This window comes from Mycobacterium sp. E1747 (assembly GCF_001667775.1).
Lineage (GTDB): Bacteria > Actinomycetota > Actinomycetes > Mycobacteriales > Mycobacteriaceae > Mycobacterium.
The window spans coordinates 1-56,704 of the sequence record NZ_LZJI01000051.1 but is presented as its reverse complement, the minus strand read 5'-3'; the positions used below and the strand labels follow the sequence as shown (position 1 = coordinate 56,704).

Genomic DNA, 56,704 nt, shown 5'->3' with positions numbered 1-56,704 from the left:
GGCCCGGTTGACCACCGCGTGCGTTGCGAAGCCCGACACCCCGAGGTGGTGATACACCCGGTGGCCGGCCTGGTTGAGCCTGATGTCCCCGCCGAGCAACGTCCCGGCGGCATTGGCCGCGCTGCCCGGCTCGCACGGCGTCAGGCCCCCAGTCGCGCAGGCCGCGCAGTGGCCGCAGCGCGGCAGGAACACCAGCACCACCCGCTGACCGGGTGCGAGGTCCGAGACGCCGTCGCCGATCTGCTCGACGATTCCGGCCGCCTCGTGACCGAGCAGCATCGGCACCGGCCGGACCCGGTTGCCGTCCACGACCGACAGGTCGGAATGACACACGCCGGCCGCCTCGATGCGGACCATCACCTCACCGCTGCCGGGCGGATCCAAGTCGAGATCGACGACGCGGATCGGCCGGGACTCGGCGTACGGGCGGGCCAGACCGATCCCGTCCAGCACGGCCCCCCGAATCTGAACCATGCTGGAATACAACCATGGCTTCGGAATCCCCGGTCTCGCCGACTCCGGCGGTGCCGCCGGCGCCCGACGGACTCACCAGCGATGACTTTCCGGTGCTGTGGCCGGTGGGAACCCGATGGGCCGACAACGACATGTTCGGCCACCTGAACAACGCCGTGTACTACCAGTTGTTCGACACCGCCATCAACGCCTGGATCAACACCAGCACCGGGCTCGACCCGCTCAGCACGCCCGCACTCGGCATCGTCGCCGAGTCGGGCTGCCGGTACTTCTCGGAGCTGCATTTCCCTGAGGGCCTCACGGTGGGGGTGGCGGTGACCCGGCTGGGCCGAAGCAGCGTCACCTACCGGCTCGGCGTGTTCCAGGGGGCGCGGGATGGGCAGCCTCAGCCGATCACCGCGCTGGGCCACTGGGTTCACGTCTACGTCGATCGCGCCAGCCGCAAGCCGATCGAAATCCCCGACCCCATCCGGTCGCTGCTGTCGACGGCCCGCGTGGATCGATAGGCCCGAGATTGCCCGGGGCGCCGGGTCTTTCGCGAGAAATCGCTGCCCGGGCCGCACCGTCGGGACGCGTCGCCCACCCGGCTATGCTTCGCCAATGCCAGTTATGAGCAAGACCGTCGAAGTCAGCGCCGACGCCGCCTCGATCATGGCCATCGTCGCGGACTTTGAGGCTTACCCGCAGTGGAACGAGGAGATCAAGGGTCTCTGGGTGCTCGCCCGCTACGACGACGGGCGGCCTAGCCAGCTGCGGCTCGACACCGACTACCAAGGCATGCAGAGCGTGTTCATCCAGGCCGTGTACTACCCGGGGGAGAACCAGATCCAGACCGTCCTGCAACAGGGCGACCTCTTCACCAAGCAGGAGCAGCTGTTCAGCGTGGTGGAGATGGGCACGTCGTGCCTGCTGACCGTGGATTTGGACGTCGAGACCTCGATGCCGGTTCCCGCGCCGATGGTCAAGCAGCTTCTCAACAACGTCCTGGACCACCTGGCCGAGAGCCTCAAGCGGCGCGCCGAACAGCTGGCCGCGGGCCCATCCTGACGACTCGGCCCGCTGCGCCCGGCTTCGCCGCGCTGGCGACCTCCGCTAGATCTATGGCGGCGGCCCGCTGCGCCCGGCTTCGCCGCGCTGGCGACCTCCGCTAGTCGAAGATTCCCGCGCGGTCCCGTATCTCCGTCAGCCTTGCGGCGGCGTCGGTGAACTGCCACACCGTGTGCTCGATCGCCGCGGCCGCGTCGCGCCGGCGCAGCGCGGCGATCAGCTGCCGGTGGTTGTCGACGGCGGCCGCACCCCATTGTGGGTCGGCCGCATACACCGCCACCGGCATGTAGCGCGCGGCATTGAGCAGGAACCACGCCAGCTTGATCCGCCCGCTCGCCTGGTTGAAGACCCGATGGAACGCGAACTCGATGCCCGCGATCGTCTCGGCGTCGCTGGACCCGACGGCCGTCGCGAGCGCCTCGTTGATGCGTGCGAGCTCGTCGATTTCCGCGTCGGTGATGTGGTCGGTGGCCGCGGCGGCCAGCTCCTTGGCGATGGTGGCCTGCAGCCAGAAGATGTCCTCGACGTCCTGCCACGTGAGTGGAAGCACGACGTGGCCGCGGTGCGGTTCGAGCTGCACCATGCCCTCGCCGCGGAGTTTGAGCAGGGCTTCGCGCACCGGTGTGACGCTGACGCCGAGCTCGGCCGCGGTCTCATCGAGGCGGATGAACGTCCCCGGCCCCAGCGCCCCGGACATGATCGCCGCGCGAAGGTGCCCCGCGACCTCGTCGGACAACTGCGCCCGGCGCAGGGGCCGTCGGCGCCTCAGTCGCGTGGATGTCGGTGCGTTCACGGGGGCTGCCAGGGCTTTCGAGGTTGATGTGGAAACTTTTGTCGGGGCTTGTCAGCAGGGCTTTTAGGCCATAATGTGACCCAGACAACACTATGTTTTATCAAATATCAACCTGGCGCAAGCGGTGCGGGAGTGAAGGGGAAGGCTGGAGTTGACCGCGCAATTGGCGACCCACCTGACGCAGGGGACAGAGCAGCCGTACCTGTCCCGGCGGCAGAATTGGGTGACCCAACTCGAACGGCACGCCCTGATGCAACCGGGCGCCCCGGCGCTGCGGTTCCTGGGTAAGAGCGTGACGTGGGGGGAGCTGCGGCGGCGGGTGGCGGCCCTGGCCGATGCGTTGAGCCGTCGGGGAGTCGGCTTCGGTGACCGGGTCATGGTGCTGATGCTCAACCGCACCGAGTTTGTCGAGTCAGTGCTGGCGGTCAACATGCTCGGGGCCATCGCTGTGCCGCTGAACTTCCGGCTCACCCCCGCCGAGATCGCCTTCCTGGTCCAGGACTGCGAAGCCCGGGTGATGATCACCGAATCGGTGCTCGCCCCGGTGGCCGCGGGGGTCCGCGAGGTCGAGCCGATGGCGGCCACGATCGTGGTGGCCGGCGGCGCGGGCGAGGACAGCGTGCTCGGTTATGAAGACCTGATCAACGAGCGCGGGGTGTCGCACGACCCCGTCGACATTCCGAACGATTCGCCGGCGCTGATCATGTACACCTCGGGCACCACGGGCCGCCCGAAGGGCGCCGTGCTGACCCACACCAACCTGACCGGCCAGACCATGACGGGCCTGTACACCAACGGCGCCGACATCAACAGCGACGTCGGTTTCGTCGGCGTCCCGTTCTTCCACATCGCGGGCATCGGCAACATGCTCACCGGGCTCCTGCTGGGCACTCCGACGGTGATCTATCCGCTCGGCGCGTTCGAGCCGGGGCAACTGCTCGACGTGCTGGCCGAAGAGAAGGTCACCGGTCTCTTCCTGGTGCCAGCGCAGTGGCAGGCGGTTTGCGCCGAGCAACAGGCACGGCCCCGCGACCTGAGGCTGCGGGTGATGTCGTGGGGAGCCGCGCCGGCGCCCGACGCGCTGCTGCGCGAGATGTCGGCGACGTTCCCCGGCACCCAGATCCTCGCCGCCTTCGGCCAGACCGAGATGTCGCCGGTGACCTGCATGCTGTTGGGCGAGGACGCGATCCGTAAACGCGGCTCGGTCGGCAAGGTGATCCCGACGGTGGCCGCCCGCGTGGTCGACGAGAACATGAATGACGTGCCGGCCGGCGAGGTCGGCGAAATCGTTTACCGCGCACCAACTTTGATGAGCGGCTACTGGAACAACCCGGAGGCCACGGCGGAGGCGTTCGCCGGTGGGTGGTTTCACTCCGGCGACCTCGTCCGGATGGACGAGGAGGGTTACGTCTGGGTGGTGGATCGCAAGAAGGACATGATCATCTCCGGCGGAGAGAACATCTACTGCGCCGAGGTGGAGAACGTCCTGGCCAGCCATCCGAGCATCGTCGAGGTCGCGGTCATCGGGCGCACCCACGAGAAGTGGGGCGAGGTGCCGATCGCGGTCGCGGCCGTCGCGGGCGACCGGTTGCTGCTCGACGAGCTCGATGAGTTCCTGGCCGAGCGGCTGGCGCGCTACAAGCATCCCAAGGCGATCGAGATCGTGGATGCGTTGCCGCGCAACCCCGCCGGCAAGGTGCTCAAGACTGAGCTGCGGATCCGTTACGGAACCGCAAATTTCGATGAAAACCATTCCGGTGCAAAGGAATCTACGGACAGGGAGGAAAGCTGACGGAACCTGTAACGTTTGCCCGCTGTTGACGAAGGGTTAATTGTGCTGATGCAGTTCACACGTGCATGGCCATCGGGTACATTCCTGTGGTCTCCGTTACTACTTGCCAGTAGGGAGCCGATGGTCACTCACGTTGGGTCGGGGCGAAACGGGGGCGTCCCCGGCCGCGTGGGGGGCGCCTCCCGCTTGCGGAGGACGGCGAGGGGGATAGGCGTGCGACACGATCCGCCGCCGCGCCGCGAGGCCGGCGGTATCAGCTGGAGGGGGCAGCGGTGACTTCAACGTCGGCGAGTCGACGGGGCCCCTACTTGGTCGGTTACGTACGCGACCAACTGCAGACGCCGCTGACGCTCATCGGGGGATTCTTCCGGATGTGCGTCCTCACCGGCAGGGCACTGTTGCGCTGGCCGTTCCAATGGCGCGAATTCGTCCTGCAGTGCTGGTTCATCATGCGGGTGGCATTCCTGCCGACCATCATGGTGTCAATCCCGCTGACGGTTCTGCTGATCTTCACGCTCAACGTGCTGCTGGCCCAGTTCGGGGCCGCGGACCTGTCCGGAGCCGGCGCGGCGATCGGTGCGGTCACCCAGCTCGGCCCGCTCACCACGGTGCTGGTCGTCGCCGGCGCCGGGTCGACGGCGATCTGCGCCGACCTCGGCGCGCGCACCATCCGCGAGGAGATCGACGCCATGGAGGTGCTCGGCATCGATCCGATCCACCGGCTGGTGGTCCCCCGGGTGATCGCCGCAACCCTGGTCGCGACCCTGCTCAACGGCCTGGTGATCACCGTCGGCCTGGTCGGTGGCTACCTGTTCGGCGTCTATCTGCAAAACGTCTCCGGCGGCGCCTACCTCGCCACGCTGACCACGATCACGGGTCTGCCGGAGGTCGTCATCGCCACCGTGAAGGCCGCGACGTTCGGCCTGATCGCCGGGCTGGTCGGCTGCTACCGCGGCCTGACCGTGCGGGGCGGCTCGAAGGGGCTGGGCACCGCCGTGAACGAGACGGTCGTGCTCTGCGTCGTCGCGCTGTACGCGGTCAACGTGGTGCTGACGACCATCGGCGTGCGATTCGGAACGGGACACTGACATGTCGACCGCTGCCGTATTGCGCGCCCGCTTCCCGCGGGCAGCCGAAAACCTCAACCGCTACGGCGGTGCCGCGGGCCGTGGGCTCGACGACGTCGGCCAGATGGCGTGGTTCGGGGCGGTGGCCCTCGGCCACATTCCGCACGCGCTGCGCAACTACCGCAAGGAGACGCTGCGGCTGATCGCCCAGATCGGCATGGGCACCGGCGCCATGGCCGTCATCGGCGGCACCGTCGCGATCGTCGGCTTCGTGACCCTGTCCGGTAGCTCGCTGGTCGCCATTCAGGGCTTCGCCTCGCTGGGCAACATCGGCGTCGAGGCGTTCACCGGCTTCTTCGCCGCGCTGATCAACGTCCGCATCGCCGCCCCCGTCGTCACCGGCATTGCCATGGCCGCCACCGTCGGCGCCGGCGCAACCGCCGAGCTGGGCGCCATGCGCATCAGCGAAGAGGTCGACGCGCTGGAAGTCATGGGCATCAAGTCGATCTCGTTCCTGGCCACCACCCGGATCATGGCCGGTCTGGTCGTCATCATTCCGCTCTACTCGCTGGCGATGATCATGTCGTTCCTGTCGCCGCAGATCACCACCACGGTGCTCTACGGCCAATCGAACGGAACCTACGAGCACTACTTCCGGACGTTCCTGCGTCCCGACGACGTGTTCTGGTCATTCCTCGAGGCGATCATCATCACGGCGGTCGTGATGATCACCCACTGCTTCTACGGGTACAACGCCGGCGGCGGGCCCGTCGGCGTCGGCGAGGCCGTCGGTCGATCGATGCGGTTCTCGCTGGTGTCGGTCCAGGTCGTCGTGCTGGCAGCCGCGCTGGCCCTCTACGGCGTCAACCCCAACTTCGCGCTCACGGTGTAGCCATGACGTCACCAGTGAAGGTCAACAAACCCCGGAACCCGCCGTACAAGCTGGCGGGCATCGCAGCGCTGATCATCGCCCTGGTGGCGCTGGTCCTGGTCTACGGGCAGTTCCGGGGAAACTTCACCCCCAAGACCACGCTGACGATGCTGTCGTCACGGGCCGGGCTGGTGATGGATCCCGGCTCGAAGGTCACCTACAACGGGGTGGAGATCGGCAGGGTGGCCAGCATCTCCGAGACCGTGCGCGACGGCAAGCCGGCCGCGAAGTTCACCCTGGACGTCTATCCCCGGTACCTGTCGCTGATCCCGTCCAACGTGAACGCCGACGTCAAGGCGACCACGGTGTTCGGCGGCAAGTACGTGTCGCTGACGACGCCGAAGAACCCGTCGCCGCAGAAGCTCAATCCGCGCACCGTGATCGACGCGCGGTCGGTGACGACGGAGATCAACACGCTGTTCCAGACCGTCACCTCGATCGCGCAGAAGGTGGATCCGGTCAAGCTGAACCTGACGCTGAGCGCCGCCGCCCAGGCGCTGACCGGGCTGGGCGATCGATTCGGCCAGTCGGTGGTCAACGCCAACGCGATCCTCGATGACGTCAATCCGCGGCTGCCGCGGGCGCGCCGCGACATTCAGCAGCTGGCCGGGCTGGGCGACACCTACGCCAACGCCGCGCCGGACCTGTTGGACTTCCTCAACAACGCGGTGATCACCTCGCGCACGATCAATGCGCAGCAGAAGGACCTGGACCAGGCCCTGTTGTCCGCGGCCGGGTTCGGCAACACCGGCGCCGACATCTTCAACAAGGGCGGCCCGTTCCTCGCCCGTGGCGCGCAGGACCTGGTGCCGACGGCGCAGCTGCTGGACACCTACAGCCCGGCGATCTACTGCACGCTGCGCAACTACCACGACGTGGCGCCGCTGACCGGTGCGTCCGAGGGCGGATTCAACGGCTACTCATTGAACATGAACACCGAGGCGCTGTCCGGCCTCGGGCTGCTGGCCAACCCCGTGTCCGCGGTCGCCACCCTCGCCAGCCTGGTCGGCGGGCTCGCCGGCGTCGTCGGCGGCGCGCCGAACCCGTACACCTACCCCGAAAACCTGCCGCGGGTGAACGCGCGCGGCGGGCCGGGCGGCGCCCCGGGGTGCTGGCAGCCCATCACCCGTCACCTGTGGCCGGCACCGGAATTGGTGATGGACACCGGCAACAGCATCGCGCCGTACAACCATCTCGACACCGGCTCGCCGTACGCCATCGAGTACGTCTGGGGCCGCCAGGTGGGGGACAACACGATCAATCCCTAGGACGGCGGCGCGCAGAATGCAGAATTACTTCGTGCTGGCGGGCAGGGATTGCTGACGTGCCGGGGTTTGGGTTCCACACCCTGGCGCTGTTGACCGCCATCGGGCTGGCCGGCCCGCTGCTGGCCGCGCTGCCGCGCCTGCGCATCCCCGTGATCATCGGTGAGCTGATCGCGGGCCTGGTCATCGGCCGAACCGGCCTGGGCGTCGTCGATGTCACCAACCCGACGTTTCAGTTGCTCGCCAGCATCGGCTTCGCGCTGGTCATGTTCGTCGTCGGCACGCACGTCCCGGTGCGCGCCGGCGCGCTGGGCTCGTCGCTGCCGCGGGCGCTGGGGCGGGCGGCGCTGGCCGGCGCCGTCGCGGTGGCGCTCGGTGTCGGCCTGGCGGTGGCCTTCGGGACCGGGCACGCGGCGATGTACGCGGTCCTGATGGCCTCGTCCTCGGCGGCGCTGGCGCTGCCGGTGATCGACTCGCTGAAACTGCAAGGGCCGCAGGTGATCGCCGTGACCGCCCAGATAGCGGTCGCGGATACCGCGTGTATCGTGCTGCTGCCGTTGGTGATTGACCTTCGCCACGCGCCGACGGCCGCGCTGGGCGCGCTGGCGGTCGCGGGTTGCGCCGCGGTGTTCTACGTGCTGCTGCGCCGATCCGACGGCTGGCGCCGCCGCCTGCACGTCTACTCCGAGAAGCGCCGGTTCGCGCTGGAGTTGCGGACCAACCTCATCGTGCTGTTCGCCCTGGCGGCGCTCGCCGTCAGCGCGCACGTGTCGGTCATGCTGGCGGGCTTCGCGGTGGGCTTGGTGGTCGGCATGGTCGGCGAACCGCGACGGTTGGCGCGTCAGCTGTTCGGCATCACCGAGGGGTTCTTCAGCCCGCTGTTCTTCGTCTGGCTCGGCGCTTCGCTGCAGGTGCGCGAACTGGGCTCGCACCCGAAACTCATCCTGCTCGGCGCGGGGCTCGGCCTCGGCGCCGTTCTGGCGCACTGCGCCGGCAGGCTGCTCGGCCAACCGCTGACGCTGGCGGTGCTGTCCGCCGCGCAACTCGGCGTGCCGGTGGCCGCGGCGACCATCGGCACCCAGGAACACCTCCTGGTCGCCGGCGAAGCGTCGGCGCTGATGTTCGGCGCCCTGCTGACGATCGCCGCCACCTCGATCGCGGGCGCGTTCGCGTCACGCGGCCCGGTGACCAACGGCCCTACCCCCGCGGGACCTCCGCATCCTCGAAAACACGACTGAAGCACTTGCCGCCGGGTTGCGTTCGGCCCTGACGAAGCGCGCCGGGGAAGTGGTCGGATGTATTCCAAGCTCGATCGAGGAGGCCGTGATGAGGTTCGCAACACGACGGCACCACCTGCGGGCCGTGCCGAGGGCGACGATCTACCGCGTCACCGATCGCCTCCACGGCGACCGCACCGTCCGGGTGCCGGGCCACGAGATCGCACCCATCGTGACGGCGTGGCTGGCGGAGTTGGGCGCCCGCAGCCCCCTGGTCGACGAGCTGGCAAGGGCCGCGTGCGTCGGCGACTGGTCGGCGGCCTACGCCATCGGCGATCAGCTGTCCATCGACGTGGCCCTCGCACCGGCCGCCTAGCTGCGCCATTGGCCCAAAGTCCTTCCGCCTAGAGCCGTCATGCCCTCGTCTGACCCGCGGCGATCCGCAATCGTGGATAGGACGACGCAATACCGAAGGGGAACGACCCATGAACATCCGCTTTCCGGATGCCGGCACGGTCCGGACGATCCTGAGCCTGGCATCTCGGGCGCCCTCGGTGCACAACTCCCAACCCTGGCGGTGGCGGGTCGACGCGGCGAGCCTGCACCTGTACTCCGATGACAGCCGCAAACTGCCCAACATCGACCCGGAGGGCCGGGACCTGATGTTGAGTTGCGGTGCGGCGCTGCATCACTGCGTTGTCGCGCTCGCCGCGGTCGGGTGGCTTTCCAAGGTGACCCGGTTCCCGAATCCCGCCGACCCCAGCCACCTTGCCGCAATCGAACTTTCGCCGCATCGAGCCGACTCCGTCGACATCGCCCTGGCCGCGGCCATCCCGCGGCGGCGAACCGACCGGCGCATCTACAGCTCGTGGCCGGTGCCGGTGGGTGACGTCGCCCTGATGGCCGCGCGGGCCGCGCGCAGCGGGGTGACGCTGTGCCAGGTCGAAGATCTCGACAATCTGCGCAAGGTCGTCGCTCAATCCGTCCAGGATCACCTGAACCTGGATTATCTGGCCGAGCTGACGGCGTGGAGTGGCCGCTACGCGTCGGTGGCCGGCGTTCCCGCCCGCAACACGCCCGCGCCGGATCCGGCCGCGAAGATTCCGGGTCGCTTCTTCGCCGGCCCGGTGCTGCCGATGGCGCCTGACTCCTCGCCGGCCGACGACAACGCCGTGGTGCTGGCGCTGGGCACCCGCAACGACGACCGTCTGGCCCAGCTGCGCGCCGGTGAGGCGACCAGTGTCGTGCTGCTCACCGCGACATCACTGGGGCTGGTCAGCTGCCCGGTCACCGAACCGTTGGAGACGCCCGGAACGCGTGCGGCGGTCCAATCCGACATCTTCGGCGACAGCAACTACCCCCAGATGCTGCTACGGGTGGGGTGGGCGCCGATCAACGCGGACCCGTTGCCGGCGACACCGCGGCGCGAGTTGGGGGACTTCGTCGAGTGGGTGGCCGATCACGAGCACCGGGTCGCCCTCTGAATCGGTCAAACCGCTGCGGCGCAAAGGACACCATGGACACCTTCACCTTCAACCCGCGCCGCTGGTGGGTGGCGCGCGTCTTCGGCCGTAACCCGTTGCTGCGCCGCTCGGACCGCATCGAAGCGTTGGTCGTCCTGGTCGCGGTGGCGGTGTCCCTGATCGCCGTGCCCCTCGCCGGGGTGGCCGGCGCGGTCACCTACGGTGCGCGGGACCGGGTGTACACCCAGGAGGCCCACGACCGGCACCGCGTGCCGGCAAGAGTCACCGACGCCCTGGTCGAGGATCTGGGTGTGACTGTGGTGCAGGCGAAGTGGGCGGGCCCGAACGGGGAGCGCGTCGGACCGCTGGCGGTCAACGAGCAGACCAAGGTGGACGGAACCGTCGAGATCTGGGTGGACCCGGACGGCAACCCGGTGTCGCCGCCCACACCCGCCTGGCTGGCCGCGGCCGAGGCGGTCGGCGTCGCGGCGGTGACGGCGCTGGCGGTGGCCGTTGCGATGGCCGCACTTGTCGCCGTCGTCCGGGCGCGGCTGGATCGCGCTCGTGACGCCAGGTGGGAACGCGACATCGAGTTCCTCGCCGAGGCCTCGTAGCCGGCGTCCCCGTCGCCAGAGCCCTATACAGCACAGCCGAACTGGAAGATGATGAGCCGATGAGCGGATACGGCGGGGATTCCGGTGCCGCGTCATTCGGCGCCGCCGGTTTGAGCCGCCTCGTCGAGGTCCTGATCGAGCGGGGGTACCGCGTGATCGGTCCGACGTTGCGGGACAATGCGATCGTCCTCGATCAGTTGCAGTCCGCCGCCGACCTACCGCGGGGGTGGGGCGTGGACGTGGCCCCCGGGCACTATCGGGTGCGCCGCCGCGACGACGACGCCGCGTTCGGGCACTCGTCTGGGCCGCAGTCCTGGAAGCAGTTTCTGCATCCGGCACGGCGCCGGCTGTGGGCCGGCACCCGGGACGGTTTTTCCGATGGCGAAGCGGAAGAGGAGATTCCGCGCTACGCGTTCCTCGGCGTGCGCGGGTGTGACCTGGCGGCGATCGCGACGCTCGATCGGGTCCTGGGCCGCGGCGAGTTTGCCGACGGCTCCTTCGTGCGCCGGCATCGGCAGATTTTCGTGATCGCGGTCAACTGCACCGAGCCCGGGGGGCTGTGCTTTTGCGCCTCGATGGGTACCGGCCCCGCGGCCGGCCCGGGCTACGACCTGGCGCTGACCGAGCGACCCGACGGTGACGACGTGACCTATGTGGTCGACGTGGGCACCCAGGACGGCGCGGACGTGCTCGCGGCCGTCCCGCACCGGAGGCCCGACGACGCCGAGATCGGTTGCGCGCGTGCCGCTGTGGAGGCCGCGTCGCATCGCATGGGCCGCCAGATGCCCGAGGTGAATCTGCGCGATTTGCTGGTGCGTTCGCGCGAATCGCCGCAGTGGGACGAGGTCGCCAGCCGCTGCCTGACGTGCGGCAACTGCACCATGGTGTGCCCGACCTGCTTTTGCACCAGCACCGAAGACGTCAGCGACCTGACCGGTGAGCACGCCGAGCGCTGGCTGCACTGGGCGTCGTGCTTCGAGCCCGATTTCACCTACATCCACGGCGGCGGCAGCGTCCGCCAATCCGGGGCGTCGCGGTACCGGCACTGGCTGACGCACAAACTCGGCACCTGGCACGACCAGTTCGACATGTCCGGGTGCGTCGGCTGCGGGCGGTGCATCGCGTGGTGCCCCACCGGCATCGACATCACCGAGGAGATGAACAAGATGGCCCGCGATGACTGACGCGGCGCCCGTCGCCGCGGCCTCGTCGGTGATGGCGCCGAACCCGTACCGGGTGCGCAGCCGCGTCGTGGAAAGCCCGGATTCGGCCACCTTGTGCCTGGAACCGCTCGGTGAGGTGTTGCGCGCACCGCAACCCGGAGAGTTCATGATGCTCTACGCGTTCGGCGTCGGCGAGGCCGCGATTTCCATCAGCGGCGACCCCACGGTCACCGACGGCTCGATCACGCACACGGTCCGCGCGGTCGGCGCGGTCAGTCGCGCCCTGCACGACGCGCAGCCGGGAACCGTCATCGGTGTCCGGGGCCCGTTCGGCACCACGTGGGGGCTGACCGAAGCCGTCGGCCGCGATTTGGTCATGGTCGCCGGCGGCGTCGGCCTGTGCCCGTTGCGCCCCGCGATACTCGGGGCGCTGGCCACTCGGTCACGCTACGGCAAGGTGACGCTCGTCGTGGGCGCCCGCTCGCAGGCCGACTTCGTCTTCGCCGCTCAGCTCGAAAAGTGGGCACAGGATCCACAAATCGAGCTGCACTTGATCGTCGACGCCAAGACGCCGGGCTGGGACGGCGAGGTCGGCCTGGTCACCGAGCCGCTGGGACGCCTCGCCCTGGACCCCGACCGGACGACCGCTTTCCTGTGCGGACCCGAGCCGATGCTGCGTTTCGGCGCCGAGGCGCTCCTCGCGAAAGGCATTGCGGCCGAAAATATCCGAGTGTCCCTGGAGCGAAACATGCAGTGTGGGGCGGGATTGTGCGGGCACTGTCAGCTGGGACCGCTGCTGCTGTGCCGCGACGGCCCGGTGGTCAGTTACGACGTCGCCGGCCCCCTCCTGCGGGTGAAGGAACTGTGATGAGCCGACCCACCCTGGCCGTGTGGAAGTTCGCCTCCTGCGACGGATGTCAACTGACCCTGCTGGACTGCGAGGACGAACTGCTCACCCTCGCCGACCAGGTGCAGATCGCCAACTTCGCCGAGGCCTCCAGCGCGACGGTCGACGGGCCCTACGACGTGTCGCTGGTCGAGGGCTCGATCACCACCCGGCACGACGAACAACGCATCTCCGAGATCCGGCAGCAATCCAAGGTGCTGGTCACCATCGGGGCGTGCGCCACAGCCGGGGGAGTGCAGGCGCTGCGCAACTTCGCCGACATCACCGAATTCACCTCCGTCGTCTACGCCAGGCCGGAATACATCGACACGCTGGCGACGTCCACACCTGCCTCCGCGCACGTCACGGTCGACTACCAGTTGCCGGGCTGCCCGATCGACCGGGGCCAGCTGCTCGACACCCTGGCGGCCCTGCTGATCGGGCGCAAGCCGCGGCTGCCGGCCAAGACGGTGTGCACCGAATGCAAGCTGCGCGGAACGACGTGCATCGTTGTCGCCGAAGGGATTCCGTGCCTGGGGCCGGTCACCCACGCCGGGTGCGGGGCGTTGTGCCCCAGCCACCATCGCGGCTGCTACGGCTGCTTCGGCCCGTCCGCGGCGCCGCGAACCGCGACGCTGATCCCGCTGCTGCGCCGCGACGGCATGTCCGAGGGCGGCGTCGACCGGGTGTTCTCGACGTTCAACGTCGCCACGTTCGCCGCCGAACGGAGCCGGCCGTGAGCGACCGCACGCTTCGCGTCGGCGCGTTGACCCGCGTGGAAGGCGAAGGCGCGCTGCACGTCACCCTGCGCGACGGTGCACTGCACAGCGTGCAGCTCAACATCTACGAGCCGCCACGCTTCTTCGAGGCGTTCCTGCGCGGACGCGCCCACACCGAGCCGCCCGACCTGACGGCCCGGGTCTGCGGCATCTGCCCGGTCGCCTATCAGGTCAGCGCCTGCAACGCGATCGAGGATGCCTGCGGGGTGCGGGTGGACGAGGAGCTCGTCGCGTTGCGGCGGCTGCTGTACTGCGGTGAATGGATCAACAGTCACGCGCTGCACATCTACCTGCTGCACGCGCCCGACTTCCTCGGCTACCCCGACATCGTCGGCATGGCCCGCGACCATCGGGAGATCGTCGAACGGGGGCTCGCCCTGAAGAAGGCGGGCAACCGGCTGATGGAATTCGTCGGTGGCCGGGCGATTCATCCGGTCAATGTGCGCCTCGGCGGATTCTATTCCGTTCCAACGCGATTGGACTTCAACCCGCTCGAAGAGCAGTTACGCCGCGCGTTGGACGACGCGGTGGCGACGGTCGAGTGGGTGTCCGGATTCGAGTTCCCCGACCTCGAGCTGGACCACGAGTTCCTGGCCCTCACCGCGCCGGGCGCCTACCCGATCGAGAATGGCGTCATCGCGCGCAGCGCCGGTCCGGCCTTCGCCGTGGCCGACTTCACCGACCACATCGCCGAATCGCAGCTGCCGCACTCCACCGCCCTGCACGCGACGCTCGACGGCGGCCGCTACCTGACCGGGCCGCTGGCCCGGTACTCGCTGAACGCGGCGGCGCTGTCGCCGATCGCCGCACAAGCGGCCACCCGGGCGGGCCTGTCGGGCGAATGCCGAAACCCGTTCCGCAGCATCGTCGTCCGTGCCGTCGAAGTGGTCTACGCGATCGAGGAATCACTGCGCATCATCGCCGAATACCGGCGCCCGTCGCGGCCGTTTGTTGACGTCCCGGCCCGGGCCGGCGTCGGCCACGGCGTCAGCGAGGCGCCCCGCGGCCTGCTCTACCACCGCTACCGGATCGAGGAGGACGGGTTGGTGTCGGCGGCGACGATGATCCCTCCGACGTCGCAGAACCAGGGGGCCATCGAAGCCGACCTGGCCCGCCTGGTCTCGGGCAACCTCGCGCTCGCCGACGCCGCGTTGACCGAGCTGTGCGAGCAGCTGATCCGCAGCTACGACCCGTGCATCTCGTGTTCGGCACACTTCCTGACGCTGACGGTGGAGCGAGGATGACCGCGGCCGACGGGGCCGCCGCCGGCCAAGGCGGGGACCGTGTCGCGATCATCGGGCTGGGCAATGAGTACCGGCGCGACGACGGTGTCGGCGTCGCCACCGCCGAAGCGTTGCGCGGCCTCGCGTGGCCGAATGTCATTGTGCGAACAGGTATCGCCGAGCCGATGGGACTCATCGAGGCGTGGACTGGGGTGGGGCTGGCGGTCATCATCGACGCGGCAATCGCCGACCCGGCGGACCCCGGTCGCATCCACCGCTATGACGTGGACGGCGTGCCCCCCCAGGCCGAAGGATTGAGCTCGCACCACATCGACATCGGCCGCACCCATGCCCTGGCTCGGGCGCTCGAACGGGTACCCGGCGCGATCGTCGTCTTCGCCGTCGAGGCGGCGGACACCGGCGCGGGCGCCGGGCTGACCCCGCGCGTCGCGCCGGCCGTGCCGGTGGTGGTCCGTATGGTGGCCGCCGAGATCAACCGCTTTCGGTCAACGATGCGATCGCGGCCGGGTGCGAGCCACCGCGTCGTCGAACCCGGACACCAAACTGGTTGATGGCCGCGGGTTCGTCGCGCCATTCGATCAAGATATCAACCCGGTTCCCTGCGTCGCCGCGGGAACGTCGATGTGCTTGCCGCAGTTGGGGCAGAACCGCTCGGTCGGATGATGTTCGGCTCCGCAGTGCGCGCAGAAGTGCGGCTCCTGGGCGTCCTCGTTGCGGGGCATCAGGCGCAGCGGCCGCACGTCGGGCGTCGGGGGTCGGCGCCGCCTACGGCCGAGCGCGGCCACTCCGGCGGCCAGGCCGATCACCGACGCGACGCTGATGACGATGTACCACAACAGATTCGCGCCGCTCAGCGACGAGGAGTCCCCGTATTGCTGGCGCAGGTTGACCGCGGTCGTCTTGAGGTCCTCCAGACCCGGGTAGCCCGGTGACATGGCCAGCGTCTGGTCGAATTCGTTGATCGCGTCGGTGTAGTGACCGGCGTAGAAAGCGGCCAGCCCTTGACGATAGAACCGGTCGGCGGGCCCGAGCATCGGCTTGACGCCCTTACCGGCCAAGATGGCGGCGACGCCGTCGGCGGGGCCGATGAAGTTGAACGGCTGTGTTTCGCCGGCGGGCGCGAAGCTGTTCACGCCGATCACCTTGCCGTTCAACCCGATCGTCGGGCCACCGCTCATGCCCTCGGTCATCGCGGCGTCGATCTCGTACGTGGGATTCGTTCCCGAGATGGATTTCTTGTTGACCTTGCCGCTCTTGTAAGTCGGGTCGAGCGAAGCGCCGGTCACGTTTTGGGTGCTCTCGGGAAAGCCGACCGCGAGGACCGGCGTGCCGATGGTGACCTCGGCGTCGGTGGCGAGCTCGGACGACGGAAGGTTGTGCTTGGCCACCTTGAGCAGGGCGGCGTCGCCCTTGCCGAGGGGCCGGAACTCGACGACGTTGGCGACGACCTTGTCCGTGAGTTTGCTACCGGTACCGGACATCAGCGCGATGCCGACATGGGGCCCCTGCCCGACGGCGTCGCCTTCCACCCGGGCGTTCTTCTGCAACCACTCCAAAGTGGCCGCGGGATCGCTCGACTCGGGCGCAGCCGGAAACTCGCTGCGATACTCCTCGACGGCCCGCTTGAGTATCAGTTCCGTGGCGCTCGCCGGGTCCACGCAGTGACCCGCCGTCGCCACCCAGCCGTCGGGATTGACGACGAAGGCCGTGCAATTCCACGTCGCCAGGAACGGCATGCTGGATCCGCGCCCGAATTGCGACAGGATCTCACCGCTGGGCAACCGAACCAAACCGTAGCCCTCACCGGCGAGATACATGATGGACGGCCGGATCAGGGCCGCCGCCCGTTCCTCCGGCTTGGCCTGCGGGGTGTCGGCGGCCGCGACGCCCGGCGCACCGGCAAGCAGCAGCAACGCCGCCGCCGACAGCGCCGTCAATCTGCGGGCCGGCGCATACGCGACTTGCCGGCTCACGGACGGGCCATCGACGAGGGGTGGCGGCGCATCGACTCGAGCAGCTCGGCGTCGTATCGCCGCGCCGAAATCCACGCCGGATGCGACTCGAGGCTGATCACCTCCGCCCCGACAACACTTGCCACGGTATTGCGCTTCGTTCTCGGAACTGTCACAGTCACAACACTTATTTGACCGGTTCGCCGGACACCCAGATAGGGACCGAAGTCCCGACCGCGAGGGACCTCCGTTTTCGAAAGTGACCAAGGCCCCCACCGACCGGGCCGCGGCGTTCGCAGCACGGATGAGCAGACGGCCCGGGGCTCGCAGGCGGCGTCCTGAAGATGGTCGATCCGGTGACCTTTGACCCTGTCTACCAACCGCTTCCGTGACGTAGCACATAGCTATGCGCCACCAGAGCCCACCGATACAGGAGATCGACGTCCAGGTCACCGCCCGTGACGAACTTCCCGCGGCGACCGACTACGCGCGCCGCAAGATCGGTGAGCTCACGCGGTACGCGAGTCGGCCGGTGCTGCACGCCCGGGTACGGCTCACCCGGCATCGCGATCCCGCCGTGCAGCGGCCCGTCGTCGCGCAGGCCAACCTGGATGTCGATGGCCGGCCGGTTCGCGCGCAGGTCCAGGCCGACACCGCGCGCGAAGCGGTCGATCTGCTCGCGGCGCGGCTTCGCCGCCGCCTGCAACGCGCCGCCGACCACCCGGAGGCGCGTCGCGGTGAGCTACCCGCGGGGGCCGACGAGAGGCGGCACGAGTCCGAGCCGTCACACCGGCCGGCTTACCTTCCCCGCCAGGCGAACCAGCGCCGCGTCCTCCGCCGCAAGTCGTTCACGTTGGCACCCTGCACCCTCGACGAGGCCGCCCGCGAAATGGAACTGCTCGACTACGACTTTCACCTGTTCACGGAGAAGGGCACCGGCATCGCCGGCGTGCTGTATCGCGGTGGGCCGACGGGCTACCGCCTCGCGCTGGCCGCGCCGGCGGTGGCCGGCCAGGTGAGTCCACACACGCTGCCCGTCACGATCAGCCAACAACCGCTGCCCTGTCTCACCGAAGAGGGAGCCGAAGACCGGCTGGCCATGCTCGGCCTGCCGTTCCTGTTCTTCATCCACGCGGCCTACGGATGCGCCGGCGTGTTGTACCACCGCTACGACGGGCATTACGGCCTGATCACCCCGGCCGGCTAGGCGGCGCCGCGCGCGGGCGGCAGGGCATATTGGCGGCCGCACCAAGGACCTAGGACCCTCGCAGGCATCTGGGCGCTCCGCGCACACTGGCGCCATGGCCAACTCGAGAAAGCGCTTCGCCCAGACCGCGGCGCTGCTCACCATGCTGTACTGCGCGCGCAGCTACTACCGCAATTGGGGCGCAACCAAGGCCGAGTCGCGGCTGCAAGTGCCGGGAGACACCTTGGTGAGCGATCCGGCCGTGCAGACGACCGAGGCGGTCGACATCGACGCGACCGCGCCTGCGGTGTGGTCCGGGCTGATGCGCATGGGCCAGGACAGGGCTGCGGGCAGCGTGCAAGGATCGGAAACCGTTGCCGGACAAGACGATAACCAAAGTCTGCGGGTGGGGGACGTGATCCGCCTGACGCCCGAACGCTGGCTGGGACTGCCGGACGGGGTGACGTTACGCGTCGCGGAGATCGCGCCCGAAAAGTACATCGTGCTCACTGCCATGCGATCCGAACCGCGCTGGAACGCGGTCGTGTCGTTTCACCTGCAACCACACTGGCAAGACCGGGTCCGGCTTCTCGCGCGCGCCCGAATCGGCTTGCGCTACCCCGGCGAGGTGTTCGCCCTCGAACTGGCCCGACCGATGATCTCACTGGGAACCCGTGCCCTGTTGCTCACCGCCAAGCGCCGCGCGGAGCGGCTCGCACCGGCAGTGCCGATCCGCGCGTCCGTCCAAACGCGCTGACACACTTTGGTGGAAAGGGGCCCGACGATGAAACCAATACTGGTGGGAATCGACGGTTCGTCAGCGGCGATCGCGGCCGCGCTGTGGGGCATTGACGAGGCAATCGTTCGCGGCGTTCCATTGCGTCTGGTCTCGGTCATCAAACCGACGCACGAGTCGCCGGACGACTACGAGCGCGACGTCGCACACGCCGAGAAGTCGCTCGTACAAGCGCGGTTGGCGGTCGAGGCCACCAACAAGGCCGCACCGCTGGAAACCGAGGTATTGCGAGGCCCCGCGGGCTCCGTGCTGCTGGAGGCGTCCTCGGATGCCGCGATGATCTGTGTCGGTTGCGTCGGCATCGGGCGTTACGCGCGCTCGATCGTGGGTTCGACGGCGACCGAACTCGCCGAGAAGGCACACTGCCCGGTCGCGGTCTTGCGGACCGGCTCGGACCGGCCGCCACCGGACATCAATTGGATCGTGGTCCGGATGACGGACGCACCGGACAACGATACCGTCGTGAATTTCGCTGCGGCGGAGGCGAAGCTGCGCCGGGCGCCCATGCTCGTCCTGGGTGGTCGGCCCGAGGAACTCACCGAGCATGCGGACGGCGCGTTCGAACGCCGGGTGGCGCAATGGCGACGGCACTACCCCGAGGTGCGGGTCTACCCGATCACCACGAGGCAGGCCATCGCCGACTACCTGAGCGCCAACGGCGAGCGAGTTCAGCTGGCCGTCATCGGCGGCGACGAGGCCCGGCAGCTGGCGCAGTTGGTCGGCCCCCAAGGGCATCCTCTCTTCCGTCACCCCGAATGCTCCGTGCTCGTGGTGCGCTAGAGCGCGCGGTGAAAATCAGTCCCGGGAGCCGCGGCGCCAATCGGGCGCGCGGCGTGGAACGGATCTTGGTGGGCGCCGATGTGCCGGCGCGCCGCGTCAGCGTGCTGATGCTGCTGTGCGTCCTGCTGTGGTTGGTGGTGCTGGTGGCCCGCGAATATCTGGGCTACGAACGCGTCGCCCCGGGCAGGTTCGGCTGGTCGGTGGCGCTGCTCGGGGCGGCCGCCCTGATCGCGCGCGGCGTCTTTTTGGGCCGTCCGGTGACCACGGCACACGCGATGTACGCCGCCGCCGCGGTGGCGGCTGGGCTTGGGGCGCATGTCGTGTCCTGGACGGTGCTGGGCAACGTCCTGATCGCCGGCAGCGGGCTCGCGTTGATGCTGCCCACCACGGCGCGGGCGCAGCCGGAGCTACTGGACCGGGTGTGGGGTCTAGTCGACGCCACGCGCGGAGATCCGTTGGCGCCGTTCGCGATGCACTCGAGCAAGAGCTATCACTTCAACGCCGAGGGCACCGCGGCGATCGCTTACCGCACGCGGCTGGGTTTCGCCGTGGTCAGCGGCGATCCTATCGGCGATGAGACCAGATTCGACGAGCTGGCACAAGATTTCGTCCGCATGTGCCGAGGCCGGGGTTGGCAGATCATCGTGTTGGCCGCCGGCGAACGCCACCTCCGGTTGTGGCACAGGGAAACGGTCGGTCAGCCGATGCTGTCGGTGCCGATCGGCCGGGATGTCGTCGTCGACATTCGTCACTTCACCCTGCACGGGCGCCGGTTCCGCAACCTTCGCCAGGCGGTGCAGCGCACCCGCAACTGCGGTGTCACGACCGAATTCGTCGACGAACAACATCTGCGGGGCGCGATGCTGGCCGAGCTGACCGGGGTGTTGTACGCCGCGCACCGGGCGGCGCGCACCGACCGCGGGTTCTGCATGAACCTCGACGGCGCGCTGCAGGGCCGTTTTCCGGGCGTCACGCTGGCCATCGCGCGGGACAGGGACGGCCGGGCGGTCGCGTTTCACCGCTACCTCACCGCCGGTGGGGGCTCCGAGGTCAGCCTCGACGTGCCGTTCCGCCGACCGGACGCCCCCAACGGCGTCGACGAGCGGCTCAGCGTCGACATGATCGCCCATGCGCAAAAGGCTGGGGGAGAGCGCCTTTCCCTTGCCTTCGCGGCGTTTCCGGAAATCTTCGAAGCCGCGCGGCCGGGCCCACTGCAGCGGGGCGCGCTTTGGCTCATCCACCTGCTGGACCCGCTGATCCGGCTGGAGTCTTTGTACCGGTACCTGCGCAAGTTCCACGCGCTGTCGCAGCGGCGCTACGTGGTGTTGTGCGCCCATCACATTCCGGCGGCGCTGCTGGTGCTGCTGTCCCTGGAGTTCGTGCCTCGCCCGCGCCGGATGCGGTCCGGCTAGCCGCGGATCACTCCGGGACCCCGAAGCGGAACCGACGGCCCGTGACGATCTCGGGAATGATTCGTACGAAATGCGACTTGTCGGAGGCCGTCCAGGGCAGCACCTGGGCGCGTTCGGCCTCCTCGATGTCTTCGTTGCTGTGCAGAGAGCGCGCGGTGCCCTTGATGATCACGCTCCACCCCTCGGCGACGTTGTGGTCGTCCACCTCGAACAACACCCGGTTGTTGATCGCCGTGCTGACCAGCTTGGTCCCCTCGGCGGTGCGAAACAGCACCGTGTGGCGCTGGACCGCGTAATTGACCGGAAAGATCTCGGGTTGACCGCCGACGCTGGTGACCAGGCGGCCCAGCGTCATGCCCGCGATCAGATCCCAGCATTCGCTCACTGGCAGGATGGAAACCCCGTCATCGATCAGTGACATCAGTCGTCCCCTTCATCGGCAGCGCTACATCTGAAGATGGTATTGCGCGGGGCCGGCCTCCGTAGTCGGCCGAAAGTCCCGCGGGCCAAGGACCAATGATCGTTTACCGGACCTGCAGCACATCGTCCAACCGGCGCCGCGGGGTTGCCGGCGGGAGTTGTTCCAGCGGCGGCGCGATCCCCACGCGGATCAGCACCTGCGGCTCGCCGTGCCGGCCGACCAGCTCACGCACGATGTCCCGGCTCTCCTCCAGCTCGATGAGATGGGTGAGCGGGCAGGTTGCCATCCCGGCCACTGTGCATTCCAGCAACACCGTCGACAGCACCTCGCCGCACCGCAACACGTCCAATCTGGTGTCCCCTGGGGTCGACAACACCAGGATTTTCGACCAATCGACCTTGACGTCGCCGCGTCGGTCCGCGTGGCTCCTGACCGGAAAGCTGCGGGCGACGTCGACCCGCCAGCTCTCCTTGTCGGAGGCCAGCGCGCCGGGCGGCATCCCCTCGGCCAACACGAACGACGAAGTCCACCAGTCGAGTTCGGCGTGATAGTACGAGTCGTCGCGGCGCAGCTCCTCGGTGAGCCGGGTCGCCTCCACCAGCAGGGGGCGTACCTCATCGGCGAGCACGTCCAGGCTGACCACGTCGGGGTCGAAGGTTTCCCGCAGGGCGGGCTCGAACAGCTCCCAATAGGTCGGCCTGCCCAACGGCAGCCGGTCGGTGCGACGCTGCAGGATCGCCTCCGTGCGGCGGTGCTGGGCCTCGGTGACGTCCTCGAGCGGGCTGAACGTGACCGCGGCCAGCTGGTCGGGGTCGTCCGGGTCGGGTAGGCGCTGGACTTTCGGTTCCCAGCCCGCCGCGGTCATGGCGACACAGAGGTGGTCGAGCACCGCGCCACAACTCAGGATCACGTCCCGGCCCGAGTGGTCGGTCGCCGGCATCGCCCGGCGACGGTCGACGAACAGCCGCAGGACACCGTCCCCGGTCATCCAGCGCCAGGGCTGACTGTTGTGCACCGAGGGGGCGCGGCAGGCGAGCAGCACCGCTTTCTTGAGCGCCTCGATGTCCGGTGTCTTGCCCATGATGCCAACCCCCTGTTCGTTACCGGCCAAAGATGCTGCCCCCGTTCGCAATTGGCTGCTCATACCGTGGACGCATTCTTCTCCACGTAGGTCACCACGTCGGCCAGCGTGCGCAGCGTCGCGTAGTCCGACTCCGGGATGTCGACATGCAGTCGCTTGTGAATCCCGCGCAGAAAGCTCAGCCAGTCCATCGAATCCAGGTCCACCTGGTCGCGCAGGAGCACGTCGTCGGCGATGTCTTCGGGGTCGACTTCCGGGGCGATGCTCGTCAGCACCGAGAGCACCACGGTGCGGGTCTCTTCATTGGTCATAGTGCCTCACTTCTCTAGCAGGTCGGGCTGCTGGAGCAGCTCGTTGATGGCGGCGAGGAAGAGCGCGCCCCGGTGCCCGTCGCTGGCGCGGTGGTCGGCGGCGAGCGTCGCCTGCACGGTGGTGACGACCCGGATGCCGCCGTCGATGACGCATACCCGCTCGGCGGGCTGGCCGAATCCGACGATCGCGACCTGCGGCGGGTAGATGACGCCGAAGACCGCGTCGACGCCCTGGTCGCCGAGGTTGGTGACGGTGATGGTCGGGTCCGACATCTCCGAACTCCGCAGCGAGAACGACCGCGCACGCCCGACCAGGTCGGTGAGGTCGTTCATCAGCTCGTCCAGCTTCTTCTCCGGCACGTCGTGAATCGCGGGAGCCACCAGCCCGCCGCCGCGCAGCGAGATCCCGACCCCGACGTGCACGCCGTTGGCGGGCTCGAAGCCGGCTTCCCGCCAGAACCCGTTGAACTCGCTGAACCGCTGCGCCGCGACGCCGACGGCCTTCAACAGCAGGACGGCCGGCAGCACCCGTTCGTCGATGGATCGCTGCGCGTTTCGCGTCGTCAACCACGACAACGACTTCTCCAACATGATCTCTTCGGCCAGGTAGTAGTGCGGGATCTCCCGCTTGGACCGGCTCATCGCCGCGGCGATCGACTTGCGCATCTGCGTCGCACGGTCGGCCGCCGTCGGCTTGCTTCCCGGCTGCGCGACGGACTTGGGCGCGGCCGGCTTGGCCGCTAATCTGCTGGCGGCGTGTTCGACGTCGTTGATGGTGACCGCGCCCTGCGGGCCGGTGCCCGTCACCGCGTCGATGTCGACGGCCAGCGACGTCGCCAACCGCCGCGCGGCGGGGGAGACCCAGCGTCGCCGCCCCGGCGCGGCGGGGGGAGTGCGGGACGCCGACGGCGCCGTCGGCGACGCGGACGCCGGCGCGGCGGCCGGCTTCGGCGCCGGCCGGGCCTTCGGCCGCTTCTCGGCCGGCTCGCCCGGACCCGTCAGGGTGGCCAAAGTCGTTCCCACCTGGACGGTTTCGCCGACGGGCACGACCAGCTCGTCGATGATGCCCTCCTGCCAGCATTCGACTTCGACCGCGGCCTTGGTGGTCTCGACGATGGCCACGACCTGGCCGCGCGTCACCTTGTCCCCGGGCTTGACCAGCCACTCGTTCAGGGTGCCTTCATCCATGTCCGAGCCGAGCGAGGGCATCTTGAACTCGATCACGGCTGCTCCCCGAACAGGCCCTGCACGGCGGTGACGATCTTGGCGGCCTGCGGCAGGGCGGCCTCTTCCAGATGCTTGGCGTAGGGGATGGGCACTTCGGCGCTGCACACCCGGGCCACCGGCGCGTCGAGGTCGTAGAAGGCGCCCTCCATCACGCGCGCGCTGACTTCGGCGGCGAGGCTGCCGGTGCGCCAGGCCTCGTCGATCACCACCGCGCGATGCGTCTTGCGGACGGAGTCGAGGATCGTGGTCTCGTCGAGCGGGCGAAGGACCCGCAGATCGATGACTTCGCAATCGATTCCGGCCAGGGACAACTCGTTGGCGGCATCGAGCGCCTTCGGCAGGCAGCCGCCGTAGGTGACCAGGGTGACGTCGGCGCCGGTGCGGCGGATCGCGGCCCGCGAGATGTCGGTCGGGGAGAGGACGTCGACGTCGGTCGAGGTGTTGTAGAGCTGGACGTGTTCGAAGATCACCACCGGGTCGGGGTCCTCCAGCGCGGGCCCCAGCATGCCGTACGCATCCTCGACGGTGGCCGGAGCCAGCACCTTGATGCCCGGAATGTGCGCATACCAGGGCTCGAGGCTGTGCGAATGCTGCGCGGCGAGCTGGCGACCGGCGCCCGTGGCCATGCGCACGACGATCGGCACGGAGAACTGCCCACCCGACATATGACGAAGGGCCGCAGCGGTATTGACGATCTGGTCGAGCGCGAGCAGGCTGAAGTTCACCGTCATCACTTCGACGATCGGCCGTAACCCGTTCAGCGCCGCGCCGATTCCGATGCCGACGAAGCCCAACTCCGACAACGGCGTGTCCCGCACGCGCTGCGGGCCGAATTCCTCGAGCAGGCCCTTGGAGGCGGCATACGTTCCCCCATAGCGCCCCACGTCTTCCCCCATCACCACGACGCGCGGGTCCTCGCGCAGGGCGTCGCGCAGGCCGTCGTGCACGGCGGTTCGATAGCTGGTTTTCATCGCGTTGCCTCTTCGGTCAGCACGTCACGCCCGAGATCCGCCACGTCCTCCCACGTTCCAGCCTCGGCGTAGGCCACCGCGGCCTCGATCTCGGCGACGGCCGCGTCCTCGATCTCCCGCACGTCGGCGTCGGAGAGCGTGCCGTCGCCCACGCACTTGTCGGTGAACGCCCGGATCGGGTCGCGCTCGCGCCATCGCTCGACCTCGGCCTTGTCCCGGTACAGCTCGGGGTCGAACATCGAGTGGGCGCGGAACCGGTAGGTGCGGAATTCGATGAAGAACGGGCCACCGGTGTCGCGCACGTGGTCGACGCCCTGCTGCGCGGCGGCATGGCACGCCTCGACGTCCATCCCGTCGACCGCCAGCGTGGGAACGCGGTATGCGGCCGCCTTGGCGGTCAGGTCGGTCTGCGACTGGGCGCGGTCCAGCGCGGTGCCCATCGCGTAAAGGTTGTTCTCGCAACAGAACAGCACCGGCAGGTTCCACAGCACCGCCATGTTCAGCGACTCATGAAACGCGCCCTCGGCCACCGCGCCGTCACCGAAATAGCAGGCCGTCACCCGCTTCTGCTGCAGCATGGCGTCGGCCAGCGCGATGCCGACCGCGAGCGGCAGGCCGCCCGCGACGATGGCGTTGCCCCCGTAGAACCGCTTGGCCGCGTCGAACAGGTGCATGGAACCGCCGCGGCCCCGCGAGCAGCCCTCCTGCTTGCCGAACATCTCGGCCATGATCGAGGTCATCGGGATGCCGCGCAGCAGCGCGTGCGCGTGCTCGCGGTACGTGGCGACCACCGCGTCGTCATCGGCCAGTGCGCGCAGCGACCCGGCGGCCACCGCCTCCTCACCGACGTAGAGGTGCAGGAATCCGCGAATCTTGGCCGCGCTGTACAGCTCCGCGCACTTCTCCTCCATGCGCCGCACCCGGATCATGTCGGACAACAACTCATGGGCCAGCTTCACGGTGCTCATCGGGCGCCGCTCTGCATCGTCGCCGGCGCGGGTCATGACGGCACCCCCTCGGCGTGCTGGACGGGGCGCTGCTCGATGGTGGAGGTATCCCCTTCGGGCAGGCCCAGTTCGCGGGCCTTCAGCAGGCGCCGCATGATCTTGCCGCTGCTCGTGTGCGGCAACGAATCGACGAACTCGATCTCTTTGGGCGCCACTGTGGCCCCGAGCCGTTTGCGCGCATGGCCCATCAGTTGCAGCCGCAGGTCTTCGTCGGCCAGCACGCCGTCCTTCAGCGTGACGAAGGCTTTGACCATTTCGCCGACCGTCGGGTCGGGTACGCCGATGACGGCCGCCTCGGCGACGGCGGGGTGATCGGTCAGCGCGCTTTCCACTTCGAACGGACCGATCAGGTGCCCGGCGGACTTGATCACGTCGTCCTTGCGGCCGACGAACCAGAAGTAGCCGTCGGCGTCCTTCTTCGCGAGGTCCCCGGACAGATAGAGGCCGTCGGCGAAGGCGTTGCGGTAGCGCTCTTCGGCGTTCAGGTAGCCCCGGAACATCGACGGCCACCCCGGCCTGAGCGCGAGCTCGCCCTCGACGTCGGGCTGGTCGACGACCTCGACGGGCCCGTCGTCGTCGCGACGCACGATGAACGCGTCGACCCCGGGCAGGGGACGGCCCATCGAGCCGGGCTTGATGTCGAACGCCGGGGTGTTGGCGATCATGATGCCGCCCGTCTCGGTCTGCCACCAGTTGTCGTGAATCGGCAGGCCCAGCACCCGCTTTCCCCACCAGACCGCCTCGGGGTTGAGCGGCTCGCCCACGCTGGCGATGAACCGCAGCCGCGGAAAGCGGTAGCGCGCAGGCAATTCCGGTCCGGCCTTGATCAGCATCCGGATGGCGGTCGGCGCGGTGTACCACACCGAGACGCCCTGGTCTTGCAGGATGCGATACCACCGTTCGGCGTCGAATTCGGCCTCGTCGACGATGGAGGTGACCCCGTGCAGCAGCGGGCTGATGATGCCGTAGGACGTGCCCGTCACCCAGCCCGGATCCGCTGTGCACCAATAGGTGTCGTCGGGGTGCAGGTCGAGCGCGTACAGACCGGTGACGTAGTGCATCACGACGGCGCCGTGCACGTGGATGGCGCCCTTGGGCGTGCCCGTGGTGCCGCTGGTGAAGTGCAGCAGTGCCGGGTCATCGGCGGTGGTCGGCGCGATCGGCGGGTTCTCGTCGGCCGCGCCCAGCCACTGCCAGAAGTCGAGCGTCCCCGGCGGCGCGCCACCGGCCTGGCCGTCGTCGACGACGAAGACATGCCGCAGCGACGGCAGCCGATCGCGGATCTTGGCGACCTTGCGCTGATAGATCGCGCGGGTGGTCACCAGGACGTCGGCCTGCCCGATGTTGACCCGGGTGGCGATCGGCTCCGGCCCGAAGGCCGAGAACAGCGGTGAGACGACGCTGCCGTTGCGCAGCGCGCCCATCATCGCGATGTAGAGCTCGGGGGTGCGGCCCATCAGCGTGAAGACGCGGTTGCCCTTGTTGATGCCCAACGAGCGCAGCGCGCTGGAGAACCGCCGGGAGAGCCGGCCCAGCTCTGCGTAACTGAGGTCGTGGGTGGCGATCACGCCGTCCCAGGGCCGATCGGGGACGAACCGCAGGGCCGTGCGCGTCGCGGCCGGACCCGCGGTGTGGCGGTCGACGGCGGCGTAGGCGATGTTGCACAGGCCGGGCCCCATCCCTTCGCACGGATCCGGCACCTCAGACCAGTGGAACTGGGCGCGCTCGTGCTCGTAGTCCGTGAGGTTGGGCCGAACGGAGAAGTCGGTGGCCGTTTTGCGGATGACGTCCATAGCAGGGTCCTCGGGTTGCGCGGTCGCCTTCATCGTTTGCCGCGGGGCATCGCCGCAATAGAGACGAAGGTCATCAGTCGAACCCGGCGGGTCCAATGACCCGACCCTGGGGACCAAGGACCCTGGCGCGCGCCGGCCCGGATGCCCGAGGGTCCAGGTAGGAGAGGAGAACGACACCCGATGACCCCGACAATGGTCGACACCAAGGTGCTCACCAGGGCGCTGGAGCTCGCCTGCCGCGCCCCCTCGCTGCACAACAGCCAGCCGTGGCGATGGGTCGCGGGCGGCCCGACCGTCGATTTGTTTACCGACCCGGACCGCACGGTGCCCTCGGCCGATGGCTCCGGCCGCGAATCGATCATCAGCTGCGGCGCGGTGCTCGACCACTTCCGGGTTGCGATGGTGGCCGACGGGTGGGGGACGAACGTCGACGAGTTTCCGAACCCCAACAACCTCGACCACCTGGCTTCGGTCGACTTCGTCCCGACCGATTACGTCTCCGCGGCCCGGCGAGATCGCGCCGCCGCGATCTTGCGGCGCAGGAGCGACCGGCGGCCGTTCGGCGCACCACGGGACTGGGCGTCGTTCGAGCCGGTGCTGCGGAGCGCGTTCGACCCCGCCTTGGTCTCCCTCGACGTACTCGCCGACGACGCACACCCGCGGCTGGTGGAGGCGGCGCGTCTCACCGAGGCGTTGCGCCGCTACGACGACGTCTATCACCACGAATTGCGTTGGTGGACATCGCCGGGCCGGCACGACGACGGCATTCCCACGGACGCGCTGGTGAGCGACGCGCAGCGCCGCGCCGTCGACGTGAACCGCCGGTTTCCCGCCGACGCGAACGCCCGGCCGGCTTCTTCGGGTCTGCAGGATCAAGCGGAGGTGCTTGTCCTGTCCACGCCGGGGGACACCCGCGCGGACGCGTTCGTGTGCGGCCAGGTACTTTCGGTGATCCTGCTGGAATGCACCATCGCCGGCTTGGCGACGTGCACCGTGACCCATGTGACGGAGCTGCCGGCGAGCCGCGACATGGTCCGTCAGCTGATCGCCGACCCCGAAGCGGTGCCCCAGGTCTTGATCCGGGTGGGCACCGCCTTAGCGGGCAGGGGCGGCCCGGAACCGACGCCGCGGCGGCCGCTGCGCGACGTGTTGGAGATACGCCGCTAGGGCGGCTCGCATTGTGGCCCAAGGATTTCGAAGGGAGTCGACGATGATTGCCGAAGCCGGGGACTGGCTCGTGATCAAGAGCGGCACGCTCGGGCGCCCCGATCTGCGCGGGCTGATCACCTCCGTGCGTTCCCCCGACGGTGCACCGCCCTACCGGGTGCGGTGGCTGGCCACCGGGGAGGAGGCGACCGTCTTTCCCGGCCCGGACGCCATCGTCGTCACCGCCGCAGAGCAGCGGGCCGCCGACGAGCGGGCGCGAACACGATACGCCGCGGTGCAAGCCGCCATCCGGGATCACACCCGAGTCGGGTAAGCGGCCAAATGGCTTCTACCACAGACGGATGCCCGTCGATAACCGACGCGGACATCGACGAGCTCGCGTTCGAGTTCCTGCACTCGCCCTACGCCGGCCACACCTACGTCGACTGGCGCCTGGACCAGCGCCTCGACGGCTTCCTGCGCCACCGCGGGCTCTTCCGGCTCACCCAAGACGGCGATGCCTACGGCCTCATCCTAAACCGTGTCCTGGCCTACATGGCCGAGCTGCGCCGTGAGCAGTGATCCGACGAACGCCCCGCAAGCCCGGGACTTCGGTCCCTACCGCCGATTACGGTGGACTGGTCGGATGAAAGTCGTCAGTGGTGAACGGGATCGAGGAGATTGCCATGACGACCACAGCTGATGCGACCCGGCGGTCGCCGCGCCGCGTGTTCCGCGACCGCAGTGAGGCCGGCCGGGTGCTGGCCAACCTCCTCGGGGCCTACCGCGACCGGCCAGACGTGATCGTGCTGGGCCTGGCGCGGGGCGGCATACCCGTCGCGTGGGAGGTGGCGGCGGCGCTGCACGCGCCGCTGGACGCCTTTATCGTGCGCAAGCTCGGCGCGCCCGGGCACGAGGAGTTCGCGGTGGGCGCACTGGCGAGCGGGGGCCGCGTCGTGGTCAACGACGACGTCGTGCGGGGCCTACGCATCACCCCGCAGGAGTTGCGTGCGGTCGCCGAACGTGAGGGCCGGGAACTGATCCGGCGCGAGGCCGCCTACCGCGACGGGCGCCCACCGGTGGACGTGGCCGGCAAGACGGTCATCCTCGTCGATGACGGATTGGCCACCGGCGCAAGCATGTCCGCGGCGGTGCAGGCGCTACGCGAAGCCGAGCCCGCACACATCGTCATCGCCGTGCCGGCGGCCCCCGAATCGACCTGCAGGGAATTCGCCGGCCAGGTCGACGACGTCGTGTGCGCGAGCATGCCCACCCCGTTCCTCGCCGTCGGCGAGTCGTTCTGGGATTTCCGCCAGGTCACCGACGACGAGGTCCGCCGGCTGCTCGCCACGCCGACGACCGAGGCGTCGCCGAGCGTCGGGGCGCGCTCGCCGGCCGAGGTGATCAGCCAGGTGGCCATCGACGCGCCGGCGGGTGTCCCGCCGCGTGCGACGCTGGAAGCGCTCATCGGTGATGCGCGCATCGTGCTGATCGGCGAAAGTTCGCACGGCACACACGAGTTCTACGAAGCCCGGGCCGAAATCACCAAGTGGCTGATCGAGGAGAAGGGCTTCTGCGCCGTCGCGGCGGAGGCGGACTGGCCCGACGCGTACCGGGTGAACCGCTACGTTCACGGCATCGGCGACGACACCAACGCCGACGAGGCGTTGAGCGGCTTCGAGCGCTTTCCCGCCTGGATGTGGCGCAACACCGTCGTCCGCGACTTCGTCGAGTGGCTGCGCACCCGAAACCGGCTGCACGAGAACAACGGTCAGCGCCGGGCCGGGTTCTACGGCCTGGATCTCTACAGCCTGCACCGGTCGATGCGGGAGGTGATCGACTATCTCGACAGGATCGACCCCAAGGCGGCGGCGCGGGCGCGGGAACGCTACGCCTGCTTCGACCACGCCTCGGCGGACGACGGTCAGGCGTACGGCTTCTCGGCGGCTTTCGGCGCCGGCCCGTCGTGCGAGAAGGAAGCGATCGATCAACTCGTCGACATTCAGCGCAATGCGCTGGCCTACGCGCGCAGGGACGGCCTGCTCGCCGAGGACGAATTGTTCTACGCCCACCAGAACGCCCAGACGGTGCACGACGCGGAGGTGTACTACCGGGCGATGTTCAGCGGGCGGGTCACCTCGTGGAACCTGCGCGACAAACACATGGCGCAGACGCTCGAGGCGCTGCTGAAGCATCTGGACCGCCACCACGACGTGTCGTCCGCGCGAATTGTGGTGTGGGCCCATAACTCCCACGTTGGCGACGCGCGCGCCACCGAGGTGTGGGCCGACGGGCAGCTCACGCTCGGCCAACTGGTCCGGCAGCGATACGGCGAAGAATCACGCCTGCTCGGCTTGAGCACCTACGCGGGCACCGTCACCGCCGCCAGCGACTGGGGTGGCATCGCCGAACGCAAGGTCGTCCGCCCGGCGCTCAACGGGAGCGTCGAAGAACTCTTGCACGAAACGGGCAGGGCGGCTTTCCTGGTGTCGCCGCACATCAATCCGGGGGCCGCCGAGCCGCTCGGCGCGGTGCGGCTGGGGCGTGCCATCGGGGTGATCTACCGGCCCGAGACCGAACGGCAGAGCCACTATTTCCATGTCCGGCCCGCCGACCAGTTCGACGCGATGATCCACATCGACCGGACGCGGGCGTTGGAGCCCCTGGAGGTCACCAGCCGGTGGATCGCCGGCGAGACTCCGGAAACCTACCCGAGCGGCCTCTAGCGCGAGGGAGATGGATGATGCCGGCCGATCGGGAGTTGAGCCGAAGAATCGCCACGTTGACCATGAATCCCGCGCTCGACATCACCACGAGCGTCGGCGTCGTGCGGCCGACCGACAAGTTGCGGTGCTCGGCAACGCGTTACGACCCGGGCGGTGGCGGCATCAACGTCGCGCGGATCGCGAAGGTCCTTGGCAGCCCGGTGTTGGCGGTGTTTCCCGCGGGCGGGTCGCATGGTGGTCTCGTCACCACCCTGCTGGGCGAGGCGGAGGTGCCGTTCCTGCAGATCCCGATCGCCGGCCAGACCCGCGAGAGTTTCACCGTCAACGAGAACAGCACCGGCCAGCAATACCGGTTCGTCCTGCCGGGACCGGAGCTGAACGCCTTCGAGCAGGCACAGTGCCTCGACGAACTGCGGGCGGCGGCCCAATCCGCCGAAATCGTCGTGGCCAGCGGCAGCCTGCCGCCGGGCGTGCCGGCCGACTACTACCAGCGGGTCGCCGACATGTGCGGGGAGCTGGGCGTGAAGCTGATTCTCGATACCTCCGGCGGCGGCCTGCAGCACATCTCCTCAGGCGTGTATCTGCTCAAAGCGAGCGTGCGCGAACTGAGGGAATGCGTCGGCCGCCGACTCGCCACCGAAGCCGAGCAATTGGCCGCCGCCCATCAGCTGATCGACAGCGGCCACGCGCAGGTCGTCGTGGTGTCTTTGGGGTCCTACGGCGCGCTGCTCGCGACACGCCAGGCGAGCCAACGCTTTCCGGCGGTCCCGATGCGAAGCGGCAGCGGAGTCGGGGCCGGCGACGCGATGGTCGCCGCGATCACGGTGGGGATCACCCGTGGGTGGCCGCTCGCCAAATCCGTTCGGTACGGGATCGCGGCGGGCGCGGCGATGCTGATGACGCCGGGCACGGCGGTCTTCGAGCGCGTCGACGTGGAGCGGTTGTTCGAGCTGGTCGCCGAACCGGCGGAGGTGGGGCCGAACGACTTCGCAGCTGGGGCCTAACGGCCCCTCCGGCACGGGCTTGGGCGCAATAGCCTGAAAGCGAATGGAACCCTCAGGAGCCGACATGAACCAGCTGGACGCCAAGGCCGTGGTGGTGGGCGTCAACGGCTCGAAAGCCGCGGTGAACGCCGCGAAGTGGGCGATCGACGAGGCGATCGGCCGGCAACTGCCGCTGCGCCTGGTCTACGTCATCCCCGGGGCGCACGCCGGATCGGGCCCGACCTCCGAATGGGAAGTCGAACGCGGCGAAATCGCGCTTTCCGAAGCGGAGTGCGCCGTGCAGGGCGAGCGCAAGGCGGTAGAGATCGAGACGGCGATCGTCTCCGGTGACCCCGCGCAGGCGCTGATCGACCAATCGCAGGACGCGGCGCTGGTCTGCGTCGGCACCGCCAGGCGGGGCTGGGCGTCCGACGGGCTGTTGGGCCCGACCGCGGCCGGCCTGGTGGCGCGCGCGCACTGTCCGGTCGCGATCATCCGGACCAATCCCGACGGATCGCCGACGGAGCTCGGGGTGATCGCCGTTGTGCTCAACGATGAGCCCGACAACGACGAGGTGGTGCACCAGGCGATGGAGGAGGGGCGGCGACGCCACGCCACCGTCCGGCAGATCGACCGCAGGCTGAACAGCTGGGTCCGCCGCTATCCGGACGTCCACGTCCAGACCGTCGCCGCGGGCACCGGGATCAAGCCCAGCGAGAAGCCCGGCGGCACAATCGAACTCGCGGTCGTCGGCGGTGCTGATGCCGACGAGATCGCGGGGCTGGTCACCCCGAATTGCCATCCGATCGTCGGCTATCCCGACTGCTCGGTGCTCGTGGTCCGCCACTGAGATGACACCGCCCGCCCGAACGGTCGTCGCCGGCATCGATGGTTCCAAGGCGGCGATTCGCGCGGCCCTGTGGGCGATCGATGAGGCGGTGAGTCGTGACGTTCCGCTGCGTCTGCTCTATGCGATCGAGGCCGGGGACGAGCAACGAACGGCGGAGCTCGCGATCGCCCAGGCGGTGACCGCGATTCGGGCCGCCGGCCGGCCGGTGGTGATCGAGACGGAGATCGCCCACGGACCCGCGGTCGGGTCGCTGATTCGTTCGTCGGCGTCGGCGGCCATGGTCTGCGTGGGCGCCGTCGGGCTACGCCATTTTCAACCGGGCCGGCACGGCTCCACCGCTGCGGCACTGGCCGTTTCGGCGCACTGCCCGGCGGCGATCGTGCGCGGCCGCGACGATCACCGCCGGCAATCCGGAGAAAAGGCGGTCGTCGAGATCGACGGATCTCCGGACTCGGTGCTGCTGGGCGCCGCCGTCGACGAGGCCCTGCTGCGCGGCGCCGCCCTCCAGGCCGTCGTCTCGCGGCGGAGCGCGCCGAGCGAGCACGGGGGCAACGAGGCGGATCGCCGGGCGCTCGCCGATCTCGATCGCCGGCTGGCCCACTGGAAGCGACGCCATCCGCAGCTGCGTGTCGAATCGGTGGCGATCCACGTCGGCCTGCTCGAGTACCTGGCCGCCCCGCACGGGCCGGTGGGACTGGTGATCGTCGGCGCCCACAACCGTCAGCACGTGGCCGAACTCGTGGGACCGGTCGGCAGCTCGGTGATGCAGGACTCCCGCTGTTCGCTGTTGGTCGTGAATCAGCAACATTTGTGAGCTCGGGCGATGATGGATGTGTGATATTCAGGTCATACGCCCATCGGAAGGGTTCCTAATGGTCAAGGTTTTCCTGGTCGACGACCACGAGGTGGTCCGCCGCGGTCTCGCCGACCTGCTCGCGTCGGACCCTGAGCTCGAAATCGTCGGCGAGGCGGGCTCCGTCTCGGAGGCGAAGGCACGGATTCCGGCGCTGCGGCCCGACGTCGCCGTGCTCGACGTGCGGCTGCCGGACGGCAACGGCATCGAGCTGTGCCGGGACCTGGTGTCCGATCACCCCGACCTGCGCTGCCTGATGTTGACGTCATTCACCTCCGACGAGGCGATGCTGGAGGCCATTCTGGCCGGCGCCAGCGGCTACGTGGTCAAGGACATCAAGGGCATGGAGCTGGCCCACGCCATCAAGGAGGTGGGCGCGGGCAAGTCGCTGCTGGACAACCGGGCCGCGGCCGCGCTGATGGCCAAGCTTCGCGGCGCGGCCGAACGCGAAGACCCGCTGTCCGGCCTCACCGAACAGGAGCGAACGCTGCTGGGGCTGCTCAGCGAGGGCCTCACCAACCGGCAGATCGCCGCCCGGATGTTCCTCGCCGAAAAGACGGTGAAGAACTACGTGTCGCGGCTGCTGGCCAAACTCGGCATGGAGCGCCGGACGCAGGCGGCGGTGTTCGCGTCGAAGTTGGACCAACGGCCCGGCCATTCACAACCGCCGCCGGACGCGCCGGCCGGCTAGCTGCCGGGTGCAACACGTCACGTCATCGACGGAAGCTCTTCTCTTGGGCGCCTGACAAATTGCGGCTAGGCTGAGCTAGCCATCTGACATTAAGCAAAAGTGTCGTGGAGGTTTGACGGGGTGACGAGCAACGACAGCGGCTCGGCATTCGCCGGACTCGGCCAGCGCGGGTTGGTCGGGCGGATGCACGAGCAGCTCGACGAGTTGCTGGCCGCCCGCGACCAGATGGAGCAGCTGCTTCGGGTCATCGTCGAGATCGGCGCGGGGCTGGGTCTCGACGCGACGCTGCACCGGATCATCGGCGCGGCCAGGAAGCTGACCGCCGCCCCCTACGGCGCGCTGGCCATCCGCGATCCCGAAGGCAACTTGCTGCGCTTCGTCCACGAGGGCATGGACGCTGACACGGTGTCCCGCATCGGGCACCTGCCGTTCGGCAAGGGCCTGCTGAGCCTGTCGCTGCTGGACACGCCGGCCCTGCGCATGGCGGATCTGACCGCCCATCCGGCCGCCGTCGGGTTCCCCGAGCACCATCCCCCGATGCGCGCCTTCCTCGCGGTGCCCATCACCATCCGAGGCACCGTGTTCGGCAACCTCTACCTCACCCACGTCGATCCGCAGCGGACGTTCTCCGATTCCGACGAGGTGGCCGCGCGGGCGCTGGCGTTCGCCGCCGCGGTTGCCATCGACAATGCGCAGGTGTTCGAGCGCGAGCGGACGGCCGTCAAATGGATGGAGGCCAGCCGCGAGATCACGACCGCGCTGCTGTCCAGCGCGGCGCCGCACCGGCGCCCCTTGCAGCTGATCGCCGAACAGGCCCGCGTCCTGACCGAGGCCGAACAGGCGATCGTCCTGGTGCCCGGCGATCCCGATGTGCCCGACGACGAGGTCGACACGATGGTGGTCTCCGCCGCGGTCGGGTTGCACGCCGACGAGGTGGTCGGCCAACGGGTCCCGGTGGACGTGTCCACCAGCGGCGCCGTCTTCCGCTCCGGCCAGCCGCTGATCACCGAGAGCTTGCAGTACCCGATTCAGGCGTTCACCGACGTCGGGCAACGCTCGGCGATCCTGATGCCGCTGCGCGCCCGCGACGAGGTCGTCGGCGTCATCGCCATCGCCCGAGGCGCCGCACAGCCGCCATTCGACGACAGTTATCTCGATCTGGTCAACGATTTCGCCACCCACGCCGCGATCGCGCTGGTCCTCGCGTCGGCCCGCGACGACGCGCGCCAGCTGACCATCCTGGCCGAACGCGAACGCATCGCGCACGACCTGCACGACCACGTCATCCAGCGACTTTTCGCCGCCGGCATGGACCTGCAGGGAACCCTGGCGCGGGCGCGCTCCCCGGAGGTCACCGAGCGGCTCAACCGCACGCTCGACGACCTGCAGACCATCATCGAGGAGATCCGCACGACGATTTTCCAGCTGAAATCCCCGCTGGGTAAGAACGGCGACTTCCGGCGCCGCATCCAACAGGTGGTCGCCGACCTGACCGAGAGTCGTGACGTGGTCACCACCGTGCGCATGCACGGGCCGATGACCGCCGTGGGCGGCGATCTTGCCGACCACGCGGAGGCGGTGACCGCGGAAGCCATCAGCAACGCGCTGCGCCATTCCGGCGGGTCGCGGCTGACCGTGGAGATCAGCGTCGCCGACATGTTCGTCCTGGACATCATCGACAACGGCTCCGGCATCCCCGCCGGCAACACCCGCAGCAGCGGCCTGGCCAACATGGCCCGTCGTGCCGAACAACTGGGCGGTGCCTGCGAGGTCACCGGCCCACCCGAGGGCGGCACCCGGGTGCACTGGGTCGCCCCGCTCATCGATCAGTAGCGATCGCCGCGGCGGGACCAAAGGGGGCGGACCTGGGGTCCAACGGCCCTGCCCGAGCGCGCGGCAGCGGTTTACCGTCGGTTTCGTGAGTGATCAATCGGTGCGGGCTGCCGAAACTGCCCGGCTGCTTGACGGGCGCCTGGTGTCGTTGCGCGCCTTGACCGTCGCCGACGCCGAGGCCGTTTTGGCGCTCCATGAGCACCTGTCCGACCATGACCGATACTTCCGCTTCTTCACGCTGCGGCTGTCGCCGCTGCACGAGCTCGTTACGAAGCTGACTCGGCGCGCGGACGGGGTGTACGCCCTCGGCGCCTTCGACGCCGACCGGCTGATCGGCGTGGCGCACTGCGCCGTCGTCGACGATCCGCAGGTGGCAGAGGTCGCGATCGTGGTTGCGCACGAGGATCATTCGGTGGGTGTGGGCACCGCCTTGCTCAAGCACCTGGCCCCGGTCGCCCGGGCACACGGCATCAAACGGTTCATCGCCGACGTCCTCGGCGAGAATCGCACGATGCTGACGGTCTTCTTCGATCTCGGGTGGCCTTGCCGGCCAATCGATTACGGGTTTGTGCGCCATCTCGAGATCGAGCTGCCCGAATTCGACGGCGAGGAGCGGGAAAAATGACGCAAAGCTCGAAGAAATACGGCGTACTGGTGTGTGTCGACGGGTCGGCGGCGTCCGACGCCGCGGTGGCCTGGGGGGCACAGGAGGCCCTCATGCATGATCTGCCCATCACGCTGGTGCACGCGGTTCCGCCCGTCGTGGTCGGCTGGCCGGTGGGGCAGCTGTACGCGGACATGCCCGAATGGCAGCACGACAGCGCCCAGCACGTCATCGACCAGGCCCGCAAGACCCTCAACGCCAGCGTGGGCGGCTCGGCACCGCCCGAAATCCACACCGAGACCGTGTATTCGGCCATCGTCCCGGCGCTGGTCGAGGCCTCCAAGGATGCCCGGATGATCGTCGCCGGAAGCCAGGGACTCGGCGCGGTGGGGCGCCTGCTGCTGGGCTCGGTGAGCACGGGTCTCGTGCACTACGCCCACTGCCCGGTCGCGGTCATTCACTGGACCGAAGGGGCGGCGCCGGATCCCGCCGCGCCCGTGGTGCTCGGCATCGACGGATCCCCCGCGTCGGAGGACGCGACCGCCCTGGCCTTCGACGAGGCCTCCCGCAGGGGCGTCGGGCTGGTGGCGGTGCACGTCTGGAGCGACGTGGGAGTGTTCCCCATCCTCGGCATGGACTGGCACGACCGCGAGACGCAGGCGGCCGAAACCCTGGCCGAACGCCTGGCTGGTTGGCATGAGCGCTACCCCGACGTCCGTGTCGAACGGAAATTGTTCTGCGACAAGCCTTCCGCGTGGCTGTTGAAGGAATCCGAGCGCGCTCAGCTGGTGGTTGTCGGTAGCCGTGGCCGCGGCGGATTTCCCGGAATGTTGCTCGGCTCGGTGAGTTCGGCCGTCGCGCAGTCGGCGCGAGTGCCCGTGTTGGTTGTCCGTTGACAAAAGAAACCGTGCCCGTGAAGGAGGCTGGGAGATGATCGAAATGCTACCGGACATGCCGGAGAAGGTGATCGGCATCCGGGTGTCGGGCCGGCTGCGCGGCGACGAGCTGCGTGCCGTGAAGCCCGAGATCGAGCGAGTGCTAGAGGCGGGCGAGGTCAGGATCGTCGAGGTGATAGCGCCCGATTACGAGGGATTCGGGCCCGGCGGTTTCCTCGAGGACCTCAAGCTGGGGTTGGGCACCGTGCTGCCACACCATGCGGCGTTCAAGCGGATAGCGGTCGTTTCCGACAAAGACTGGGTCGCCCATGTCCTGCACGCCGTGGCGTGGCTGATTCCCGGCGAGTTCGCCATGTTCTCATCCGACGAGCTCGACAAAGCAGCCAAATGGGCGGCCGGGTAGTTCGCCCCGGCCGGGTAGTTCGCCCTCAGCCACGCACGACGAGCACCGAGCACCCCATGTTTGCGCTCGGGTCTGTGGTGATGGGTCCCACTATGCGGGCGACCTTGTCCGCGTCGTCGCCGCCCACCACCGCGAGCTGAACGGGGTCGGTTGTGTGCGTGAGGAATTCGGCCGCGCCATGCCTGGCGGCTGCCGGTTGGACGTGCACCTCGCGGTGCTGCGCCGCCCAGGGGCCCAGCCGGTGTTCCAGCTGCGTATAGGGAATCTCGCCGAGCCCCCACCGCCAGACACCCATCGCCAAGATCGGCGCCTCACGTAGGCGCGCCTCGCGGAAGCCGTGCTCGAGCACGGCGTCGTTGCCGGCCGATTCCCCGACCGCGACGGCAACGAATCCGCCATCCGGCTCGGCGCCGCGGCGGCTGCGGATCACCGCCACCGGGCAGTGCGCCTTGCGCGCCAAGGTGTCCGCGGTTGAACCCAGGACCTTGCGCGCCACCCAGCCCGTGCCGACGGAGCCCACGCAAACCATTGCCGCATTGCGCGATTCGTCGATCAGTGCATCCTCGGAGGAACCGCGCACGATGTCGCATTCGACTTTGACCGGCTGACCGGTGGCCTGCAGCGCCGCGTCGGCGGCACGTAATGCGGCTTGAGCGTATTGGATATCCAGGCCCTCGTCACCGGCGTTGCGCTGCGGTACGGCGTGAATCAGCCTAAGCGGGACGTTACGGCTGACGGCCTCGGCCGCGGCCCACTTGGCCGCATTGATCGCGGCGTCCGAGCCGTCGATACCCACCACGATCCGCTGCTGCGGATTGTCCATCGCGTCCTCCTGGTTACTGGCTAGCGGGACCCTCGAGGCCCGGCACTGGTCACGTTATGGGCAGGCGACGCGGCTGCGCAGGGCCGTTGGGCCCCGGTTCGCGGGCATTGGTCACCTGGACTCAGGCGACCTCGACGGTGCGCCCGGGTAGCAGCCGGTCGACGCGGCCGCGGCATTCCACCGCGACCGATGCGCTGTTGCCGGCCTCGGAGGTCAGCTCGGCCGCCCGCCCACTGACCCGAAGGTGTAGCCGTTGACCCCGATAGACGAATGGAAACTCGATCGGGTCCAGCGCTTTTGGCCATTGTGGGCTCAGGATCAGCCGGTCGTCGCGGGTCTCCAGGCCGGTGAAACACCGTTGCAGCAGATCGATGCTGCCGGCCATCGCGGCCAGGTGTATCCCCTCCGCCGTGGTGCCGCCCTGGATGTCGACTATGTCGGACGCGAGCACCTGCACGAAGTACTTCATGGCGTGGTGGCGATTGGCGCGGGTGAGCACCCACGAATGGACCAGCGCGCTCAGCGTCGATCCTTCCGAGGTGCGCGCCAGGTAGTAGTCCACGGTCTCCGGAATCCGCTCGGGCGCGAAGCGGTACCCGAGCCGACCGAACAGGGCCAGCAGCTCGTCCGACGACAGCAGGTAGAACAGCATCAACACGTCGGCCTGCTTGGAGGCCTTATAGTTGTTCACGCTGTCGTTCTCGGCCTCCAGGATGCGGTCCAGCCGCTGGATGTTGCCGTAGCGCTGCCGGTATTGACCCCAATCCAGCTCCGCCAGTTGCGAATAGCCCTCGAACTGGCTGATCACGTTGTCGTGGAAGGGGACGAACATGCGCCGCGTCACGTGGTCCCAGCGGCCGAGTTCGTCGCTGGTCAGGTCGATCTTCCCGACGAGGTCCAGGCGGTCGCGCAGCGGCAGCAGGTCCAACGCATCCATCGCGCGCAGGATGGCCCAGACCGCCATGACATTGGTGTACGCGTTGTTGTCGATCCCGTCGTATTCCTTGCCCGGATAACCCGAATGGAATTCGTCGGGGCCGACGATGCCGTTGATCGTGTAGCGCCCGCGGGCCTCGTCGTAGCTGGCCAGTCCGACCCAGAAGCGCGCGATCTCGACCAGCATCTCGGCGCCGTAGTCGACGAGAAACTGCCGGTCGCCGGTCACCTGGTAGTGCTGCCACGTGTTGTAGGCGATGGCGAGACCCACGTGGTGCGCCCGGGCGCTGGCATCCGGATTCCAGCGGCCGGACTCCGGATTGAGGTGCACCTCCTGGCTCACCTCGCGCCCGTCGCTGCCCGACTGCCAGGGGTACATCGCGCCCAGATAACCGGCCCGGTGTGCGGCCCGGCGGGCCTCGGGCAGGCGCCGATAACGGTAAATCAGCAGCGAGCGGGCCACATTGGGCAGGCGCACGCTCAGCACCGGGGAAACGAACAGCGAGTCCCAGAAGACGTGTCCGCGGTACGCCTCGCCGTGCAGGCCCCTGGCCGGCACCCCGGCGTCGAGTTCGGCGGTGTGCGGCGAGAGCGTCTGCAGCAGGTGCACCAGGTGCAACCGCAGGATCCGCAGCGCGTCGGCGCCGTCGGTCAGGCCGATGGCGCATTGTTCCCACAACAGGTCCCAGGCCCGGGCGTGCTGACGATGCAGCTCGCCGTACCGGCCGGCAGCGTCGAGGTGTAGCTGCACGGTGCTCGCCGGCTCGGATATCGCGTTGTCCCGGCCGGTGAACACCGCCGCGATTTTTTCGCAGCAGACGGATTGGCCCGCGGCCAGCGCGACCTGGATGTCGTGGCCGCCACGGTCGGGTTCGGCCACGGTCGTGTACTGCGCGGCGGCCCGGACGTCATCGCACCACACGGTGGTGCGAGCGGCCACCGCGACGGCGATACGTGACTGCGACGTCTCGGTCCGCAGAATCACCGACTCGTCGGCGAATTCGTCGATCGTCGACGAGGTCAGGTGTCTGCTCGACAGCGAGCGGTAGCGCTCGACCATGGTGTTACCCACCCCGCCGTCCAGCAGGGACCGGAACTCGACGGTGCCCGACCAGTTCTCCGCGACGAGCGTGGTCTGCATGGCGAGCAGGTGCGGCTCGTGCATGGATGCGAACCGCTGTTGGGTCATCCGCGTGATCTGGCCCGCACCATCGCGGAATCGCAGCGTGCGCGTCAGCGTCGCGTGCCGAAGGTCGAATGTCTGCCGGTAGGACAACAACTCGGCGTCGTCGATGTGAAACCACGGCCCGCCGTTGATCCGGAAGGTCAGCGGTAACCAGTTGGGCAGGTTGACCAGGCTTTCGTTCTCGATGATCCGGCCGGCGACGCGATCGGCCAGCGCGTTGTAGACGCCCGCCGCGTACGTCCCCGGATAATGCGCCTCGGTGGCGGTCGCCTCCGGGGCGCAGCCACGGGTGGCGACATAGCCGTTGCCCACGGTGCACAGCGTTTCACGCAGCCGCTCGTAGGCGGGGTCGTAACCCTCGTAGACCAGTTCCCACGCGTCGTTGGGCTCGGACGACGCCTCGCGCAGATCGTCGGCCAGTCGCCGGACGAAGTCACGCACCGCGCACGGATCCGCCAGGCTGACGAAAGCGGCGGATGGGCGGTCCCCATCCTCGCTGTGCCGCACCGCGATTCCCACTCCGTCGAATTGGACCGCATCGAAGGCGTCTTCGTCGGTGATGTCGTCGCCGACGTAGATGGGCAACACCGCGTCGCCGCCCGCGCCCTGGATTTGTTCGAGGATCCAGTTGAGCGTCGTGCCCTTGTCCCAGTCGAGGCTGGGGCGTAGTTCGATGACCCTGCGACCCATCGTGATCCGCAGGCGCTCCGACCGCGCGAGCTTGCGTACCGTCGCGATCACTTTGTCGACCTGTTCGGAGTCGACGTGGCGGTAGTGGACTGCGACCGCGAACCGCTTGTGCTCCAAGTGGATTCCGGGGACGTCGGTGAGCTCGTGTGTCAAGCGGTCGGCCGCACGCGCCAGCGCGTCGAGGGCGCCGAGGGCGTCGGCGTTGTCGTGGCGGGTTCCGTCCGGCGCGACGAGCTCGAAGCCGTGGCTACCCGCGTACCAGATTGCGTCGACCCGCACGCGGTCGCGAAGATCACCCACTTCGCGGCCGCTGATCACCGCGACCGGGCACTGCGCCGCGAGCGCGCGCAGCGCTTCTGGCGCACCCTCGACCGGCGTGGCGGACGCCGGGTGGGCGACGATCTCGGACAGCGTTCCGTCGAAGTCGAGAAACACCGCCGGGCGCCGGCTGGCCACCAGTTCCTTCAGCTGGCTGTAGACACCCATCGCGTCGGGGATGGTCGACAACGGGGCGCCCCCACGGCGCACCGTGATCCCGGCGAAGTCGGCGACGACGGTGTCCGCCCCGCGGGACAGCAACTCGTCTCCGCCCCCGTTGCGCTCGAGTCCGATCACGAGGCCGAAGCCGTGATCCCGGCCGGCCGCGATGCCCCCATCGTCGCAGTCGACCAGGACGCAGCGCATCGGGCGCACCCCGAGGCGTGCCACCGTCACGGTGAGCGCCGCATCGCCCTGCGCGGCGGATTCGGCCGGGCAGACGGCGACGCCGACCAATGCCTCAATTCCCGCGGCGCGCAACAGGGGTGCGCAGTCGCGGCCCGAGGAATAGACGGCGGCGGCGATGCCGGCCTCGCGTAGCCGTCGGAGCAGCACGGGGGTCGAGTCGCGGGCTTTGACGACGTCCGGCGCCGTTTGTTCGATAACACAGTCGAGCCCGAGGATCACCGCGTCGTGGTAACGCCCGTCCACGGTGACAGGCCATTCAGTCATTTTTGTGACGATGCCACAGCGCAGGCGACCGTCAAGGCCCGTCGGCGCGAGGGGGCCTCATGGCCATGCGGTTGGTGACTAAAGCCTCATGTTCGTCCGTCGGTCGCGCCATAGCGTTTTGGTCGAGGAGAGGGAGAAAGTCATGTCCACACTGGCTAACCGCCACGGCATCGTCGTCGGAATCGATGGATCGCCGGCTTCGAACGCCGCCGTCTGTTGGGCGGCCCGCGACGCGGCGCTGCGACACGTCCCACTGACCGTCGTCCACGTGGTGAACGCGATGGTGCCGATGTATCCGGCCCTTCCGTTGTCGACCGGCGTGGCCGTCTGGCAGGAAGAGCAGGGGCGAGGGGTACTCGAACAGGCGGTCAAGATCGCCGGGGACGCCGTCACATCGGACCGCAAGATCGACGTCCGAAGCGAGCTGCGGTGCGCACCGCCGGTGCCCACGCTGGTCGAGATGTCCAAAGAGGCCGAGCTGGTCGTCGTCGGTAGCAACGGACGCGGGGCGATGGGCAGGCTGCTGCTGGGCTCCGTTAGCAGCAGCGTGGTCCGCGGCGCGCGCTGCCCGGTCGCGGTCATCCGCGACGAGGATCCGCTCATGGAACATCCCCAGCAGGCCCCGGTGCTGGTGGGCGTCGACGGCTCGCCCGCCTCCGAGGTGGCGGTGGCCGTCGCGTTCGACGAGGCGTCGCGTCGCGGTGTCGCGTTGACGGCGCTGCACGCGTGGAGCGACGTCGACGTCTTCGAACTGCCCGGGGTGGACTGGGCGGCGGTGAAGGGGGAGGCCGAGCGGAGCCTGGCCGAACAGCTGGCCGGCTGGCAGGAGCGGTATCCCGACGTCACCGTGCACCGGGTCGTGGTGTCCGACCGGCCGGCCCGGCAGCTGATCGAGCAGTCGGAGTCCGCCCAACTCGTCGTCGTGGGCAGCCACGGCCGTGGCGGCCTGTCCGGCGTGCTGCTGGGTTCGGTCAGCAACGCCATCGTCCACTCGGTTCGCATGCCGGTGATCGTCGCGCGGCCGTCCTAGGGTCGCGCCGCCACCGTGCCGTTTCTCGATCTGCACGAAACCCACACGGGCGTCGTCATTCTCGCCGGTGACCGCGCATACAAAGCCAAGAAGCCAGTGCTCACCGACTTTCTCGACTTCCGCGAGCCGCAGCAGCGCGAGCACGCCTGCCACCGGGAGGTCGAGCTCAACAGCCGGCTCTCGCCCCAGAGCTACCTCGGCGTCGCCCACCTGACCGACCCGCTCGGCGGGCCGGCCGAGCCGGTCGTGGTGATGCGGCGCTACCGCGACGAGGACCGCCTGGCGCACCTGGTGGCCCACGACAGCGCAGAGTCGGTGCACCGCGTGCTGGACGCGATCGCGTCGGTGTTGGCCCGCTTCCACGAACGCGCCGAGCGCGGGGATCGGATCGACGCCCAGGGCGGGGCCGACGCGATCGAGTGGCGCTGGCGGGAGAACCTGTCCGAATTGGAACGGTATGCGGCCCAGTCGATTCCGGGAGTCTTAGCCGACGACGTCGCCGGGCTGCAGCGCCTGGTGGCCCAGTTCGTCGCCGGGCGCTCGCAGCTGTTCACGCGGCGTATCCGCGAGCGGTGCATCGTCGACGGACACGGCGACCTGCTCGCCGACGACATCTTCTGGGTCGGCGGCGCCCCGGCGCTGCTGGACTGCCTGGAGTTCGACGACCGGCTGCGCTACGTCGACTGCATCGACGACGCCGCCTTTCTCGCCATGGACCTGGAATTCCTGGGCCGCAAGGACTTCGGTGACTACTTTCTGCAGCGCTACGCCGAGCACGCGAGTCGGGTGGCGCCGCCGGCGCTGTCCGACTTCTACATCGCCTACCGCGCCGCGGTGCGGGCCAAGGTCGACTGCGTACGGGTCGCGCAGGGCAGCCCGGGTGCCTCCGACGACGCCGCCCGCCACCTGGCCATCGCCACTCGGCATCTGCAGAGTGGCACCGTGCGGCTTGCGCTGGTGGGCGGAAACCCGGGCACCGGAAAGTCCACCGTGGCGCGCGGTCTAGCTGAATCGTTTGGCGCGCAACTTATTTCCACCGACGACGTGCGCCGGGAGCTTCGGGACTCGGGCGCCATCGCCGGCGAGCCCCGGGTGCTGAACGCCGGGCTCTACAGCCCCGACCAGGTCGCGGTCGTCTACGAGACCGTCCTGCACCGAGCGCGGCACTTGCTGAGCGAGGGGCACTCGGTGATCCTCGACGGCACCTGGCGCGATCCGCGAACGCGCGAGGCGGCCCACCGGCTGGCCACCGAGACGCATTCCGCGCTCGTCGAATTCGTGTGCTCGGCGACGGCCGACGTGGCGGCTGGCCGGATCAAGACCAGGCCCGCGGGCAATTCGGAGGTAACCCCGGAGATCGCCGCCGCCATGGCTGCCGGGCCCGCCGACTGGGAAGGCGCGCATCGGATCGACACCTCGCGGCGCCCCGACCTCGTCGCTCGCGAAACGCGCAACCTCTGGGCGCGCGCGACGTAACAGCGCAGGTGCCAACGTCCCGGCCGCCGGGGACCAACGGCCCTGCCCGCGCCCGCCGCGCGGGCATACAGTTTGGCTCACCTCAATCGACGAAACGGTGGCGATGGACGCGAAGGTGCCGACGGAGCAGGTCATCCGGGACGCGGTGACACTCGCGTGCCGTGCGCCTTCGCTGCACAACAGCCAGCCTTGGCGGTGGGTGGCCGGCGGCACGAGGCTGCACCTGTGGGCCGACCCGCACCACGCGATGCACGCCACCGACCACACCGGTCGGGAGCTGATCCTGAGCTGCGGCGCCGTCCTCGACCACCTTCGGGTCGCGATGGCCGCCGCGGGCTGGGATAGCGTCACCGAACGTTTTCCCACCGAGGGCAGGCCGGATCATCTCGCGAGTGTGGGCTTCTTGCCCGTGGCGAACGTGACGCCGCAGTGCCGGCTGCGGGCTGAGGCGATCCTTCGCCGCCGCACCGACCGGCTGCCCTTGGGGGCGCCGACCGCGTGGCCCACGCTGCATCCGGCTCTGAGCCGCGCGGTGACCCCGTACGACGTGTCGCTGGACGTGGTCGACGACGAGGAGCGGCCGACGCTGGCCGAGGCGTCGCGACTCACCGAGCAGTTACGCCGAAGCGATACGTCCTACCTGACCGAATTGCGTTGGTGGACATCGCCCTTTGGGGAGAACGCCGACCACGTGCCCGAAAGCGCCCTGCTGTCCAGTTCCGAGGCCGCGCGCGTCGACATCGCCCGCACGTTCCCGCCCGCGGGCGGGGGCCGTCGCCGCGCCTCAATCGGACAGGACCACTCCAAGATCGTGGTCCTGTCCACCCGTCATGACGATGCGCCCGTAGAAGTGCTGCGCTGCGGTGAGGCGCTGTCGGTGGTGCTTCTCGAATGCACGTTGGCCGGCATGGCCACCTGCACGCTGACCCACATGACTGAGATGCAACAGAGCCGCGACATCATCAGGCAGGTCACCGGCGGCTGCGGCCAACCGCAGCTGCTGATCCGGATCGGCCGGTCACCGACCCAGGACCCGCACGCGAAACCCACCGCTCGGCGTCCGGTGACCGAAGTCCTCGAAATGCGTGGGTGACCGACATGCCAAGGAGGCGCCTTCGATGACTCGGCACTGGCTCGTGATGGAAACGGACGGCGAAGCGGCCGGGGAGGGTTCCGCGGCGCCCTTCGTCGCGCGAGTCGCGGCCGCGGGCCGGCACCTGCCCGGGACTCACCTGAGCACCGACGAGCTGATGGCGTCCACCCGCCACCGCACCCACATCGACTTGGAGCGGCTGACCGGGATCCGCGAACGCCGGGTGTCGGTGGGCGATGAGGATTCCTACACCCTGGCCAGCTCGGCCGCGCTGAACTGCCTGGCCACCGCGCGGCAGGATCCGGCGGCGCTGGACGTGGTGATCAGTTGCAGCATCACCAAGTTCCGCGACGGGCTGACCCAATGGCTCGAGCCGACCATGAGCAGCGCCGTGGCGCGCGGGATCGGTGCGGTGAACGCGATGACGTTCGACGTGTCCAACGCGTGCGCCGGAATGCTCACGGGTGTAACGATTTTGAACAACTGGATCCGTCAGGGCGTCGTCGAGCGCGGGCTCGTCGTCAGCGGCGAGTACATCTCACAGCTCAGCAACAATGCCGCCCGGCACATCCGCAACATCATGAGCAAGGAGCTGGCCTGCCTGACGCTGGGCGATGCCGGCGCGGCGCTGCTGCTTGAGCGAGCGCCGGCCGGTTCGGCCGGTATCGCCCTGGCGGGCTTCACCACCGTCGCCGACTACAGCCGGCTCTGCCTGGCGTATCCGCAGGGCGACGACCCGGGAGCGCGGATGTTCACCAACTCCCGCGCGATCCAGAAGGCCGCGATCGCCAACACTCCGCTGCTGCTGAGCGAAGTGCTTGACACCGTAGGCCTTTCGATCCACGACATCGACCACGTGATCACCCACCAGACGTCCGCGCGCGCCATCCGCAAAGGAATGGCCCGGATGTCGGAGGTGTTCGGCGATAGCCCGCGCCACGACGCGGTGATCACCGTCGACCGCTACGGCAACACCGCCTCCACGACCCACACGGTGGCGCTGGTCGAGGAACTCGAGGCCGGCCGGATCAGGCCCGGCGAGCGAATCGCGTTGCTGGCGTTGGCCTCCGGCCTGGAGATCGGTGTGGTCTTGTTGACCCTGGACGAGGATGTGGTGAGCCGCTATGGGCACGGTGATTGATCGGATCGACGTCTCGCATCCGCGCCTGCGGGGGCGCCACAGCGCATTGCACCTGGCCGTCGCCGCCGCCAAGGACTGCCTGAAGCGGGCCGGATGCGAGGCTAACGACCTCGACCTGGTCGTCAACGCCGGCATCTACCGCGACCGCAACCTCGGTGAGCCGGCGCTCGCCGCGCTGATCCAGGACGACATCGGCGCCAACCCGGAGGACCCGCACGCCGGCGCCCACGGCACCTTCTCCTTCGACATCGCCAACGGGACGTGCGGGCTGCTGACGGCATGTGAGATCGTCGACGGGTTCATGCGCGGCCACGCCATCCGGCGCGCGCTGGTGGTGGCCAGCGACGCCGACCCCGGGCACGGGATGAGCGAGCACTTCGGATTCTCGGCCGCCGGCGCGGCGATGCTGTGTGGCTGGTCCGACGGCGACGACGGCCTCAGCCGGGTCTCCTGGGTGACCGACCCGAGTGCGGGCGGTGACGAAACCTTCAGCGCCACAGTCGGGTTCGCCGACTCCCGCAACGTCCTGCGGTTTTCCGCCTCGGCCGCGATGGATGAGCGGTTCGCCGCCGCGGCCGGCCGGGCCGCAGCGACGTGCCTTGCCGAGCAGTCGATGCGGCTGTCCGATGTCGACGCGATCATCGCCGCCCCCGCCCGGCCCGGATACCGCACCGCGCTTGCCGCCCGGCTGGGCGTGCCGGTCGAGGCGATCAGCGTCGCCGACGACGAACGCATGCACACCGCCGCGCTGGCCGCCGCCTTCGGGCGGCGGGCCGAGCGGTTGCCGGCGGGCGCACGGGTCCTGTTCGTTGCGGCCGGGCCCGACGTCGTCGCCGGCGCCGCGCTCTATCGCCAACCGCGCCGGGACGCCTCAAGCGCCACGCTGGCGTGACGCTCGAACTCGAGCGTCACGCTGGCGTGACGCTCGGCCGTTGCACCGCACGCTCGAGGTCCAGGACCTGCCGGGTGGTCTTGACCACCACGTCGGGGTTCAGGCTGATCGAGTCGATGCCGCAGCGAACCAGGAACTCGGCCATGTCCGGGTAATCAGACGGCGCCTGACCGCACAACCCGGAGTGAATCCCGTTGCGGCGGCAGCCCGCAACGGCCAGCCGGATCATCTCCTTGACGCCCTCGTCGCGTTCGTCGTAGTCGAACGCCACGATCTCGCTGTCCCGGTCGACGCCGAGGGTCAGCTGGGTTAAGTCGTTGGACCCGATGGAGAACCCGTCGAAGCGCTTGGCGAACTCGTCGATGAGGATGACGTTGTTGGGGATTTCGCACATCGCGTACACCTTGAGCCCGTTCTCCCCTCGGCGCAGACCGTGTTTGGCCATCTCCGCCAGGACCAGGTCCGCCTCGGCCACCCGGCGCACGAACGGCACCATCAGCACGACGTTGGTCAGCCCCATCTGTTCGCGCACCCGCTTCATCGCCCGGCACTCCAGCGCGAATCCCTCGGCGTAGGCCGGGTGCGCATAGCGCGAGGCGCCGCGGAAGCCGATCATCGGGTTGCTCTCGGCCGCCTCGAAACCGCTGCCGCCGACCAGGCTGGCGTACTCGTTGGTCTTGAAGTCCGACATCCGAACGACGACGGGCTTGGGCCAGAACGCGGCGGCGATGGTGCCGATCCCTTCCGACAAGCGCTCTACGAAGAATTCGGCGCCATCAGAATAGGCGTAAGTTAGCGTTTCGATGGTCCGTCGGGCCTCGGGGTCCTCCACCCGGTCGGGGTGAAGCAGGGCCAGCGGGTGCACCCGGATGTACTCGCTGATGATGAACTCCATCCGGGCCAGCCCCACGCCGTCGTTGGGCAAGAACGACGTCTTGAACGCCAGATCCGGATTGCCGAGGTTGACCATGATCTCGGTGTGCGGGCGCTCCTGGTCGGACACCTCGGTGTGATCGACGCGAAAGCCCAACTCGCCGCGGTAGACCCGCCCCGTGTCGCCCTCCACGCACGACACGGTGACGAGTTCACCGTCGGGCACGCGTGTGGTGGCGTCACCCGCGCCGACGACTGCGGGGATGCCGAGCTCGCGGGCGATGATCGCCGCGTGGCAGGTGCGCCCGCCGCGGTTGGTGACGATGGCCGCGGCGATCTTCATGATCGGTTCCCAGTCGGGCGTGGTGATGTCGGCGACCAACACGTCGCCGGGCTGGAATTCCGATAGCTTCCCCAGGTTGTCCATCCGCCTGGCGATGCCCGTGGCCACCTTCTCGCCGACCGAGCGGCCCTCGGCGAGGACCTCCTTGCGTTCGGCGGCCTTGCCCTCGAGGACGTAGCTTTCGATCACCGTCTGCTTGCGCTGGGAGGCCGCGGTTTCGGGGCGCGCCTGGACGATGTAGAGCCGCCCGTCGAGACCGTCCTTGGCCCATTCGATGTCCATCGGCCGCCCGTAGTGGCGCTCGATGGCGCAGGCGTAGCCGGCCAGCTCGAGGACGTCGTCGTCGGTGACGCAGAACCGGGCCCGGTCGGCCTTCGGCGTGGGGATGTTGCGGGTGGTGTTCTTCGTCTCGCCCTCGACGAAGATCATCTTGACCGCCTTGTCCCCGATCAGCCGGCGCAGCACCGCCCGGTGGCCGGCCTGATACGTCGGCTTGTGGACGTAGAACTCGTCGGGGTCCACGGCGCCCTGGACCACGTTCTCGCCGAGCCCGTAGGCGCCAGTGATGAATACGACGTCGCGGAAGCCGGATTCGGTGTCCAGGGTGAACATCACCCCCGACGAGGCGAGGTCGGAGCGCACCATCTTCATGATGCCGATCGACAGCGACACCTTGAAGTGGTCGAAGCCCTGGTCGATCCGGTAGTGGATGGCCCGGTCGGTGAAGAGGCTGGCGAAACACCTTCGGCAGGCGTCCAGCAGGCTCTCGGTCCCTTTGATGTTGAGGAAGGTCTCCTGCTGGCCGGCGAAGCTGGCGGTCGGCAGGTCTTCGGCGGTCGCCGAGCTGCGCACGGCCAGGCTGACGTCTTCGCCGTATTCCTCCTGAAGCTGCCGGTAAGCGGCCGTGATCTCGGCGGCGAGCTCCGCGGGAAGGCCTGCGCCGTAGACGATTTCGCGGGCCCGTTTGCCCTTGCGCGCCAGCGCGGTGACGTCGTCGGGGTCGAGGCCGTCGAGCGCGGCGTGCAACGCGTCCCAGGCGCCGGCGCTGTCCAGCACGTGCCGGTAGGCCTCGGCGGTGATCGCGAACCCGTGCGGGACCCGCACCCCCTGCCCGGTCAGCTTCTGGAACATCTCGCCCAGCGAGGCGTTCTTCCCCCCGACCAACGGGATGTCGGAGATGCCGATCTCTTCGAAGAAGCGGACGTAGGTGAAATCGCTCATGGTGTTCTTCCTTCGGTGGGTCGCATCAATGCGCCTCGTAGCCAACGCTGTTCGCTTTTCGGATGACCCCGACGTAGTCGTGGAATCAAGGGATTGTCGGCGGTAGAGTGCCCCCGGGCTCGCTCAAAACGTCCGGCCGTGCGTGGCCGCCCGGGCAGGAGGTCGGGCAGCGCGGTCAGGACCGTGCCGGCGGCGAAAGCATCTGCCTCGCTGCTCAATTGATCTCCTGTCACCCCCTCACGCTATGCCCGGGCGCGCGAGGCCACAGCCGCCGTTTGGCCTCAGTAGTTGAGGACTTACGGCCCTGCCAGCAGCGCATGGCGGCGCGGAAAGTAACACCGTGGACCAATTGACCGCTCTGGATGCCGGTTTCCTGGAGGTCGAGGATGCCGATCCGCACGTGAGCCTTGCGGTGGGCGGGGTGTCGATCGTGGAGGGGCCGGCGCCGACGTACGAGGAGTTTTTCGCGTCGTTCGCCGAACGGGTCGCGACGATCCCGCGCTGCCGGCAGGTCCTGCGGACCCATCCGCTCGACCTGCGGCCGCCGGACTGGGTGGACGACCCGCACTTCGACCTCGCGCGGCATCTGCGCCGCATCGCGCTGCCGCATCCCGGTGGCGACGCGGAGCTCTTCGAGTTGATCGCGTCGTTGATGGAGCGCCGGCTCGATCGCGAGCGCCCGCTGTGGGAGTGCTGGATCATCGAGGGGCTCAGCGGAAATCGATGGGCAGTGCTGACCAAGATCCACCACTGCATCGCTGACGGCATCGCCACCACACAGCTACTGTCGAAGTTCAGCGACGACGGGGACGGCGACACCTTCGCCGCCGATGTCGGGGCGGGCCGGTCGCCGGCCCGGTCGGGTCCGGCCAAGGTGAGCCTCAACCCGTTGAGCTGGGCGAGCGGCCTCGCGCGCAGCGCGTTTGGTGCGGTGACCGCCGCCGAACACGCGGCGATCGGCGCGGCCGAGCTGGCGGCCGGGCTACTGCGCCCCGCCCCCGAATCGTCGCTGCACGGACCGGTGACCACGATGCGGCGCTACAGCGCGGCCCGCGCCCGGTTGACGGACATGCACACGGTGGCCCGGACCTTCGGGGTCACGCTGAATGACGTTGCGCTGGCGGTGATCACCAACAGTTACCGCGGCGTCTTGCTGGCGCGCGGGGAGCGCCCGGGACCCGACTCGCTGCGCACCCTCGTTCCGGTTTCGGTCCGCGCCGTGGACCACTTCAACGTCGCCGGTAACCGGGTGTCGGCGATGCTGCCGTTGTTGCCGGTCGACGAGGCGGACCCGGTGCGGCAGCTCAAGTTGGTGCACGATCGGCTAAGCCACGCCAAAGCCAGCGGGCAGAGCGAAGGCGGCAGTGCGGTGGTGGTGGCGGCCAAGCGCACCCCGTTTGCCCTGTCCGCGTGGGCCATTCGCCTGCTCTCGCGCATACCGCAACGGGCGGTGGTGGCGCTGGCGACCAACGTGCCCGGTCCACGGAGCCGGCAACGGCTGATGGGCCGCCGGGTGCTGGAGTTGTTGCCGATCCCTCCGATCGCCCTTCAGGTGCGCACCGGCGTGGCGATGCTCAGTTACGCCGACACCTTCGTCTTCGGCATCACCGCCGATTACGACACCGCGCCCGACATCGACGCGCTCGCCGCCGGCATCGAGGAGGGCATGGCGCAACTCGTCGCCGCCGCCCGCAAGAGGCGCCGCAAGTCGTCATGACCCGCCGGGTGGGGCGACGCGTTGGTGCGCGGTCAGCAGCAAATGGTCGAACTCCGCTTGGGCGCCGAGGCGCGCGCCGGCGCGACGAAAATCTTCGGCGACCTGCTCGGCGAGCAGGCGCAACTTGATATTGGCCTCCTGCGACAGCCATTTCAGTAACTCGAAGGCCGCGCTGGCGCTGATCCCGTAGACCAGCATCAGCATGCCCTTGGCCTGCTCGATACCCGCCCGGTTCTCGCTGATCGCCGCCAGCTTCTCGCTGACCAGCTCCTCCTTCGACTGCCCCGGGGCCGGGGTGACGTCGATGTAGAACCCGTGCGTTCCGATCACGTCGCCGTCATCGTCAAAGAGCCGGTCACCCACCACGACGACGTGGCGCACGGTACCGCGGGTGTCGACGATCCGGTGGCGAGTGCTGAACGCCTGCCGGGCGTTCACGATCTGCTCGATGGTGGCCGCAATCTGGCCGCGGTCGGCCGGATGTTTGTGGGAGAGCACCAGATCGGTGGTCGGCGTGACGCTGCCGGGCTCGTAGCCGTGCATCCGCTGTACCTGCTCCGACCATTCCCAGTGTTGGTCGGTGAAGTAGAAGCGGAACCAGCCGGCGGGTTGCGCGACGCCCCCCGCCAACGCCTGTTCGACGTTGGCCGTCTGACCGTCGAGTTCCCACTTCATCTCTCACCTCGGCTCCATGCCGGCCTGCCACCCGCGGAGGGCGGCGGCACCCGTGCCGCCGCCCACCCGCAGACGATCAGGCGTTGATGACCTCGCGTTGCGAGGCGTTCTCGTCAATGGCCGTCTGCGCGTCGCCGCGGCCGATGGTGATCTTGCGCGGCTTGGCCCGCTCGGCCACTGGAATACGCAGGCGCAGAACACCTTCGCGGTAGGACGCCTCGATCTTGTCGGTGTCGAGGTTGTCGCCGAGAACCAGCTGCCGGCTGAACACGCCTCTCGGGCGCTCGGTGGCCAGCATCTCCCGGTTGGGATCCACGGCCGGCCGCTCGGCCCGCACGGTCACGACGTTGCGCTCGATGTCGATGTCGAGCGAATCGACGTTGATGCCGGGCAGGTCGAACTCGACGACGAATTCCTCGCCTTGGCGCCAGGCGTCCATCGGCATCACCGCCGGCCGGGCCGCGGTGCCGAACACCTGGTGCGCAAATCGGTCGAGGTCACGGAACGGGTCGGTACGCATCAGCATGGTGGTCACCTCTCACTCCAATCTGGGCTGTGGTCTGGCAATTACCTATGTCCAATGACATAGATTTGGTATAGCACTATCGACACTATGCCGCAAGTGTGATAGATAGATTTTCTGAGCCCTAGCTTCTTCGAGGAGACTCGCGATGACCGACCAACGCAGCGATTTCGGCGCCCCGGCGCCCGATCACGGCGTGTACGGCATCTCGGTGGCTGCCGAGCTCTCCGGCATAGCGGTGCAGTCGTTGCGCCTTTATGAACGATACGGGCTGGTCACGCCCGCGCGAAGCGACGGGGGAACGCGGCGCTACAGCGCCGACGACCTGGCCAGGCTCAGGCGCATCAGCGAGCTGGTCGACGCCGGCGTGAATCTGGCCGGGATCGCACGAATCCTGGAGCTCGAGGACCACAACGCGACGCTCTCGGCGGCCAACACCGACCTGCTGACCGCCAACCAGACGCTGCGCAGGGCCGCGAAAATCGGGAGACCCTCGCGTCAGGCCGCCGACCTCTGCGACGAGGACGCCTGATCGCCTGCCGATTGCGTCTCCCCACATCGGGTACCCAGCCAGCTGTCCCGAATTAAGGAGAGGCAATGGCAGAGGTCGCGGAGGCCAAGGCCCAGGTGGTCGACGGCGCACGGCGCGAAGCGGACGAGTACCGGGGCGACGAGCCGCGGCCGCTCGGCGGCTACCTGGTGGTGCTGGCGATCTACAGCGCCGTGGTGGCCGTCGCGACCGTGGCCGCGCTGCTCACCGGGCGTACGTTGCCGAGGCGGTGGCGCATCCAGGACCTGGTCACGGTGACCCTCGGTACCCACAAGCTCTCGCGGACCCTGACCAAGGACGCGGTGACGAGTCCGTTGCGGGCGCCGTTCACCCGCTTCGCCGGCAGCGGCGGGCCGGCGGAGGTCATGGAGGAGGTCCGGGAGGAAAGCCCGCTTCGGCACAGCCTGGGCGAGCTGCTGACCTGCCCGTTCTGCCTGGACATGTGGGTGGCGACGGGCTTCGCCATCGGACTCGTCTTCGCGCCCCGGTACACCCGCCTCGTCGCCGGCGTCTTCACCGTGTTGACCGGGGCCGACTTTCTGCAGCTCGCCTACGCGATGGCCCAACAGAAGGGGCAGGGCTGAGCCGCCTCAGCCGGTCTTAGGCATCGGGATGCCCTCGCTGGCCGCGAACTGCGCGTCCTCTTCCGATGCCAACCCGATGGAGACGACCGACCGGTCGAACAGTAGGTCCGTCAGGTAGGCCAGCGACACCGCCCATCGATTGACCCCGCGTGGGATCGCGTACAGGTGGTAAGACCGGGTCACGAACTTCGCGGGCAGCCCGGACAGGTGGATGTTCAGCGGGTTGGCCACCGCGTGCCACGGCCCCAGGTCGACCACCAGACCAAGGTTGCGGTGCTTGTACTCCTTGAAACCGCCGTACCCCAGGCTGGCCGCCACGTTGCGCGCCAGCACCTTGCCTTGTCGAGTCGCGTGCTGGGCGGTCGGCGGCGTGATCTTGCCCGGCTCGGTCAGGTCGGGAACGGCGGCCGCGTCGCCTGCCGCAAACACGTCCGGCCGCTCCGGCACCCGCAGATCGGTCCCCACCTTGAGTCGGCCCCGCTCGGTCGGCAAGCCGAGCTCTTGGATCAGCGGCGCACCAGTGACACCGGTCACCCACGCGATCGTGCGGGTCTCGACGCGCGAATCATCGCTGAGCACAACGTGATCGGCATGCGCCTCCTTGAGCGTCACACCGAGTCGGACGTCGATGCCGCGCCGCCGGAGCACCTTCTGCGCGGCGTCACCCAGTTTCTTGCCCACTTCCGGCATCACCTGCTCCGCCAGGTCGAGGAGCAAGAAATTGACGTCGGCCGGATCGAAGCCCATCTGCTTGGCCGCCGCATCGGCCAGCGCGCGCAGCTGCGCCACCAGCTCGGTGCCCGAATAAGAGGCGCCGACGACGACCACGGTGCGCCGCGCCGCGGCGACCCGCGGGTCGTCTTCGATGTTGGCCAGCTCCAGCTGCTCCACGAAATGGTCTCGGAGATAAAGGGCCTCGGCGGTGGTCTTCAACCCGCGCGCGTAGGTCGCCAGCCCCGGCACGTCGAACAACCGCGTCACCGAACCGGGCGTGAGCACCAACCGGTCCCAGGACATGGTGTGGCTGCGTTCCTCGGGATCGCACCAGGTCAGCGTGCGCCGATCGAAGTCCACGCCGTCCACCCGTCCGCGCACGGCATGCACGCCCTTGAGGGTGTTGGCCAGCGGGACCGCGACGAACCTGGCGTCGACCACGCCGCCGGCGACGTCGGGCAGCAACGGGGTGTACAGCATGTAGTCCACCGGGGAGATGATCGTGATATCGACCTGCGCGCGCCGTCGGCGCAGGATGCGGGCCAAACGATGGGCGCAACTGAATCCGGTGAAGCCGCTGCCGACGATCA

Annotated in this window: 56 protein-coding genes (1 of these 56 cut by a window edge); 39 read left to right on the top strand and 17 right to left on the bottom strand. The window is 68.8% G+C overall.

All coding sequences use genetic code 11. From position 1 onward, the window contains the following. Positions 1-474, bottom strand: partial view of an alcohol dehydrogenase catalytic domain-containing protein gene (locus tag A5695_RS05765; RefSeq protein WP_068079239.1) — the 5' end (the start) only. 636 nt of this gene lie to the left of the window's left edge; the window shows 474 of its 1,110 coding nt (coding positions 1-474); its start codon is at positions 472-474; the stop codon falls past the left edge of the window. A gap of 14 nt (positions 475-488) precedes the next feature. On the opposite strand from A5695_RS05765, the gene A5695_RS05760 reads away from it, so the two are divergent. Beyond that, positions 489-980, top strand: a complete 492-nt coding sequence (locus A5695_RS05760) for a thioesterase family protein (RefSeq protein ID WP_068079164.1) — start codon at positions 489-491, stop codon at positions 978-980. Between the two features lie 94 nt (positions 981-1,074). Continuing rightward, a complete protein-coding gene (locus tag A5695_RS05755; protein WP_068079163.1) occupies positions 1,075-1,521 on the top strand; it encodes an SRPBCC family protein in 447 nt (148 codons plus the stop codon). Between the two features lie 100 nt (positions 1,522-1,621). Here the strand turns inward: A5695_RS05755 and A5695_RS05750 are convergent, their stop codons facing one another. After that, positions 1,622-2,314, bottom strand: a complete 693-nt coding sequence (locus A5695_RS05750) for a GntR family transcriptional regulator (RefSeq protein ID WP_068079162.1) — start codon at positions 2,312-2,314, stop codon at positions 1,622-1,624. A gap of 151 nt (positions 2,315-2,465) precedes the next feature. On the opposite strand from A5695_RS05750, the gene fadD5 reads away from it, so the two are divergent. The 13 genes from fadD5 to A5695_RS05685 all read left to right on the top strand — a co-directional run bounded on the left by fadD5 (position 2,466) and on the right by A5695_RS05685 (position 15,286). Continuing rightward, entirely contained in the window at positions 2,466-4,106 is a 1,641-nt protein-coding gene (fadD5, locus tag A5695_RS05745; RefSeq protein ID WP_068079161.1) for a fatty-acid--CoA ligase FadD5, read from the top strand. Positions 4,107-4,378: 272 nt separating this feature from the next. After that, complete coding sequence (locus A5695_RS05740; RefSeq protein WP_068079160.1) at positions 4,379-5,194, top strand: ABC transporter permease; 816 nt, start codon at positions 4,379-4,381, stop codon at positions 5,192-5,194. A 1-nt stretch (position 5,195) separates the two neighbouring features. After that, positions 5,196-6,065, top strand: coding sequence for an ABC transporter permease (locus A5695_RS05735; protein ID WP_068079159.1), 870 nt, complete (start codon positions 5,196-5,198; stop codon positions 6,063-6,065). 2 nt (positions 6,066-6,067) lie between these two features. Further along, a complete protein-coding gene (locus A5695_RS05730) occupies positions 6,068-7,372 on the top strand; it encodes an MCE family protein (protein WP_068079158.1) in 1,305 nt (434 codons plus the stop codon). A 56-nt stretch (positions 7,373-7,428) separates the two neighbouring features. Beyond that, positions 7,429-8,607 carry a cation:proton antiporter gene (locus tag A5695_RS05725; protein ID WP_068079157.1) on the top strand — a complete coding sequence of 393 codons (1,179 nt, stop codon included), beginning with the start codon at positions 7,429-7,431 and terminating at the stop codon, positions 8,605-8,607. Positions 8,608-8,695: 88 nt separating this feature from the next. Further along, positions 8,696-8,962, top strand: coding sequence for a hypothetical protein (locus A5695_RS05720; RefSeq protein ID WP_068079238.1), 267 nt, complete (start codon positions 8,696-8,698; stop codon positions 8,960-8,962). Between the two features lie 109 nt (positions 8,963-9,071). Beyond that, entirely contained in the window at positions 9,072-10,070 is a 999-nt protein-coding gene (locus tag A5695_RS05715; RefSeq protein ID WP_068079156.1) for an NAD(P)H nitroreductase, read from the top strand. A 32-nt stretch (positions 10,071-10,102) separates the two neighbouring features. Beyond that, positions 10,103-10,663, top strand: a complete 561-nt coding sequence (locus tag A5695_RS05710; protein ID WP_068079155.1) for a hypothetical protein — start codon at positions 10,103-10,105, stop codon at positions 10,661-10,663. Between the two features lie 59 nt (positions 10,664-10,722). Beyond that, the gene (locus tag A5695_RS05705) at positions 10,723-11,847 is read left to right on the top strand and encodes a 4Fe-4S dicluster domain-containing protein (protein WP_068079154.1); all 1,125 of its coding nucleotides are present in this window, start codon (positions 10,723-10,725) and stop codon (positions 11,845-11,847) included. Beyond that, on the top strand, positions 11,840-12,694 hold the full coding sequence (locus A5695_RS05700) for an FAD/NAD(P)-binding protein (RefSeq protein ID WP_068079153.1): 855 nt from the start codon (positions 11,840-11,842) through the stop codon (positions 12,692-12,694). The genes A5695_RS05705 and A5695_RS05700 overlap by 8 nt, the downstream gene beginning before the upstream one ends. Beyond that, the gene (locus A5695_RS05695) at positions 12,694-13,452 is read left to right on the top strand and encodes an oxidoreductase (RefSeq protein ID WP_068079152.1); all 759 of its coding nucleotides are present in this window, start codon (positions 12,694-12,696) and stop codon (positions 13,450-13,452) included. The genes A5695_RS05700 and A5695_RS05695 overlap by 1 nt, the downstream gene beginning before the upstream one ends. After that, positions 13,449-14,735: a Ni/Fe hydrogenase subunit alpha gene (locus A5695_RS05690; RefSeq protein WP_068079151.1), complete on the top strand. Its 1,287-nt coding sequence runs from the start codon at positions 13,449-13,451 to the stop codon at positions 14,733-14,735. The genes A5695_RS05695 and A5695_RS05690 overlap by 4 nt, the downstream gene beginning before the upstream one ends. Beyond that, positions 14,732-15,286 (top strand): hydrogenase maturation protease, encoded by a 555-nt coding sequence (locus A5695_RS05685; protein ID WP_068079150.1) that lies wholly within the window; start codon positions 14,732-14,734, stop codon positions 15,284-15,286. Before A5695_RS05690 ends, A5695_RS05685 begins: the two co-directional genes overlap by 4 nt. A 27-nt stretch (positions 15,287-15,313) precedes the next feature. On the opposite strand, the gene A5695_RS05680 is transcribed toward A5695_RS05685, so the two are convergent. Both A5695_RS05680 and A5695_RS30010 read right to left on the bottom strand, forming a co-directional pair. Continuing rightward, on the bottom strand, positions 15,314-16,708 hold the full coding sequence (locus A5695_RS05680; protein WP_068079149.1) for a trypsin-like peptidase domain-containing protein: 1,395 nt from the start codon (positions 16,706-16,708) through the stop codon (positions 15,314-15,316). Beyond that, positions 16,705-16,833: a hypothetical protein gene (locus tag A5695_RS30010; protein WP_255398591.1), complete on the bottom strand. Its 129-nt coding sequence runs from the start codon at positions 16,831-16,833 to the stop codon at positions 16,705-16,707. The genes A5695_RS05680 and A5695_RS30010 overlap by 4 nt, the downstream gene beginning before the upstream one ends. 260 nt (positions 16,834-17,093) lie before the next feature. Between A5695_RS30010 and A5695_RS05675 the strand changes: the two genes are divergently transcribed. From A5695_RS05675 to A5695_RS05660, 4 genes are all read left to right on the top strand, one after another. Beyond that, the gene (locus tag A5695_RS05675; protein ID WP_068079148.1) at positions 17,094-17,894 is read left to right on the top strand and encodes an HPF/RaiA family ribosome-associated protein; all 801 of its coding nucleotides are present in this window, start codon (positions 17,094-17,096) and stop codon (positions 17,892-17,894) included. Positions 17,895-17,988: 94 nt separating this feature from the next. After that, complete coding sequence (locus tag A5695_RS05670) at positions 17,989-18,630, top strand: hypothetical protein (protein WP_068079147.1); 642 nt, start codon at positions 17,989-17,991, stop codon at positions 18,628-18,630. Between the two features lie 27 nt (positions 18,631-18,657). Continuing rightward, positions 18,658-19,449 carry a universal stress protein gene (locus tag A5695_RS05665; protein WP_068079146.1) on the top strand — a complete coding sequence of 264 codons (792 nt, stop codon included), beginning with the start codon at positions 18,658-18,660 and terminating at the stop codon, positions 19,447-19,449. Beyond that, positions 19,425-20,861, top strand: a complete 1,437-nt coding sequence (locus tag A5695_RS05660) for a phosphatidylglycerol lysyltransferase domain-containing protein (RefSeq protein WP_082945875.1) — start codon at positions 19,425-19,427, stop codon at positions 20,859-20,861. The genes A5695_RS05665 and A5695_RS05660 overlap by 25 nt, the downstream gene beginning before the upstream one ends. Positions 20,862-20,868: 7 nt before the next feature. On the opposite strand, the gene A5695_RS05655 is transcribed toward A5695_RS05660, so the two are convergent. From A5695_RS05655 to acsA, 7 genes are all read right to left on the bottom strand, one after another. Then, positions 20,869-21,282 (bottom strand): pyridoxamine 5'-phosphate oxidase family protein, encoded by a 414-nt coding sequence (locus A5695_RS05655; RefSeq protein WP_068079145.1) that lies wholly within the window; start codon positions 21,280-21,282, stop codon positions 20,869-20,871. A gap of 103 nt (positions 21,283-21,385) precedes the next feature. After that, positions 21,386-22,363 (bottom strand): NAD(P)H nitroreductase, encoded by a 978-nt coding sequence (locus tag A5695_RS05650; protein WP_156749475.1) that lies wholly within the window; start codon positions 22,361-22,363, stop codon positions 21,386-21,388. A gap of 59 nt (positions 22,364-22,422) precedes the next feature. After that, complete coding sequence (locus A5695_RS05645; protein WP_068079144.1) at positions 22,423-22,674, bottom strand: acyl carrier protein; 252 nt, start codon at positions 22,672-22,674, stop codon at positions 22,423-22,425. Between the two features lie 6 nt (positions 22,675-22,680). After that, the gene (locus A5695_RS05640; RefSeq protein ID WP_068079143.1) at positions 22,681-23,898 is read right to left on the bottom strand and encodes a dihydrolipoamide acetyltransferase family protein; all 1,218 of its coding nucleotides are present in this window, start codon (positions 23,896-23,898) and stop codon (positions 22,681-22,683) included. After that, a complete protein-coding gene (locus A5695_RS05635) occupies positions 23,895-24,872 on the bottom strand; it encodes an alpha-ketoacid dehydrogenase subunit beta (RefSeq protein ID WP_068079142.1) in 978 nt (325 codons plus the stop codon). The genes A5695_RS05640 and A5695_RS05635 overlap by 4 nt, the downstream gene beginning before the upstream one ends. Further along, positions 24,869-25,840 (bottom strand): pyruvate dehydrogenase (acetyl-transferring) E1 component subunit alpha, encoded by a 972-nt coding sequence (gene pdhA, locus A5695_RS05630; protein ID WP_068079235.1) that lies wholly within the window; start codon positions 25,838-25,840, stop codon positions 24,869-24,871. The genes A5695_RS05635 and pdhA overlap by 4 nt, the downstream gene beginning before the upstream one ends. A 32-nt stretch (positions 25,841-25,872) precedes the next feature. Further along, entirely contained in the window at positions 25,873-27,672 is a 1,800-nt protein-coding gene (gene acsA, locus A5695_RS05625) for an acetate--CoA ligase (protein ID WP_068079141.1), read from the bottom strand. Positions 27,673-27,852: 180 nt separating this feature from the next. On the opposite strand from acsA, the gene A5695_RS05620 reads away from it, so the two are divergent. From A5695_RS05620 to A5695_RS05565, 12 genes are all read left to right on the top strand, one after another. After that, a complete protein-coding gene (locus A5695_RS05620) occupies positions 27,853-28,839 on the top strand; it encodes an NAD(P)H nitroreductase (RefSeq protein WP_068079140.1) in 987 nt (328 codons plus the stop codon). Positions 28,840-28,882: 43 nt separating this feature from the next. Beyond that, the gene (locus A5695_RS05615; protein WP_068079139.1) at positions 28,883-29,152 is read left to right on the top strand and encodes a DUF1918 domain-containing protein; all 270 of its coding nucleotides are present in this window, start codon (positions 28,883-28,885) and stop codon (positions 29,150-29,152) included. An 8-nt stretch (positions 29,153-29,160) separates the two neighbouring features. Then, on the top strand, positions 29,161-29,400 hold the full coding sequence (locus A5695_RS05610; RefSeq protein WP_068079138.1) for a hypothetical protein: 240 nt from the start codon (positions 29,161-29,163) through the stop codon (positions 29,398-29,400). A gap of 98 nt (positions 29,401-29,498) precedes the next feature. Further along, a complete protein-coding gene (locus A5695_RS05605; RefSeq protein ID WP_156749480.1) occupies positions 29,499-31,544 on the top strand; it encodes an erythromycin esterase family protein in 2,046 nt (681 codons plus the stop codon). Positions 31,545-31,561: 17 nt separating this feature from the next. Further along, on the top strand, positions 31,562-32,548 hold the full coding sequence (locus A5695_RS05600) for a 1-phosphofructokinase family hexose kinase (RefSeq protein ID WP_231974729.1): 987 nt from the start codon (positions 31,562-31,564) through the stop codon (positions 32,546-32,548). 64 nt (positions 32,549-32,612) lie between these two features. Continuing rightward, a complete protein-coding gene (locus A5695_RS05595; protein ID WP_068079136.1) occupies positions 32,613-33,377 on the top strand; it encodes a universal stress protein in 765 nt (254 codons plus the stop codon). Between the two features lies 1 nt (position 33,378). Further along, positions 33,379-34,191, top strand: coding sequence for a universal stress protein (locus A5695_RS05590; protein WP_068079135.1), 813 nt, complete (start codon positions 33,379-33,381; stop codon positions 34,189-34,191). A gap of 58 nt (positions 34,192-34,249) precedes the next feature. Further along, positions 34,250-34,921 carry a response regulator transcription factor gene (locus A5695_RS05585; protein ID WP_068079134.1) on the top strand — a complete coding sequence of 224 codons (672 nt, stop codon included), beginning with the start codon at positions 34,250-34,252 and terminating at the stop codon, positions 34,919-34,921. A 183-nt stretch (positions 34,922-35,104) separates the two neighbouring features. Continuing rightward, positions 35,105-36,754 carry a GAF domain-containing protein gene (locus A5695_RS05580; protein WP_197515370.1) on the top strand — a complete coding sequence of 550 codons (1,650 nt, stop codon included), beginning with the start codon at positions 35,105-35,107 and terminating at the stop codon, positions 36,752-36,754. A gap of 85 nt (positions 36,755-36,839) precedes the next feature. Continuing rightward, the gene (locus A5695_RS05575; RefSeq protein ID WP_068079132.1) at positions 36,840-37,379 is read left to right on the top strand and encodes a GNAT family N-acetyltransferase; all 540 of its coding nucleotides are present in this window, start codon (positions 36,840-36,842) and stop codon (positions 37,377-37,379) included. Further along, positions 37,376-38,254 carry a universal stress protein gene (locus tag A5695_RS05570; protein WP_068079131.1) on the top strand — a complete coding sequence of 293 codons (879 nt, stop codon included), beginning with the start codon at positions 37,376-37,378 and terminating at the stop codon, positions 38,252-38,254. Before A5695_RS05575 ends, A5695_RS05570 begins: the two co-directional genes overlap by 4 nt. 34 nt (positions 38,255-38,288) lie before the next feature. Then, a complete protein-coding gene (locus A5695_RS05565; protein ID WP_068079130.1) occupies positions 38,289-38,657 on the top strand; it encodes an STAS/SEC14 domain-containing protein in 369 nt (122 codons plus the stop codon). A 25-nt stretch (positions 38,658-38,682) separates the two neighbouring features. Here A5695_RS05565 and A5695_RS05560 read toward each other — a convergent pair whose 3' ends face one another. After that, positions 38,683-39,480, bottom strand: a complete 798-nt coding sequence (locus tag A5695_RS05560; RefSeq protein ID WP_068079129.1) for a universal stress protein — start codon at positions 39,478-39,480, stop codon at positions 38,683-38,685. A 121-nt stretch (positions 39,481-39,601) separates the two neighbouring features. Beyond that, entirely contained in the window at positions 39,602-43,282 is a 3,681-nt protein-coding gene (otsB, locus tag A5695_RS05555) for a trehalose-phosphatase (RefSeq protein WP_068079128.1), read from the bottom strand. 142 nt (positions 43,283-43,424) lie between these two features. Between otsB and A5695_RS05550 the strand changes: the two genes are divergently transcribed. The 5 genes from A5695_RS05550 (at position 43,425) to A5695_RS05530 (ending at position 48,914) form a co-directional block, all read left to right on the top strand. Further along, positions 43,425-44,312 (top strand): universal stress protein, encoded by an 888-nt coding sequence (locus A5695_RS05550; protein ID WP_068079127.1) that lies wholly within the window; start codon positions 43,425-43,427, stop codon positions 44,310-44,312. 15 nt (positions 44,313-44,327) lie between these two features. Next, the gene (locus A5695_RS05545; RefSeq protein WP_068079126.1) at positions 44,328-45,788 is read left to right on the top strand and encodes a bifunctional aminoglycoside phosphotransferase/ATP-binding protein; all 1,461 of its coding nucleotides are present in this window, start codon (positions 44,328-44,330) and stop codon (positions 45,786-45,788) included. Positions 45,789-45,891: 103 nt separating this feature from the next. Then, positions 45,892-46,881, top strand: coding sequence for an NAD(P)H nitroreductase (locus tag A5695_RS05540; RefSeq protein ID WP_068079125.1), 990 nt, complete (start codon positions 45,892-45,894; stop codon positions 46,879-46,881). A gap of 25 nt (positions 46,882-46,906) precedes the next feature. Beyond that, the gene (locus tag A5695_RS05535) at positions 46,907-48,022 is read left to right on the top strand and encodes a 3-oxoacyl-ACP synthase III family protein (RefSeq protein WP_068079124.1); all 1,116 of its coding nucleotides are present in this window, start codon (positions 46,907-46,909) and stop codon (positions 48,020-48,022) included. Beyond that, positions 48,006-48,914: a 3-oxoacyl-ACP synthase gene (locus A5695_RS05530; protein WP_068079123.1), complete on the top strand. Its 909-nt coding sequence runs from the start codon at positions 48,006-48,008 to the stop codon at positions 48,912-48,914. The genes A5695_RS05535 and A5695_RS05530 overlap by 17 nt, the downstream gene beginning before the upstream one ends. A 16-nt stretch (positions 48,915-48,930) precedes the next feature. On the opposite strand, the gene ppsA is transcribed toward A5695_RS05530, so the two are convergent. Beyond that, positions 48,931-51,351, bottom strand: coding sequence for a phosphoenolpyruvate synthase (gene ppsA / locus A5695_RS05525; RefSeq protein WP_068079122.1), 2,421 nt, complete (start codon positions 51,349-51,351; stop codon positions 48,931-48,933). 340 nt (positions 51,352-51,691) lie between these two features. Between ppsA and A5695_RS05520 the strand changes: the two genes are divergently transcribed. Continuing rightward, positions 51,692-53,068: a wax ester/triacylglycerol synthase family O-acyltransferase gene (locus A5695_RS05520; protein WP_068079121.1), complete on the top strand. Its 1,377-nt coding sequence runs from the start codon at positions 51,692-51,694 to the stop codon at positions 53,066-53,068. On the opposite strand, the gene A5695_RS05515 is transcribed toward A5695_RS05520, so the two are convergent. Both A5695_RS05515 and A5695_RS05510 read right to left on the bottom strand, forming a co-directional pair. After that, positions 53,063-53,743 carry a PAS and ANTAR domain-containing protein gene (locus tag A5695_RS05515; RefSeq protein WP_068079120.1) on the bottom strand — a complete coding sequence of 227 codons (681 nt, stop codon included), beginning with the start codon at positions 53,741-53,743 and terminating at the stop codon, positions 53,063-53,065. The two genes, A5695_RS05520 and A5695_RS05515, sit on opposite strands and share 6 nt — an antisense overlap. 76 nt (positions 53,744-53,819) lie before the next feature. Next, positions 53,820-54,269 (bottom strand): Hsp20/alpha crystallin family protein, encoded by a 450-nt coding sequence (locus A5695_RS05510; protein ID WP_068079233.1) that lies wholly within the window; start codon positions 54,267-54,269, stop codon positions 53,820-53,822. 145 nt (positions 54,270-54,414) lie between these two features. Between A5695_RS05510 and A5695_RS05505 the strand changes: the two genes are divergently transcribed. Further along, complete coding sequence (locus tag A5695_RS05505) at positions 54,415-54,798, top strand: helix-turn-helix transcriptional regulator (RefSeq protein ID WP_068079119.1); 384 nt, start codon at positions 54,415-54,417, stop codon at positions 54,796-54,798. A 65-nt stretch (positions 54,799-54,863) separates the two neighbouring features. Beyond that, complete coding sequence (locus A5695_RS05500) at positions 54,864-55,400, top strand: DUF1360 domain-containing protein (RefSeq protein ID WP_068079118.1); 537 nt, start codon at positions 54,864-54,866, stop codon at positions 55,398-55,400. 6 nt (positions 55,401-55,406) lie between these two features. On the opposite strand, the gene A5695_RS05495 is transcribed toward A5695_RS05500, so the two are convergent. After that, entirely contained in the window at positions 55,407-56,702 is a 1,296-nt protein-coding gene (locus A5695_RS05495) for an NAD(P)/FAD-dependent oxidoreductase (RefSeq protein WP_082945873.1), read from the bottom strand. Positions 56,703-56,704 lie beyond the last annotated feature (2 nt).

Coding starts and splice junctions, on each gene's coding strand:
- A5695_RS05730 (WP_068079158.1), top strand. CDS start 6,068: ATGACGTCACCAGTGAAGGTCAACAAACCCCGGAACCCGCCGTACAAG.
- A5695_RS05590 (WP_068079135.1), top strand. CDS start 33,379: ATGACACCGCCCGCCCGAACGGTCGTCGCCGGCATCGATGGTTCCAAG.
- A5695_RS05565 (WP_068079130.1), top strand. CDS start 38,289: ATGATCGAAATGCTACCGGACATGCCGGAGAAGGTGATCGGCATCCGG.
- A5695_RS05595 (WP_068079136.1), top strand. CDS start 32,613: ATGAACCAGCTGGACGCCAAGGCCGTGGTGGTGGGCGTCAACGGCTCG.
- A5695_RS05670 (WP_068079147.1), top strand. CDS start 17,989: ATGGCCAACTCGAGAAAGCGCTTCGCCCAGACCGCGGCGCTGCTCACC.
- A5695_RS05735 (WP_068079159.1), top strand. CDS start 5,196: ATGTCGACCGCTGCCGTATTGCGCGCCCGCTTCCCGCGGGCAGCCGAA.
- A5695_RS05530 (WP_068079123.1), top strand. CDS start 48,006: ATGGGCACGGTGATTGATCGGATCGACGTCTCGCATCCGCGCCTGCGG.
- A5695_RS05635 (WP_068079142.1), bottom strand. CDS start 24,872: ATGAAAACCAGCTATCGAACCGCCGTGCACGACGGCCTGCGCGACGCC.
- A5695_RS05585 (WP_068079134.1), top strand. CDS start 34,250: ATGGTCAAGGTTTTCCTGGTCGACGACCACGAGGTGGTCCGCCGCGGT.
- A5695_RS05685 (WP_068079150.1), top strand. CDS start 14,732: ATGACCGCGGCCGACGGGGCCGCCGCCGGCCAAGGCGGGGACCGTGTC.
- A5695_RS05600 (WP_231974729.1), top strand. CDS start 31,562: ATGCCGGCCGATCGGGAGTTGAGCCGAAGAATCGCCACGTTGACCATG.
- A5695_RS05650 (WP_156749475.1), bottom strand. CDS start 22,363: ATGGGCAAGACACCGGACATCGAGGCGCTCAAGAAAGCGGTGCTGCTC.
- A5695_RS05515 (WP_068079120.1), bottom strand. CDS start 53,743: ATGAAGTGGGAACTCGACGGTCAGACGGCCAACGTCGAACAGGCGTTG.
- A5695_RS05500 (WP_068079118.1), top strand. CDS start 54,864: ATGGCAGAGGTCGCGGAGGCCAAGGCCCAGGTGGTCGACGGCGCACGG.
- A5695_RS05705 (WP_068079154.1), top strand. CDS start 10,723: ATGAGCGGATACGGCGGGGATTCCGGTGCCGCGTCATTCGGCGCCGCC.
- A5695_RS05535 (WP_068079124.1), top strand. CDS start 46,907: ATGACTCGGCACTGGCTCGTGATGGAAACGGACGGCGAAGCGGCCGGG.
- A5695_RS05510 (WP_068079233.1), bottom strand. CDS start 54,269: ATGCTGATGCGTACCGACCCGTTCCGTGACCTCGACCGATTTGCGCAC.
- A5695_RS05620 (WP_068079140.1), top strand. CDS start 27,853: ATGACCCCGACAATGGTCGACACCAAGGTGCTCACCAGGGCGCTGGAG.
- A5695_RS05710 (WP_068079155.1), top strand. CDS start 10,103: ATGGACACCTTCACCTTCAACCCGCGCCGCTGGTGGGTGGCGCGCGTC.
- A5695_RS05665 (WP_068079146.1), top strand. CDS start 18,658: ATGAAACCAATACTGGTGGGAATCGACGGTTCGTCAGCGGCGATCGCG.
- A5695_RS05755 (WP_068079163.1), top strand. CDS start 1,075: ATGCCAGTTATGAGCAAGACCGTCGAAGTCAGCGCCGACGCCGCCTCG.
- A5695_RS05720 (WP_068079238.1), top strand. CDS start 8,696: ATGAGGTTCGCAACACGACGGCACCACCTGCGGGCCGTGCCGAGGGCG.
- A5695_RS05550 (WP_068079127.1), top strand. CDS start 43,425: ATGTCCACACTGGCTAACCGCCACGGCATCGTCGTCGGAATCGATGGA.
- A5695_RS05645 (WP_068079144.1), bottom strand. CDS start 22,674: ATGACCAATGAAGAGACCCGCACCGTGGTGCTCTCGGTGCTGACGAGC.
- A5695_RS05615 (WP_068079139.1), top strand. CDS start 28,883: ATGATTGCCGAAGCCGGGGACTGGCTCGTGATCAAGAGCGGCACGCTC.
- pdhA (WP_068079235.1), bottom strand. CDS start 25,840: ATGAGCACCGTGAAGCTGGCCCATGAGTTGTTGTCCGACATGATCCGG.
- A5695_RS05700 (WP_068079153.1), top strand. CDS start 11,840: ATGACTGACGCGGCGCCCGTCGCCGCGGCCTCGTCGGTGATGGCGCCG.
- otsB (WP_068079128.1), bottom strand. CDS start 43,282: ATGACTGAATGGCCTGTCACCGTGGACGGGCGTTACCACGACGCGGTG.
- A5695_RS05570 (WP_068079131.1), top strand. CDS start 37,376: ATGACGCAAAGCTCGAAGAAATACGGCGTACTGGTGTGTGTCGACGGG.
- A5695_RS05610 (WP_068079138.1), top strand. CDS start 29,161: ATGGCTTCTACCACAGACGGATGCCCGTCGATAACCGACGCGGACATC.
- A5695_RS05695 (WP_068079152.1), top strand. CDS start 12,694: ATGAGCCGACCCACCCTGGCCGTGTGGAAGTTCGCCTCCTGCGACGGA.
- acsA (WP_068079141.1), bottom strand. CDS start 27,672: ATGGACGTCATCCGCAAAACGGCCACCGACTTCTCCGTTCGGCCCAAC.
- A5695_RS05505 (WP_068079119.1), top strand. CDS start 54,415: ATGACCGACCAACGCAGCGATTTCGGCGCCCCGGCGCCCGATCACGGC.
- A5695_RS05540 (WP_068079125.1), top strand. CDS start 45,892: ATGGACGCGAAGGTGCCGACGGAGCAGGTCATCCGGGACGCGGTGACA.
- A5695_RS05675 (WP_068079148.1), top strand. CDS start 17,094: ATGCGCCACCAGAGCCCACCGATACAGGAGATCGACGTCCAGGTCACC.
- A5695_RS05660 (WP_082945875.1), top strand. CDS start 19,425: ATGCTCCGTGCTCGTGGTGCGCTAGAGCGCGCGGTGAAAATCAGTCCC.
- A5695_RS05580 (WP_197515370.1), top strand. CDS start 35,105: ATGCACGAGCAGCTCGACGAGTTGCTGGCCGCCCGCGACCAGATGGAG.
- A5695_RS05715 (WP_068079156.1), top strand. CDS start 9,072: ATGAACATCCGCTTTCCGGATGCCGGCACGGTCCGGACGATCCTGAGC.
- A5695_RS05655 (WP_068079145.1), bottom strand. CDS start 21,282: ATGTCACTGATCGATGACGGGGTTTCCATCCTGCCAGTGAGCGAATGC.
- A5695_RS05760 (WP_068079164.1), top strand. CDS start 489: ATGGCTTCGGAATCCCCGGTCTCGCCGACTCCGGCGGTGCCGCCGGCG.
- A5695_RS05560 (WP_068079129.1), bottom strand. CDS start 39,480: ATGGACAATCCGCAGCAGCGGATCGTGGTGGGTATCGACGGCTCGGAC.
- ppsA (WP_068079122.1), bottom strand. CDS start 51,351: ATGAGCGATTTCACCTACGTCCGCTTCTTCGAAGAGATCGGCATCTCC.